This is a genomic window from Streptomyces sp. OZ13, from assembly GCF_052068155.1.
Lineage (GTDB): Bacteria > Actinomycetota > Actinomycetes > Streptomycetales > Streptomycetaceae > Streptomyces.
Genome location: NZ_JBQHCZ010000008.1, coordinates 1 through 55,890, shown reverse-complemented (window position 1 = coordinate 55,890; position 55,890 = coordinate 1). Strand labels below are relative to the sequence as shown.

51 protein-coding genes and 3 pseudogenes (1 of these 54 only partly in view) are annotated in these 55,890 nt (G+C 71.3%); 23 read left to right on the top strand and 31 right to left on the bottom strand.

Annotation, left to right across the window (positions count from 1 at the left end):
- The 4 genes from ACTMTU_RS19505 to ACTMTU_RS19490 form a co-directional block, all read right to left on the bottom strand.
- A protein-coding gene (locus ACTMTU_RS19505; RefSeq protein ID WP_441264765.1) for a cellulose binding domain-containing protein crosses the window boundary here: on the bottom strand, nt 1–2,062 show its 5' portion. Its footprint begins 644 nt before the window's first position; the window shows 2,062 of its 2,706 coding nt (coding positions 1–2,062); its start codon is at nt 2,060–2,062; its stop codon lies beyond the left edge, outside the window.
- A 162-nt stretch (nt 2,063–2,224) separates the two neighbouring features.
- A complete protein-coding gene (locus ACTMTU_RS19500; protein ID WP_441264764.1) occupies nt 2,225–3,703 on the bottom strand; it encodes a glutamate--cysteine ligase in 1,479 nt (492 codons plus the stop codon).
- A gap of 140 nt (nt 3,704–3,843) precedes the next feature.
- Complete coding sequence (locus ACTMTU_RS19495; protein WP_441264763.1) at nt 3,844–4,836, bottom strand: helix-turn-helix domain-containing protein; 993 nt, start codon at nt 4,834–4,836, stop codon at nt 3,844–3,846.
- A gap of 167 nt (nt 4,837–5,003) precedes the next feature.
- The gene (locus ACTMTU_RS19490) at nt 5,004–5,804 is read right to left on the bottom strand and encodes a peptidoglycan DD-metalloendopeptidase family protein (RefSeq protein WP_441264762.1); all 801 of its coding nucleotides are present in this window, start codon (nt 5,802–5,804) and stop codon (nt 5,004–5,006) included.
- A 302-nt stretch (nt 5,805–6,106) separates the two neighbouring features.
- On the opposite strand from ACTMTU_RS19490, the gene ACTMTU_RS19485 reads away from it, so the two are divergent.
- Entirely contained in the window at nt 6,107–7,465 is a 1,359-nt protein-coding gene (locus ACTMTU_RS19485) for a hypothetical protein (protein ID WP_441264761.1), read from the top strand.
- 132 nt (nt 7,466–7,597) lie between these two features.
- Here the strand turns inward: ACTMTU_RS19485 and ACTMTU_RS19480 are convergent, their stop codons facing one another.
- The 3 genes from ACTMTU_RS19480 to fusA form a co-directional block, all read right to left on the bottom strand.
- On the bottom strand, nt 7,598–8,113 hold the full coding sequence (locus ACTMTU_RS19480; protein WP_441264760.1) for a peptidoglycan-binding domain-containing protein: 516 nt from the start codon (nt 8,111–8,113) through the stop codon (nt 7,598–7,600).
- A 271-nt stretch (nt 8,114–8,384) separates the two neighbouring features.
- Nucleotides 8,385–8,879 carry a barstar family protein gene (locus ACTMTU_RS19475; protein ID WP_441264759.1) on the bottom strand — a complete coding sequence of 165 codons (495 nt, stop codon included), beginning with the start codon at nt 8,877–8,879 and terminating at the stop codon, nt 8,385–8,387.
- 124 nt (nt 8,880–9,003) lie between these two features.
- Complete coding sequence (fusA, locus tag ACTMTU_RS19470) at nt 9,004–11,094, bottom strand: elongation factor G (protein ID WP_441264758.1); 2,091 nt, start codon at nt 11,092–11,094, stop codon at nt 9,004–9,006.
- Between the two features lie 532 nt (nt 11,095–11,626).
- On the opposite strand from fusA, the pseudogene ACTMTU_RS19465 reads away from it, so the two are divergent.
- Nucleotides 11,627–11,902 (top strand): annotated as a pseudogene (locus ACTMTU_RS19465) (MFS transporter); the annotation flags it as partial.
- Between the two features lie 51 nt (nt 11,903–11,953).
- Here ACTMTU_RS19465 and ACTMTU_RS19460 read toward each other — a convergent pair.
- Nucleotides 11,954–12,589, bottom strand: coding sequence for a GNAT family N-acetyltransferase (locus tag ACTMTU_RS19460; protein ID WP_441264757.1), 636 nt, complete (start codon nt 12,587–12,589; stop codon nt 11,954–11,956).
- Between the two features lie 195 nt (nt 12,590–12,784).
- Between ACTMTU_RS19460 and ACTMTU_RS19455 the strand changes: the two genes are divergently transcribed.
- The 3 genes from ACTMTU_RS19455 (at nt 12,785) to ACTMTU_RS19445 (ending at nt 14,852) form a co-directional block, all read left to right on the top strand.
- Nucleotides 12,785–13,576, top strand: a complete 792-nt coding sequence (locus ACTMTU_RS19455) for an alpha/beta fold hydrolase (RefSeq protein ID WP_441264756.1) — start codon at nt 12,785–12,787, stop codon at nt 13,574–13,576.
- A gap of 185 nt (nt 13,577–13,761) precedes the next feature.
- On the top strand, nt 13,762–14,670 hold the full coding sequence (locus ACTMTU_RS19450) for a helix-turn-helix domain-containing protein (protein ID WP_441264755.1): 909 nt from the start codon (nt 13,762–13,764) through the stop codon (nt 14,668–14,670).
- Nucleotides 14,667–14,852: a DUF397 domain-containing protein gene (locus tag ACTMTU_RS19445; protein WP_441264754.1), complete on the top strand. Its 186-nt coding sequence runs from the start codon at nt 14,667–14,669 to the stop codon at nt 14,850–14,852. Before ACTMTU_RS19450 ends, ACTMTU_RS19445 begins: the two co-directional genes overlap by 4 nt.
- Nucleotides 14,853–14,929: 77 nt before the next feature.
- On the opposite strand, the gene ACTMTU_RS19440 is transcribed toward ACTMTU_RS19445, so the two are convergent.
- The 3 genes from ACTMTU_RS19440 to ACTMTU_RS19430 are packed head-to-tail and all read right to left on the bottom strand — an operon-like array spanning nt 14,930 to nt 17,216.
- Entirely contained in the window at nt 14,930–15,802 is an 873-nt protein-coding gene (locus ACTMTU_RS19440) for a biotin-dependent carboxyltransferase family protein (RefSeq protein WP_441264753.1), read from the bottom strand.
- On the bottom strand, nt 15,799–16,455 hold the full coding sequence (locus tag ACTMTU_RS19435; protein ID WP_441264752.1) for a 5-oxoprolinase subunit B family protein: 657 nt from the start codon (nt 16,453–16,455) through the stop codon (nt 15,799–15,801). The genes ACTMTU_RS19440 and ACTMTU_RS19435 overlap by 4 nt, the downstream gene beginning before the upstream one ends.
- Nucleotides 16,452–17,216 carry a LamB/YcsF family protein gene (locus ACTMTU_RS19430; RefSeq protein WP_441264751.1) on the bottom strand — a complete coding sequence of 255 codons (765 nt, stop codon included), beginning with the start codon at nt 17,214–17,216 and terminating at the stop codon, nt 16,452–16,454. Before ACTMTU_RS19430 ends, ACTMTU_RS19435 begins: the two co-directional genes overlap by 4 nt.
- 239 nt (nt 17,217–17,455) lie before the next feature.
- Here ACTMTU_RS19430 and ACTMTU_RS19425 point away from each other — a divergent pair, with 239 nt between their 5' ends.
- Nucleotides 17,456–18,151: a GntR family transcriptional regulator gene (locus ACTMTU_RS19425; protein WP_441264750.1), complete on the top strand. Its 696-nt coding sequence runs from the start codon at nt 17,456–17,458 to the stop codon at nt 18,149–18,151.
- Between the two features lie 39 nt (nt 18,152–18,190).
- Here the strand turns inward: ACTMTU_RS19425 and ACTMTU_RS19420 are convergent, their stop codons facing one another.
- On the bottom strand, nt 18,191–18,841 hold the full coding sequence (locus ACTMTU_RS19420) for a GNAT family N-acetyltransferase (RefSeq protein WP_441264749.1): 651 nt from the start codon (nt 18,839–18,841) through the stop codon (nt 18,191–18,193).
- Between the two features lie 188 nt (nt 18,842–19,029).
- On the opposite strand from ACTMTU_RS19420, the gene ACTMTU_RS19415 reads away from it, so the two are divergent.
- Together ACTMTU_RS19415 and ACTMTU_RS19410 are read left to right on the top strand one after the other, a co-directional pair.
- Nucleotides 19,030–19,803 carry an ArsR/SmtB family transcription factor gene (locus tag ACTMTU_RS19415; RefSeq protein ID WP_441264949.1) on the top strand — a complete coding sequence of 258 codons (774 nt, stop codon included), beginning with the start codon at nt 19,030–19,032 and terminating at the stop codon, nt 19,801–19,803.
- 52 nt (nt 19,804–19,855) lie between these two features.
- The gene (locus ACTMTU_RS19410; RefSeq protein WP_441264748.1) at nt 19,856–20,356 is read left to right on the top strand and encodes a hypothetical protein; all 501 of its coding nucleotides are present in this window, start codon (nt 19,856–19,858) and stop codon (nt 20,354–20,356) included.
- A gap of 505 nt (nt 20,357–20,861) precedes the next feature.
- Here the strand turns inward: ACTMTU_RS19410 and ACTMTU_RS19405 are convergent.
- From ACTMTU_RS19405 to ACTMTU_RS19395, 3 genes are all read right to left on the bottom strand, one after another.
- Complete coding sequence (locus tag ACTMTU_RS19405) at nt 20,862–21,212, bottom strand: helix-turn-helix domain-containing protein (protein ID WP_053557718.1); 351 nt, start codon at nt 21,210–21,212, stop codon at nt 20,862–20,864.
- 577 nt (nt 21,213–21,789) lie between these two features.
- Complete coding sequence (locus ACTMTU_RS19400; RefSeq protein ID WP_441264747.1) at nt 21,790–22,884, bottom strand: sensor histidine kinase; 1,095 nt, start codon at nt 22,882–22,884, stop codon at nt 21,790–21,792.
- Nucleotides 22,877–23,578: a response regulator transcription factor gene (locus ACTMTU_RS19395; protein ID WP_441264746.1), complete on the bottom strand. Its 702-nt coding sequence runs from the start codon at nt 23,576–23,578 to the stop codon at nt 22,877–22,879. Before ACTMTU_RS19395 ends, ACTMTU_RS19400 begins: the two co-directional genes overlap by 8 nt.
- A 214-nt stretch (nt 23,579–23,792) precedes the next feature.
- On the opposite strand from ACTMTU_RS19395, the gene ACTMTU_RS19390 reads away from it, so the two are divergent.
- Nucleotides 23,793–24,869 (top strand): endonuclease/exonuclease/phosphatase family protein, encoded by a 1,077-nt coding sequence (locus tag ACTMTU_RS19390; protein WP_441264745.1) that lies wholly within the window; start codon nt 23,793–23,795, stop codon nt 24,867–24,869.
- Between the two features lie 174 nt (nt 24,870–25,043).
- Nucleotides 25,044–25,403 carry a hypothetical protein gene (locus ACTMTU_RS19385; protein WP_441264744.1) on the top strand — a complete coding sequence of 120 codons (360 nt, stop codon included), beginning with the start codon at nt 25,044–25,046 and terminating at the stop codon, nt 25,401–25,403.
- 118 nt (nt 25,404–25,521) lie between these two features.
- Here ACTMTU_RS19385 and ACTMTU_RS19380 read toward each other — a convergent pair whose 3' ends face one another.
- The 4 genes from ACTMTU_RS19380 to ACTMTU_RS19365 all read right to left on the bottom strand — a co-directional run bounded on the left by ACTMTU_RS19380 (nt 25,522) and on the right by ACTMTU_RS19365 (nt 28,315).
- Nucleotides 25,522–25,827 (bottom strand): SCO5918 family protein, encoded by a 306-nt coding sequence (locus ACTMTU_RS19380; RefSeq protein WP_441264743.1) that lies wholly within the window; start codon nt 25,825–25,827, stop codon nt 25,522–25,524.
- A gap of 58 nt (nt 25,828–25,885) precedes the next feature.
- Nucleotides 25,886–26,191, bottom strand: coding sequence for a CBS domain-containing protein (locus tag ACTMTU_RS19375; protein WP_441264742.1), 306 nt, complete (start codon nt 26,189–26,191; stop codon nt 25,886–25,888).
- Between the two features lie 55 nt (nt 26,192–26,246).
- Entirely contained in the window at nt 26,247–27,758 is a 1,512-nt protein-coding gene (locus ACTMTU_RS19370) for a DEAD/DEAH box helicase (protein WP_441264741.1), read from the bottom strand.
- A gap of 353 nt (nt 27,759–28,111) precedes the next feature.
- Nucleotides 28,112–28,315: a cold-shock protein gene (locus ACTMTU_RS19365; RefSeq protein WP_005310809.1), complete on the bottom strand. Its 204-nt coding sequence runs from the start codon at nt 28,313–28,315 to the stop codon at nt 28,112–28,114.
- A gap of 658 nt (nt 28,316–28,973) precedes the next feature.
- Between ACTMTU_RS19365 and ACTMTU_RS19360 the strand changes: the two genes are divergently transcribed.
- Complete coding sequence (locus ACTMTU_RS19360; protein WP_441264740.1) at nt 28,974–32,348, top strand: pyruvate carboxylase; 3,375 nt, start codon at nt 28,974–28,976, stop codon at nt 32,346–32,348.
- 117 nt (nt 32,349–32,465) lie between these two features.
- On the opposite strand, the gene ACTMTU_RS19355 is transcribed toward ACTMTU_RS19360, so the two are convergent.
- Nucleotides 32,466–33,443, bottom strand: coding sequence for a helix-turn-helix transcriptional regulator (locus ACTMTU_RS19355; protein WP_441264739.1), 978 nt, complete (start codon nt 33,441–33,443; stop codon nt 32,466–32,468).
- Nucleotides 33,444–33,573: 130 nt separating this feature from the next.
- Here ACTMTU_RS19355 and ACTMTU_RS19350 point away from each other — a divergent pair, with 130 nt between their 5' ends.
- From ACTMTU_RS19350 to ACTMTU_RS19340, 3 genes are all read left to right on the top strand, one after another.
- Entirely contained in the window at nt 33,574–34,350 is a 777-nt protein-coding gene (locus ACTMTU_RS19350) for an NIPSNAP family protein (RefSeq protein WP_441264738.1), read from the top strand.
- 240 nt (nt 34,351–34,590) lie between these two features.
- A complete protein-coding gene (locus tag ACTMTU_RS19345) occupies nt 34,591–35,808 on the top strand; it encodes a carboxylesterase/lipase family protein (protein ID WP_441264737.1) in 1,218 nt (405 codons plus the stop codon).
- Nucleotides 35,748–36,146, top strand: a complete 399-nt coding sequence (locus tag ACTMTU_RS19340) for a carboxylesterase family protein (protein ID WP_441264736.1) — start codon at nt 35,748–35,750, stop codon at nt 36,144–36,146. Before ACTMTU_RS19345 ends, ACTMTU_RS19340 begins: the two co-directional genes overlap by 61 nt.
- Nucleotides 36,147–36,324: 178 nt before the next feature.
- Here ACTMTU_RS19340 and ACTMTU_RS19335 read toward each other — a convergent pair whose 3' ends face one another.
- A complete protein-coding gene (locus tag ACTMTU_RS19335; RefSeq protein WP_441264735.1) occupies nt 36,325–36,819 on the bottom strand; it encodes a MarR family winged helix-turn-helix transcriptional regulator in 495 nt (164 codons plus the stop codon).
- Nucleotides 36,820–36,895: 76 nt separating this feature from the next.
- Between ACTMTU_RS19335 and ACTMTU_RS19330 the strand changes: the two genes are divergently transcribed.
- The 4 genes from ACTMTU_RS19330 (at nt 36,896) to ACTMTU_RS19315 (ending at nt 41,062) form a co-directional block, all read left to right on the top strand.
- A complete protein-coding gene (locus tag ACTMTU_RS19330) occupies nt 36,896–38,986 on the top strand; it encodes an MMPL family transporter (RefSeq protein WP_441264734.1) in 2,091 nt (696 codons plus the stop codon).
- A gap of 143 nt (nt 38,987–39,129) precedes the next feature.
- The gene (locus ACTMTU_RS19325) at nt 39,130–39,624 is read left to right on the top strand and encodes an MSMEG_6728 family protein (RefSeq protein WP_441264733.1); all 495 of its coding nucleotides are present in this window, start codon (nt 39,130–39,132) and stop codon (nt 39,622–39,624) included.
- Between the two features lie 172 nt (nt 39,625–39,796).
- Nucleotides 39,797–40,702 (top strand): SDR family oxidoreductase, encoded by a 906-nt coding sequence (locus ACTMTU_RS19320; RefSeq protein ID WP_441264732.1) that lies wholly within the window; start codon nt 39,797–39,799, stop codon nt 40,700–40,702.
- 81 nt (nt 40,703–40,783) lie between these two features.
- Complete coding sequence (locus tag ACTMTU_RS19315) at nt 40,784–41,062, top strand: IclR family transcriptional regulator domain-containing protein (RefSeq protein ID WP_441264731.1); 279 nt, start codon at nt 40,784–40,786, stop codon at nt 41,060–41,062.
- Between the two features lie 167 nt (nt 41,063–41,229).
- On the opposite strand, the gene ACTMTU_RS19310 is transcribed toward ACTMTU_RS19315, so the two are convergent.
- On the bottom strand, nt 41,230–41,967 hold the full coding sequence (locus ACTMTU_RS19310) for an SAM-dependent methyltransferase (RefSeq protein WP_441264730.1): 738 nt from the start codon (nt 41,965–41,967) through the stop codon (nt 41,230–41,232).
- 328 nt (nt 41,968–42,295) lie between these two features.
- On the opposite strand from ACTMTU_RS19310, the gene ACTMTU_RS19305 reads away from it, so the two are divergent.
- Nucleotides 42,296–42,733 (top strand): glutaredoxin domain-containing protein, encoded by a 438-nt coding sequence (locus ACTMTU_RS19305; RefSeq protein WP_441264729.1) that lies wholly within the window; start codon nt 42,296–42,298, stop codon nt 42,731–42,733.
- 147 nt (nt 42,734–42,880) lie between these two features.
- Here the strand turns inward: ACTMTU_RS19305 and paaE are convergent, their stop codons facing one another.
- From paaE to paaN, 7 genes are all read right to left on the bottom strand, one after another.
- Nucleotides 42,881–44,002 carry a 1,2-phenylacetyl-CoA epoxidase subunit PaaE gene (gene paaE / locus ACTMTU_RS19300; protein ID WP_441264728.1) on the bottom strand — a complete coding sequence of 374 codons (1,122 nt, stop codon included), beginning with the start codon at nt 44,000–44,002 and terminating at the stop codon, nt 42,881–42,883.
- On the bottom strand, nt 44,002–44,508 hold the full coding sequence (gene paaD / locus ACTMTU_RS19295; RefSeq protein ID WP_441264727.1) for a 1,2-phenylacetyl-CoA epoxidase subunit PaaD: 507 nt from the start codon (nt 44,506–44,508) through the stop codon (nt 44,002–44,004). Before paaD ends, paaE begins: the two co-directional genes overlap by 1 nt.
- Complete coding sequence (gene paaC, locus ACTMTU_RS19290; RefSeq protein ID WP_441264726.1) at nt 44,502–45,332, bottom strand: 1,2-phenylacetyl-CoA epoxidase subunit PaaC; 831 nt, start codon at nt 45,330–45,332, stop codon at nt 44,502–44,504. The genes paaD and paaC overlap by 7 nt, the downstream gene beginning before the upstream one ends.
- 9 nt (nt 45,333–45,341) lie before the next feature.
- Complete coding sequence (gene paaB, locus ACTMTU_RS19285; protein ID WP_441264725.1) at nt 45,342–45,635, bottom strand: 1,2-phenylacetyl-CoA epoxidase subunit PaaB; 294 nt, start codon at nt 45,633–45,635, stop codon at nt 45,342–45,344.
- A complete protein-coding gene (paaA, locus tag ACTMTU_RS19280) occupies nt 45,632–46,618 on the bottom strand; it encodes a 1,2-phenylacetyl-CoA epoxidase subunit PaaA (RefSeq protein WP_441264724.1) in 987 nt (328 codons plus the stop codon). Before paaA ends, paaB begins: the two co-directional genes overlap by 4 nt.
- 147 nt (nt 46,619–46,765) lie before the next feature.
- Complete coding sequence (locus ACTMTU_RS19275; protein ID WP_441264723.1) at nt 46,766–47,989, bottom strand: thiolase family protein; 1,224 nt, start codon at nt 47,987–47,989, stop codon at nt 46,766–46,768.
- On the bottom strand, nt 47,989–49,698 hold the full coding sequence (gene paaN / locus ACTMTU_RS19270; RefSeq protein ID WP_441264722.1) for a phenylacetic acid degradation protein PaaN: 1,710 nt from the start codon (nt 49,696–49,698) through the stop codon (nt 47,989–47,991). The genes ACTMTU_RS19275 and paaN overlap by 1 nt, the downstream gene beginning before the upstream one ends.
- 102 nt (nt 49,699–49,800) lie before the next feature.
- Here paaN and ACTMTU_RS19265 point away from each other — a divergent pair.
- From ACTMTU_RS19265 to ACTMTU_RS19255, 3 genes and pseudogenes are all read left to right on the top strand, one after another.
- Nucleotides 49,801–50,051, top strand: a pseudogene (locus ACTMTU_RS19265) (phenylacetic acid degradation protein PaaD); the annotation flags it as partial.
- On the top strand, nt 50,048–51,394 hold the full coding sequence (paaK, locus tag ACTMTU_RS19260; RefSeq protein WP_441264721.1) for a phenylacetate--CoA ligase PaaK: 1,347 nt from the start codon (nt 50,048–50,050) through the stop codon (nt 51,392–51,394). The pseudogene ACTMTU_RS19265 and the gene paaK, both read left to right, overlap by 4 nt.
- A 25-nt stretch (nt 51,395–51,419) precedes the next feature.
- Nucleotides 51,420–52,073, top strand: coding sequence for a TetR/AcrR family transcriptional regulator (locus tag ACTMTU_RS19255; RefSeq protein ID WP_441264720.1), 654 nt, complete (start codon nt 51,420–51,422; stop codon nt 52,071–52,073).
- 173 nt (nt 52,074–52,246) lie between these two features.
- Here ACTMTU_RS19255 and ACTMTU_RS19250 read toward each other — a convergent pair whose 3' ends face one another.
- Nucleotides 52,247–54,919, bottom strand: a complete 2,673-nt coding sequence (locus ACTMTU_RS19250) for a SpoIIE family protein phosphatase (protein ID WP_441264719.1) — start codon at nt 54,917–54,919, stop codon at nt 52,247–52,249.
- Nucleotides 54,920–55,256: 337 nt separating this feature from the next.
- Nucleotides 55,257–55,403 (bottom strand): hypothetical protein, encoded by a 147-nt coding sequence (locus tag ACTMTU_RS19245; RefSeq protein WP_441264718.1) that lies wholly within the window; start codon nt 55,401–55,403, stop codon nt 55,257–55,259.
- Between the two features lie 206 nt (nt 55,404–55,609).
- Here ACTMTU_RS19245 and ACTMTU_RS19240 point away from each other — a divergent pair.
- Nucleotides 55,610–55,762: pseudogene (locus ACTMTU_RS19240) on the top strand (TauD/TfdA family dioxygenase); the annotation flags it as partial.
- Nucleotides 55,763–55,890: the final 128 nt, after the last annotated feature.

The following is a 55,890-nucleotide window of genomic DNA, read 5'->3' as shown; positions in this document are numbered from 1 at the left end:
CGACCTTCCGGAAGGTCACGCCCGAGTCGGTCGAGTGCCACAGTCCGTACGTCCCTGAGGCCGTGCCGCCCGCGAGCCACACGTCGCCCTCCACGCCGGGCACGGCCTTGAAGCGGACGTTGCCCTCCTGCGGCAGACCGCTCGACGCCCTCGCGGTGAACGTGGCGCCGCCGTCCTGCGACACGTAGAAGGTGCCGGCCTTGTACCCGTAGAACTTCTTCGGGTTCTTACGGTCCGACTCCACCGTCGCGCCGGCGGGGATCCCGGTGGACGCCTTCCACGAGCTGCCGTACCCGGTGGTGTGGTGCACGCCGGTGCCGTCCGGGCTCCAGACGAAGCCGCTGCCGTCCGCGGCGGCGGCGACCGTTCCTCCGCCCGTCACGCCGGCAGGCTGCGAGGCCTGGAACCAGTTGGCCCCGTTGTCCGTGGAGAAGCCGATGTGCGGGGCGGCGTCGGCGTTTCCGACCCGTACGACCGTGGCGGGCGCCGCCTCCGCGAAGTCCAGGCTCGTGGTCGACGAGAGGTTCGGGGAGGTGAACATCAGAGGCGGCACGGCGCCGAGGTCGGTGTGCCGGAAGCCGCCGATGTCACCGAGGGCGCTCAGCAGCGGCGCGCCCGACGGCGGGCTCACCAGGTCGTTGACGGCCGTCTCCTCGAGCCCCTTCACCATGGGCGTGATGGTGATCCGTCCGCCGGAGTCCCAGGTCCGCAGGTTCTCCGTGCCGTAGATCGTGGCTCCCGTGCCGTACATCATCCGGTCCGAGTCGAACGGGTCGATCTCCAGGGCCTCCGTCATCCAGCCCAGCTTGGGCGTGACCTCGGGAGGGGAGGGGTTCGCGCCCCAGGAGAGCCAGGGCACGGACGAGATGTCCTGCGTGTAGCGGAAGGAGCGGTCGGGGTAGCTGGTGTAGTCCCAGGCCCTGGTCCAGGTCTCACCGCTGTCCGTGGAACGGAAGATCTGCGTGTCGGGCCACCAGGAGCTGTAGGCCGTGGCCATCAGGGTGCCGGGCCGCTGCCGGTCGACGCTCAGCCCGCTGAAGCCGGAGTAGGTGTCGGCCTCGGCGGTCGGGCTGGTGTCCTTCCACTCGCCGGTCGCCGTGTCGTAGCGCGCGATGCGGCCCTTGGCCCCGTCGTACGGGCCGCCGGTGTCGCTCAGGGTCAGATGGAGATGGCCGGTGGCGGAATCGAGGACGCCCTTGTGGGCCAGATAACCCGTCGGCTGTCCGGGGATCCGCGACCAGGTGGCACCACCGTCCGTCGAGCGGTAGACGGTGTTCTCCTTGTCGGCGACTCCGACGTAGATGATCTTCGTGGCGCTGCCCGCGCTGCCGGAGCGCTCGTCGAAGGTCACCCACACGACGCCCTGGTTGTCGTTCGCGTAGCCGCTGCTGTCGGTGGGGTCCTGGGCGTAGTTGCCGGGGTTCGGGAAGGCGGTCACCTTCGACCAGGTCACTCCCGAGTCGGTGGACCGCCAGAGCCCGTGGCCGCTGGGAGCGCCGAGGTAGAGCACCGAGTTCTTGTTGGGGTCCACCGCGAGCCGCTCGCCCATGCCGCGGCCGGGCATGTTGCCGCCGAGCTTGAAGGGCAGGGTGGTGGCCTGCCAGCTGGCGCCCCGGTCGGAGGAGCGCAGGACGGCCCCGTTGGTGGGGTCCCAGCTGTTGGTGTACGTGCCCACGGCGGCGTACACCTTGTCCGGGTCCACCGTGTCGGAGGCGAGGCTCACGACCCCGGTCCAGCCCCATCGGTCCCAGTCGACCCAGTCGAGCAACGGGGTCCATTCCTTGCCCGCCTCGTTCCAGCGGTAGGCGCCGCCGATGTCGGTGCGGGCGTACGCGAGGTCCTTCTCGGAGCGGTTGAAGACGATGCCCGGCACGAAGCCGCCGCCGTCGATGCGTACGTTCTTCCAGGTGTAGGTGTCCGCGGCCGTCGACACATCGGATGGTTCGGCGGCTGAGGTGGCTTCGCCCGAGCGTGCGGCGGCCGGGCTGCCTACGGTGAACAGCCCGGCCGTCAGGGCGAACGCCGCCAGTAAGGCAGCGAGTGGTCTGGCGCTTCTGCGCACGGAAACGTCCTCTCCGAGCAGGACCGCCGAGGGTGGCGGTACGAGTGGTATACGGAGGTGGGAGCGCTCCCAATGCGGACGATGGTAACGGCGCGAGCCCGGCGGGAGAAGAGTGGTGCAGCGGACTCATCCGATGACTGGCGTTTCATGGACCGCCGTCGTTCATTCCACGGGCCAGGTGTGTGCCGGCGCGTTCAGATGCATGTAGTCGAGGTACTGCCGCGTCATCAGCCGCAGCGCCTCATGGTGGTCGACCCGGGACGTGGAGTCGATGTGGTGGTACATCTCCGCCTGCCACACGGCGCCGTTGCGGCCGGTGACACAGCGCTGCTCGATGATGCCGAGCAGCGGCTCCCGCCACGCCGCGTCCATGCCGGAGAGCTCCAGCCCCCGGTGGGCCATGGGCAGCAGCCGCCGCAGCACCAGCTCGGCGGCGGGGACCTCGCCCATCCCCGGCCAGTACAGGCCCGCGTCGATGCCGTACCGGGCCGCCGTGTGCAGATTGTCCTCCGCGGCCTGGAACGACATGCGGGACCACACGGGCCGTTCCTCGTCGACCAGCGCGCGGGTCAGCCCGTAGTAGAACGCTCCGTTGGCGAGGACGTCGGCGACGGTGGGGCCGGCCGGCAGGACCCGGTTCTCGACCCGCAGATGGGGCTTGCCGTGGGCCACGGCGTAGATCGGACGGTTCCAGCGGTAGATGGTGCCGTTGTGCAGGGTGAGCTCGGGCAGCTCGGGGACGTCGCCGCCGTCGAGCGTCGCGCGCGGATCCTCCTCGTCGCACAGGGGCAGCAGCGCGGGGAAGTAGCGCACGTTCTCCTCGAAGAGGTCGAAGACGCTGGTGATCCACCGCTCGCCGAACCACACCCGCGGCCGGACCCCCTGCACCTTGATCTCCTCCGGGCGGGTGTCGGTGGCCTGCTCGAACAGCGGGATACGGGTCTCCCGCCACAGCTCCTTGCCGAACAGGAACGGCGAGTTCGCCGCCAGCGCGACCTGCACCCCGGCGACGGCCTGCGCGGCGTTCCAGTAGGCGGCGAACTCTCCCGGCGAGACCTGGAGGTGGAACTGCGTGCTCGTGCAGGCGGCCTCCGGTGTGATGGTGTCCGCGTAGGTGCGCAGCCTGTCGACGCCGTCCACCGCGATCCGCAGGTCCTCGCCCCGTGCCGCGAAGACCTGCTCGTTCAGCAGCCGGTAGCGGGGGTTCTCCGACAGTGCCGCCTCCCCCACGTCCCGCTGCCGCAGCGTCGGCAGGATGCCGATCATGGCCAGGTGGGCACCGACCTCGGAAGCCCGCTCCTCGGCGTGGTTGAGCGCGTCGCGGATCTCTTGCTCCCAGGAGTCGGGGCCGCCCGCCGTGAGGGTCCGAGGGGGGATGTTGATCTCCAGGTTGAACCGGCCCAGCTCGCTCGACCAGGCCGGGTCGGCGATCGCCTCGAGGACATCGGTGTTGCGCATGGCCGGCTCACCGGCCTCGTCCACCAGGTTGAGCTCGATCTCGAGACCCACCTGGGGGCGCTCGGACTCGAAGCGCGCCTCGCGCAGCATCAGCGCGAACGTGTCGAGGCAGCTCTGCATCTTCTCCCGGTACCGGCGGCGGTCGTCACGGGTGAAGACGAGCGCCGGGACGTCACGCCCCATGGGCCCTCCCCGGGTCTCGTCAAGGCGGGCACGGTTTCCCCTTCAATGTCCCACTCCCCGGCCGCGCCGACCAGCGGTGCGGGACGTCACCCGGCCGGGTGACGTCCCGGTCCGCCACCGGCGGCCCGCCGCCCGTCGCCTCAGCGCGGTGCGCCCGCCAGCAGGTCGTCGCCGAGCCGGGTCCTGCGGTGCAGTACGCGGACGCCGTGGCGGCGGGACGAGAGCAGGCCCGCGTCGCGGAGGACCGAGACATGACGGCTCGCGGTCGAGGCGGCGAGCCCCAGCGCCGCGGCGATGCCCGTGGTGGTCATCGGACGGTCCAGTTGCCGCAGCAGCCGGGCACGGGACGTGCCGATCAGCTGGGCGACCGATGACGCGGGGTCGGTGCGGCGTGACCTGGCGAGCCACTGCGGCTCGGGCGACAGCGGATGCACCAGCACCGGCGGCAGTTCCTCGTCGGCCAGGGCCAGCGGGGCGCGGACGCAGAAGAAGGACGGTACGAGCGTCAACGCCCGTCCTTGGAGGCGCAGTTCCCGGTCCACGGGGTACGGGGCGCGGAGCTTCCCGTTGTCGCACCGCCATCCCGGAAGCTCGTCGTACCCGGCGAGCAGCCCCTCGGCGCCGCGGACCAGCGCGGCATCCGCCCGCGCGGCGCGGTCGGCGGCGGCCTGCGTGCGCATGACGGACAGATACGGCTCGACGGCCGCGGTGTAGTAGCCGCGCAGTGCCCGGGCGAGCCGCCGCAGCGCTTCGGGCCTGCCCTCGGCGAGCGGCCGCACGCCGGGCGGGACGGCGCGGCCTGTGTCGGCGTACAGCCGCAGGAGCTCGGCCGCCAGTCGTCGCCCGGGCGTGGCGAGCACCTGGTCGAGGGCGGTGTCGAGGTCCGTGTCGCCGCACCCGGGCGTCAGGAAGTCGGGGAAGTATCCGGTGGGTGGGCACAGCCTCATCAGCGCCCTGGTCGCGGGGACGAGTCCGGCGCGGGCGAGGGCGGCACGGGCCTCGCGCCGCCACGGGTCGAAGGCGAGCGCGGCCTGTCGGTTCTGGAGCAGATGCAGGCTGAGGGCGGTCTCCCACAGCGGGTCGACGCCCGGCGCGACGCGCAGCCGGGACAGCTCCCTGCTGCTGAATTCCACTCGCAGCACTGGCCACCCCCGGTGGTCGCCGGCGTCCCGTGCGCCGCCGAGCGGGAGTCTATGCGCGTCGCGTGATCGGCGCAGCCGTGCCGGGACGACGGAAGGGCTCCGTGACCGGAGCCCTTCCTCGGCGGGTTGCCGTGCGCCGCCCGGGTGGTGACGGAACGTCAGCAGAGCGGGACGCCGGGGAGCCTGGCGTCCGGGTGATCGATGTAGATGTTGCTGATGAAGCCGTTCTGGTCGCGGAGCTTGCTCCACCAGTTGTTCGTGTAGCCCTCGGCGTTGACGGTGTCACCCTGCTTCTGGCACAGGACGCGCACGGCGGTCGGCCCGCCCAGCGTGGTGACGACGGGGGCGCTCAGGCCGGCGTCGGCGCGGACGTTGACGCCGCTGCCCCAGGTGTTGAACGGCACGCCGGTGCCGCCGCAGCCGTTGTCGCTGGTCAGGTACGCCTGGTGGTAGCTGCCGGGGTAGGAGAGTCCGGAGCCGTTGATGACGATGTTCTGGCCGACGCCGTTGTAGAGCTGCTCGTAGTGGATGTGCGCGCCGGAGGAGTTGCCGGTGCTTCCGGTGGTGCCGATCTGCCGGCCCTGGCCCACGTATTCGCCGCTCGCGACGGAGTAGGCGGCGAGGTGGAAGTAGTACGTCTTCCAGCCGCTGCCGTGGTCGATGACGATGTAGTTCCCCGCGCCTCCGGCCTGGTAGTGGCGGGTGGCGGTTCCGGCGGCCGAGGCGAGGACGGGGGTGCCTGCGGTGGTTCCGCCGTCGGCGCGCACGAAGTCGAGGGCGCGGCGGACCTCGGCGGAGTGATGGCTGTGGGTCCATCGCTGTCCGCAGGGGTACGGGGCCTTGAAGTTGGGCCCGGCAGTCGCCGCGGACCCGCCGGCCTGCGCCGGGACGGCTGACAGCCCGGTGAGCGCGAGGACGGCGGCGGCGACCACGGCGGGAAGGCGTCTGAGGAACCTCACGATTGCTCCTTGGTGGGGGGCGGCTCCGCGGGGGTCACGCCGGGCCGCGGACGCTGTGAGACCCCGCGAACGTAACGGCACGCCTTGTCCATGACAAGAACGCCGGGCCATCGTTCGCCCAGGATCGAATGTCTTGCACCTGACAACCCCACCCGTCACCCTGACGGCCTCACCCTGACGGCCGAAGACCCGGGCCGCCCGCTCGCCCACGACCCGAACGTGCCGAAGACACACATGTGACAAGTCGACCCCACACCCGACGGAACGCGACCGGACACGACTCGACGAAGGGGAACGAGGGCATGCGCTGGAGACGAACGAGCGCCGTGAACGGCGGCGGTGCGGCACGGCGCCGGCCGGTGGTCTGCCTGCTGCCGCTGCTGGCACTGACCGCGGCGGCGCTGGGCACGGGCGCCGCCGCCGCCGATCCGCCGGGCGCCTCTGCCGGGTCCCCCATCGCCCACCGGTCCGCCGCCCCGCCGGCCACCGACGGCCCGGCGCCGGCCCCGGACAGCGGAGTTTCCTGGAGCGTGGACCTGGCCGCCGGCTCCGAAGCCGGCAACGACGACGACGCCAACGTCCGCCACGCGAACGGCGCGCTGCGCATCCGCGACACCACGCTCCCGTCCGCCTCGGCCGGCACGGGGCGCGGCCAGGGCTCCGCCGTACTGCCGGTGCACCGCCTGGAGACCGGGGCCAACCGCGTCGCCGCCGATGTCAGGGCGGAGCTGCCGCCGGGAGCGGCGGTGGAGGTCGACATCCGCGGCCGCGACCGCAACGGCCCCTGGACCGAGTGGCGCGAGGCCCTCGCCGGCGTGCCGGCCGAACTGCCCCGCACCGTCACGGAGGTCCAGGCACGGCTGGTCCTCCAGGGCGGCACGAACCGGTCCGGCCCCGCCGTGAGCTCGCTGCGGCTCACCGCCGACAGGGTGAGCGTGGCCGCTCCCCGCCCCGCCTCGGCCGAACCGTTCACCGCCCGCGTCTACGCCACCCGCGAGGGGCTGGTCGGCGGGACCACCGCCAACGGGCATGTGATCAAGCCGAACGACCACTTCGTCGCCCTGCCCTCGCGGCGGGGCCTGTCCCCCAAGGGCAGCGCCGAGTACTCGGTACGGGTCTGCGGGCCCGCCCGCTGCGAGACGGCGCCGGTCTGGGACGTCGGCCCGTGGAACACCCGCGACGACCACTGGAACCCCTCCTCGGTACGGGAGACCTTCAAGGACCTGCCCCAGGGGATGCCCGAGGCCCAGGCGGCCTACGAGCACGGCTACAACGGCGGTCTCGACGGCTTCGGCCGCCGGGTCCTCAACCCGGCCGGCATCGACCTGGCGGACGGCACCTTCTACAACGTCGGCCTGAACGACAACGGCTGGGTGACCGTCACCTACCTGTGGACCGGCGACGGCACCACCACCAAGTCCTTCCCGACCTGGGGAACGGACGTCAGCATCCGGCAGTCGGCCACCACCGCGTCCACCCGCGTCACGGCGCTCCCCGGCCCGACGACGGTACGGATCCGCTGCCAGGTGCGCGGCCAGCTGGTGCAGACCGACGGCTACAGCAACGACGCCTGGTCCTACCTGCCCGACTACGGCGGCTACGTCTCCAACATCTACATCGACGTCGCGGACTCCTGGCTCCCGGGCGTCCCCACCTGCTGACGGGTCCGCCGGCGGCTGTCGGCGCGCTGCTTCTACGGAGAGTATGCAGGCGAGGGCCACCAGCGACGGTGAGTCGCTGGTGGCCCTCGCGTCTGTCAGGTCACGTCATCGGATGCGGCCCGGCCGGTTCGGTCAGAGCGTCGATGGGTTGCTGCAGCTGTAGAGGAGCGCGCCACGGTTGTAATAGTGAGGCCACTGCATACGGCTCCGGGTATCGGGGCCGTAGACGCCGTCGGCGGCGCTGCCGGTGAGTCCCAGCTTGTTGCTCTGGAGCCACCTGACGGCCTCGACCGTGCCAGGGCCGTAGCTGCCGTCTGCGCCACCGGAGTTGTTGATCCTCTGGGCGGCCCAGGTGCCGCCGTAGCAAATGATGATGGCTTGCTGAAGAGCTTCGACCGCCGAGCTGGAGCCCACCTGGTAGCCCAAGTAGCAGGAGATCCCGTTGTCCGTGCGGGCCGGGATCTTGTATTCGTTGGCGGTCCCGCCGAGATGGGGCACGTCGCGCCACGAGGTGGTGTTGCAGGGACCGTAGGCGGCATGGGCCGGGGTGGTCATCATCGGGCTGGCCGTCAGGCCGGCGGCGAAGAGAAGAGTCAAAGCCCCCAGCACTCCGCTCCGCATGCGGAGCGACGTGAATACTCGTTGCACGATGCAACCCTTCTGGTCGGTGATGTCGTCTCAGTGACGGCCTCGCCCATGGACCTTAGGGTCATCGTCGGCTTCGGACTTTGTCATCCATGCAGGACTCTTTGTCAGTGGTGCACTGCCTCGGTCGGCGCTGCGTTGCACAGCGAGAGACAACCCGTCTTGCGGCCGTGGGCCGTCGCTACTCGGCGCCCGAGGCGAGGTAGGCCCGGGCGCGGGAGGCCCCATTTCTGATTGCGGGCACTCCTTTTGCCTACGGTGACCGCTGAGGGGGTTATAGGTTGGGGTGCTCCTGAATTGCTCCAAGGTGTTCCGCGAGACTGTATGCGGACTCCCCGTCGCATGCCAGGACGACGGATAGCTTGCTGCGCGTTACACCCTCGGGTCGCTTGACATAGGACCATCGTTGGCCAACGCGCCACAGGGTCCTGAAAAACTCCTCACGAGCAACGTCATCCTCACAAAGCACACTCTCGGCAGATTTAATGATCAGGATGTGATGATCCGACGAAAGCCATTGCAGGTCGCGAAGGCAATCATAGAACGCATTCCAGTTCCAGCCAAAATATTCAGGAAACTCAAGGCGTTCCCAAAATTGCTGAAACACTGACATCTCATCGGGCATATCTTGGCCATTGAGGCGTGCAACGTAAACACTGCCCGACGCGGGTAGGAGTTCATCGAGAGGCACACCACCGCCTGTTGCGACGATGTGCATCCACGGTGCGATATGGATTACCGATGCTTCTTCTTCCATCACTCCGCCCATTCAGGACTTCTGCCCACAATATATGTCTCGACGCGCGGCGGGGCCGCGGCCTGGCGGGTGACGTGGAAGGCCGCCCATCCCGACGCGGGGCCGTCCCTCCCAGGACGGCCCCGCACCGGCGGCGCTACGACACCGACCCGCCCGTCACCGAGGCCGGTGCCGGTGCGTAGCCGGCCGGGCGGGTGGTGAAGGTGCCCCGGCCCTGCGTGCGGCTGCGCAGCCGGTTCGCGTAGCCGAACAGCTCGGCCAGCGGGACCGTCGCCGTGACGACCGCCGTACCGGACCGTGTCGCCTGGCCGGAGACCCGTCCGCGCCGGGTCGCAAGGTCGCCGAGGACCGTGCCGACCGCGTCGTCGGGCACGGTGACCGTGACCTCGACGACCGGTTCGAGCAGCGCCATCACGCCGGTTCTCAGCGCCGCACGCAGCCCGAAGCGCCCCGCCGCCCGGAACGCCATCTCCGACGAGTCCTTCGTGTGCGTGGCCCCGTCGGTCAGCGTCACGCGCAGCCCGGTCACCGGATGACCCCCGAGGGGGCCCTCCGCCAGGGCGTCCCGGCAGCCTGCCTCCACCGCGCGGACGAACTCCTGCGGCACCCGTCCACCGGTGACGGTCGACGAGAACGCGAAGCCCTCCGCACGGTCGTCGTCCGGGTCCAGCGGTGCGACGTCGAGGACGACATGCGCGAACTGCCCCGCGCCACCGTCCTGCTTGACGTGCCGGTACACCAGACCCGTCACGCCGCGCACGACGGTCTCGCGGTACGCCACCTGGGGCCGGCCGACGCCGACGTCCAGCCCGTGGGCGCGGCGGATCTTCTCCACCGCGACCTCCAGGTGCAGTTCGCCCATGCCCGAGAGCACGGTCTGACCGGTCTCGGGGTCGGTCCGGACTGTCAGGGAGGGATCCTCCTCGACCAGTCGGGCCAGCGCCGTCGCCAGCCGGTCGGTGTCGAGGCGGCTGCGGGCCTCGACCGCCACGGTGACGACCGGAGCGGCCGCCGTGGGCGGTTCGAGGAGCAGCGGCGCGGCCGGCGTGGACAGGGTCGCGCCGGAACGGGCTGCCTTCGGCCCGACCAGGGCCACGATGTCCCCGGCCTCGGCCCGGTCCACCTCGGCGTGCCGGTCGGCCTGTACGCGCAGGATCCTGCCGATCCGTTCCGAACGGCCTGCGCCCACGTCCAGCACCGTGTCCCCCTTCCTGATCGTGCCCGAATAGACGCGCACATACGTCAGCCTGCCCGTGGAGGTGGAGTTCACCTTGAACACCAGCCCCGCGAACGCCGCCTCCGGGTCCGCCGGCCGCTGCTGCTCGGCACCGTCCCGCGTGCCCCGCACCGGCGGTACGTCCGTCGGCGAGGGCAGATACGCGACGACGGCCTCGAGCAGCGGCTCGATCCCGCAGTTGCGGTACGCGGCACCGCACAGCACGACGACTCCCTCACCGCTGAGAGTCAGGTCGCGCAGCGCACCGGCCAGGGTCGGCTCCGAGAGGGCGGACCGTTCGCAGAACTCCTCCAGCGCGACGGGATGGAGTTCGGCCACGGCCTCTTCCAGCAGGCGCCGGCGCCGTGCCGCCTCCGCCAGCAGGGCGTCCGGCACCGGGCCTTCCTCGTACGTGTCCCGGCCGGCGCCCCAGATCAGCGAACGCATGCGCAGCAGATCCACCACGCCGGTGAAGCCGTCCTCCTGTCCGACGGGCAGTTGGACCACCAGCGGAACGGTATTCAGCCGTTCCCTGATCGACCCGACAGCCTGGTCCAGGTCCGCGCCCGCGCGGTCCAGCTTGTTGACGAACGCGATCCTGGGCACACCGTGCCGGTCGGCCTGCCGCCACACGGCCTCGCTCTGCGGTTCGACCCCGGCAACGGCGTCGAACACGGCGACCGCGCCGTCGAGCACCCGCAGCGAACGCTCGACCTCGTCGGCGAAGTCGACATGGCCGGGTGTGTCGATCAGGTTGATCCGGTGGCCGTCCCAGTCGCAGCTCACGGCCGCGGCGAAGATCGTGATGCCTCGGTCACGCTCCTGCGGGTCGAAGTCGGTGACGGTCGTGCCGTCATGAACCTCTCCCCGTTTGTGGGTGGCGCCGGTGAGATACAGGATCCGTTCGGTGACGGTGGTCTTGCCGGCGTCGACGTGGGCGAGGATGCCCAGGTTCCTGACGCGGGTCAGCGGACTGGTGGAGACGGATCGGTGTCGCGGGTCGGTGCGCACGGCCCATGGCCTTTCAGGTGTGTCGGGAGACAGGCAGCGCAATTCCCGTACGAGGGCCCTGAGTTGTGGATCACCCACCGTCCCCGGCAGAGGGGCACGGGCACATGGTCCCGCATCCATCGAGGGCACGGGCGCATGACGGCGTGCCGGGCGGGCGACCTTGGGGTCGCGCCACCGGGCAGGCGGGGATCAGCCGTTCGTCACGGGCTTCCGGTGGCGGCCGCGCAGCCGGCACCGGGTGGACGTGGACATCAGGATCACGTCGTAGCGTGACCGGGGAACGACGACGGCAGTGCGGCAACGCATGGTCGTGCTCCCCTCGATCCGACGCCGGACGGCGCTGCGATGCCGTGTGCACCGCGCGTTCCCGAGTCTAGGGAGAGAGGCCGGTCCCACGACACCGGTTATCTGCCGCCGAGTTGTGACCGATCGGGCGCGGCCCGCCCTCCACAGCCCTCCGCCGCCCGGACGTACGCCACGGGCGCTCCCGCCCTCCGCCGTGTCCGCCCGCCCCGCCTCCTTTGACTTACCTGTGAAGTCGACCCTTCAGGAAGAGCTGACGCACGCGGGTGTCGCCCCGGCGGTGGCCGGCAGGCTCCACGAGGCCGAGGACGCCGTGGCGATGGGCATCGCCCCCGTGTCCGGCGACATGCCCGCCCAATTGAAGGCCGCGGTCATCGAGGGAAGCGGCCAGGCCTTCATGAACGGCGCGCACTCGGCCGTGCTCGTCACCGGTGTGCTCTGCGTCTTGGGTGCCGTCCGGGCGGCGGTCGGCATCCGGCGCTCCCCGGAGGCCGCCGGGCACTGAGGCGGGTGACGAAGGCGGTGCCCGCCGTCCGTTCGGTGGGCACCGCCTTCGTCATGCCGCGGGCTCCGTGTGAGCCGTCGACCGGCCCAGGTACACGACCGGGCCCGGGTCCGGCACATCGATCTCCTGGAAACCAAGACGTTCGTAGAAGGCCCGCGCTGCCGTGTTCGCCCGCACCATGCAGAGGTGCACGGCCGGCACGCCCGCGGCCTCCAGGGCGTCCAGCAGCGCCCGCATCAGGGCGCGTCCGAAGCCGCGTCGCTGCCACTCCGGCAGCAGATCGATGTGCAGGTGCGCCGGGAAGGACACCAGCTCCGGCAGCACCATCCGCTCCGGCCGGTGCAGGAGAACCAGCATCTCCTCGACGGGCGTTGCCGGCTCTCCGGCCGGCTCGGGGTACCGCTCCGCCACGACCGGCAGCCATTCGGCGCGGAACCGCTCCGCGAAGCGCGGGGTGTCACCGGCGCCCAGGATGTAGCCGACGGCCTGCCCCGCGCCGTCGTCCAGCACGAACGCGAACTCGGGCTGCAACTCGACATAGGGGAAGGCGAACAGCGTCGGCATCAGCCCGGGATCCGGATAGAGCGACGTGGAGTCCCCGCCCTCGTGTGCCGTTCTGACGCAGATGTCCGCCAGCGCCGCCCTGTCGGACGGACGGTAGCGGCGCACGAAGGGAACGAGGTCCATGGTGCGCATGTCTAACAGCCACGGGAGCGCTCCCACAAGCGATTTGCACGCCGAAGACCTCCCGCCGGGGGGCGCAGCCGCAAGCCTGCGCCGGCCCCAGGAATCCCGGTCCGGTACATCGACGCCGCCGTCGACCAACTCAAAGCCCGGGCGGAGTACCGTGCCCGCCCATACCGAAGTTGAGGAATCCAACCGATGACGTACACGACGACACCCGACGGGACCCGCATCGCCTATCAGCTCCAAGGCAACGGAGCGCCACTCGTCCTGCTGGCCGGCCAGGCCAACAACCACCACTGGTGGGACGCGGTCCGCGCCGACTTCCACCCCGCCCGCAGCACCCTCACCCTCGACTACCGCGGCACGGGCGACAGCGACAAGCCCGACACCCCTCACAGCACCGAACTGTTCGCCCAGGACGTCATCGCCGTCCTCGACGACCTCGGCATCGACCGTGCCGACATCTACGGCACTTCCATGGGCGGCCGTGTAGCCCAGCAACTCGCCGCCCGCCACCCGCACCGAGTCAGCGCCCTGGTCCTCGGCTGCACCTCACCCGGCGGCCCGCACAGCATCGAACGCGGCAACGACGTCCGTCAGGCCCTGGCCCAGTCTCAACCCGGAGCCGCGCGGCAAGCCCTGCTGGAGCTCATGTACACACCCCGCTGGCTCGCCGACCACCCCGGCCCGCACCACACCCTCGGCGACCCCCGCATGCCTGCCCACTCCCGGCGCCGCCACCTCGCAGCCAGCAACCGGCACAACGCCTGGAACCTCCTGTCCAGCATCAGCGCACCCACCCTGGTCCTCCATGGAACCGACGACCTGCTCAACCCCACCGCCAACGCACCCCTGCTCGCCGACCGCATCCCCGACGCCCGGCTCCACCTGATCCCCGACACCCGCCATGCCTACTTCGAGGAAGCCCGCACTCACGCCGGCCCGCTGGTCCTGGACTTCCTCACCGCCACCTCGCACCGACCGTAGAATCGCGGCGGCCCGCCGCCGACTTCCTCCGCGCGGCCGGCCTGGAGCACCGATAGCCGCTGTACCGATGCTCCCGAGGCCGAACCCGTACGCAGAGTCAGCGTACGGGTACGCACGGTGGACGAGACAGGTCATGAAGCCTGACCATGGGCCGGTTGCGACACGGTACGTGGAAGGTGGCCGGGATGGCGGCGTGCGAGACCAGCGGGGACGACGGGAACAGCCGGGCGGACGGCGCCGGTTGCGGACCGGGCAGCGGCCCGCCCGGGGACACGAACGGCGCCACGGGCGCCGCCGAGCCGGAGAGTTCGGACAGCCTCAAGGCGTTCGGCGAGGTCGTCAAGGCGTTCCGGAAGCGTGCGCGGCTGACACAGGAGCAGTTCGCCCCACAGGTGCGGTACTCGGTGCCGACCGTGGCCTCCATCGAACAGGGCCGCCGGTTCCCTCCGGCGGCATTCGTCGATCGGGCGGAGGAGGTGCTCGACGCCTTCGGCGCGCTGCGGGGCGCGGCACGGCATCTGTCGCGGCGGCCGGGGCTGGCGAGCTGGTTCCGGCAGTGGGCGCAACTGGAGGCGGAGTCGGTCAACCTCTATACGTACGAGTGCCGTTTGATCCCCGGCCTGCTGCAGACGGAGGCGTACGCGCGCACGCTGTTCTCCGAGCGCCTGCCGCCACTCGGCGACGAGCAGATCGAGGCCATGCTCTACGCGCGGACGGAGCGTCAGAGATTACTTCGGGAACGGCCGAACACCGCGTTCAGCTTCATCGTCGAGGAACATGTGCTCCAGCGCGGCGTGGGAGCGAGCCCGGAACTTCTCCACCACGTCCTCGAACTCGCGGCACTTCGGAACATCGAGGTCCAGGTCATGCCGCAGAAACGAGTGACCCACGCCGGTGTCGACGGTCCTATCCGGCTGCTGGAGACGCCGGACAACAAGTGGTACGGCTACTGCGAGGGGCAGGAGAGCGGGCGGTTCGTCTCCGACCCCAAAGTGGTCAGCATGCTCCAGATGCGGTATGCCAGGATGCGGTCACAGGCTCACTCCTTGGAGGAGTCCCTGAGCCTGCTGCGGCAGATGCGAGGAGCGACATGACCACCACAGAACTGGCCTGGTTCAAGAGCAGTTACAGCGGCAGCTCCGGCGACGACTGCGTCGAAGTGGCGACCACCCCCGAGACCGTCCACGTCCGGGACTCCAAGGTCGAGCAGAGCCCCCGACTCGCCGTGTCACCCGCGTCGTGGACGAGCTTCGTCTCGTACGCCGCCCGGACCTGACTCCGCAGCGAGCGCGCCGCGCCGGTTCACGTCCGTTTCCGAGGCGCTCACTTGACCGCTGTCGTCGGTGGGCCTTCTCAGCGACGGTGGCGCCGCGGTACGAAGCGGACCGTCAGCCCCGGCACGGCCTGCGCGGCCGGGGACAGCCGGCTCTCGGGGACGACTCCGATCACGGGATAGCCACCGGTGGTGGGGCAGTCGGCGAGGAAGACGACGGGTCGGCCGTCCGGCGGCACCTGCACCGCGCCGACCACCATGCCTTCGCTCGGCATTTCCCGGTGCACGGCCCGCTCCAGCGGCGGGCCGTCGAGCCGCAGGGCGATGCGGTTGCTGTGCTGGGAGATCTCGTACTGGCCCGTGGCGAGGGTGTCCACCGCGGCCGCGGTGAACCAGTCGTCGCGCGGCCCGAGCAGTACGGGCAGCACCAGTTCCTCGGGCGGCGCCGGCCACAGCAGCGTGTCGGCATGCAGCGGTGGGCCCGCAGCCTCACCGAGGGGCAGCGTCTCCCCGTCCTTGAGCGGGGCCGGACCCAGTCCGGAGAGCAGATCGGTGGACCGGCTGCCCAGGACGGGGTCGACCGTGATGCCTCCGCCGACGGCGACATAGCTGCGCAGGCCGCTGGTCGGCGTGCCCACGTCGAGTACGGCGCCGACGGGCAGGCGCACGGCGGTTCCCCACGCCGCCGGCCGGCCGTTCACCCGCACCGGCGCCGGGGCCCCCGTCACGGCGACCACCACCGAGCGGTCGGTCCGCACCGCGACGCCGGTCAGCGTGGTCTCCAGCGTCGCCGCGTCGGCGGGGTTGCCCACCAGCCGGTTGGCGAGCCGGTGCGCGGGCACGTCGAGGGCCCCGGCACGCGGTACGCCGAGCCCGGCGTGCCCGGTCCGGCCGAGGTCCTGGACGGTGGTGAGGGCACCGGCCCGTACGACGTCCAGCGTGCCGCCGCTCATGCCGTGCGCCTTCTCGTCGCCACAGCGGCTGCCGGCGCGGCTTCCTCGGCGACGAAGCGCACGCGCGTGCCGGGTGTCAGCAGTGCCGCGGGTTCGCGTTCGAGATCCCACAGGCGCACCCCGGTCGTCCCGATCAGCTGCCAGCCGCCCGGGGAGGCCCGCGGATACACGCCGGTGTAGGGGCCTGCGAGCGCCACCGAGCCCGCGGGCACCGAGGTGCGGGGCGCGGGACGGCGCGGCACGTGGTACCGCTCGCCGAGGCCGAGCATGTAGGCGAACCCCGGGGCGAAACCGCAGAACGCCACCCGGTGTTCCGTACCGCTGTGGATCCGCGCCACCTCGTCCTCGGTGACTCCCCACAGGGCGGCGACGGCGCCGAGATCGGCCCCGTCGTAACGCACCGGGAGCTCCACCAGAGGACCGCCGCCGGCCGCCGACAGGGGGACGGACCACTGGCGCAGCTCGGCCTCCATGGCGTGGACATCGGCGACGCCGTAGAGGAGCACGGTCCGGTCCCCGGGCACGATGTCGCGGACCGGCGCCGAGGTTCCCCGGCCGCACCGGTCGAGGATGCGGGCGTGCCAGGCCTGTGCCTCTTCCGGCGTGTCCAGGTCCACGAGGAGGGAGTCCTCCCCGACCGGTCTCAGCCTCATACGAACGCCTCCACCTTGACCCCGGCCGCGTCGAGCGCCGCGCGCACCTGCCCGGCCGCCGCGACCGCTCCGGGGGTGTCTCCGTGCAGGCACAAAGAGCGTGCCCGTACCGCCACGGGTTCGCCGGTCAGCGCGGTGACGCGGCCGTCCCGCGCGAGAGCGACGGCCCTGCGGGCGACCTCCGCCGGATCGGTGATCACGGCACCGGGGGTGCTTCTGGGGACGAGCGTCCCGGTGGCCGTGTAGGCGCGGTCGGCGAACGCCTCTTCCGCGACGGGGAGGCCGACCCGCGCCGCCTGCGCGTGCATGGCGGAGTCGGGCAGGCACAGCACCACGAGCCCCGGGTCGGCGAGCCGGGCGCCGGCGGCCACGGCGGCCGCCTGCTCATGGTCGGCCACCACCCGGTTGTAGAGCGCTCCGTGCGGCTTCACGTAGCTCACCGCCGCTCCGGCGGCACGGGCGAACGCCTGAAGGGCGCCGATCTGGTACGTGACCTCGTCGGCGAGCTCGTTCGCCGGCACGTCCATGGCCCGGCGGCCGAAGCCGGCGAGGTCCCGGTAGGAGACCTGGGCGCCGATCCGTACACCGCGCTCGGCGGCCGTGTCGCAGACGCGGCGCATGGTGCCGGGATCACCCGCGTGGAAGCCGCAGGCGACGTTCGCGCTGGTGACGAGGGACAGCAGGGCCTCGTCATCGGTGAGGGTCCATCGCCCGAAGCCCTCCCCGAGGTCCGCGTTGAGGTCGATCACGAGCTCTGTCACCGCTGCGTCTCCTTGGAACGGTCCGTCGGTCAGGAGGTACCACCGCGCTGCTCCGGGTGCCCACGCGGCGGTCCGGTCAGCCGCGTTCACGATCACATCACACAACATAGAAAATCGTTGAACGATCCGACAAGGTCTCTGTTGTTTCGTTCAATGATTTCCGGTTGACTGACCCGGACCGGCCGGCGCGGTCCCGGAAACCGTCGGACGACCGCCGGCCGCGGGAGAAGGACGGACACATGACAGCCGAGGTCGACCCCGCCGTGCTCGTCGGCGACCGCGCCCTGCTCGGACGCTCCAGCACCGCCGAACGGGTCGCGGACATCCTGCGCACACGCATCTCCGAGGGGTACCTGCCGCCGGGGAGCAAGCTGTCGGAGGACGCCATCGGCGGCGCCCTGGGCATCTCCCGCAACACCCTGCGCGAGGCGTTCCGCCTGCTCACGCACGAACGGCTGCTGGTCCATGAGCTCAACCGCGGTGTCTTCGTGCGCATGCTGACCGTGCAGGACGTCACCGACATCTACCAGGTGCGCAGACTCATCGAGTGCGCGGCGGTCCGCGGACTCGATGCCCCGCCGTACGACCTGAGCCACGCGGTGGCGGCGGTCGCCGAGGGCGAGAAGGCCGCGAAGGAAGGCGCGTGGCGCGACCTCGGCACCGCCAACATCCACTTCCACCACGCCGTCGTGGCCCTCGCCCGCAGCAGGCGCCTCGACGAGCTGATGCGCGGCATCCTCGCCGAACTGCGCCTGGTCTTCCACGCGATGGACAATCCCCGCGGCTTCCACGAGCCGTACCTGGAGCGCAACCGCGAGATCCTCTCCGCCCTCAAGGCGGCTGACCGCACCAAGGCCGAACTGCTGCTCGCGGCGTATCTCGACGACGCGGAGCAGCAGTTGGTCGAGCGGTACTCCGAACTCCTCGGCCCGTAAGCCGCACACGCTCCGCGCCGCGCTCCGGTCGCCCGCCCCTCAGTGGGCCGAGGCCGTCCTCCCGGCGAGCCATTCGTCACGCGTGAGGGCGTAGATCACGGTGTCGCGCCAGCCGGTGTCGCCGTGGCGGTCCTGCCGGAACATCGCCTCCCTGCGCATGCCGAGTCGCGCGCAGAGGGCCAGGGAGGGCTCGTTGGCCGCGTCCACCGTCGCGGCGATCCGGTGGGCGCCCAGACCGGTGGCGAGGTCGAGCAGGGCCGTGGCCGCCTCGCGGGCGTACCCCCGGCCCTGGAACCCGGGGTGCAGGACCCACCCGACCGCGACCTGGGCATGGGCGGCGCTGGTGAGGATGAAGGTGAGGTCGCCGATGACCCGTTCGTCCCGCCCGCCGCCGAGACCCGGCTCACCGGGCAGCACGACGGCGAGGGCGACCGCTTCACCGTCGGCGGCCAACGTGCGCTGCTTCGCGCGCAGTTCGGTGTGCTCGCCGCTGGCTTCCCGGTCGCGCAACGGCCAGGGCAGATGAGCCACGACCTCGGGCAGTCGCTGATAGGCGTGGATGTCGTCGGCGTCCTGCGGGCGGATCGGCCGCAGTATCAGCCGCTCGGTCCTGATGGGCGACGCTTCCAGGCCGGCGAGATCGAAGGGCAGGCGCAGTCGCGGCTCGGTGCCGCCGGTTGTCGTGGTCATGAATCCCCCTACAGGACGGACCGGAACGGAAGGGCGCACGGTTGACCCCCACCGCACGGTAGCCGCCGCTCCGACGACGCACCCCACCGGTCCGGTTTGTCTCCCTGCGACCGGCGGGACCGGCGCGCCGCTGGCGTTATGCAGGCAGATGCCTGCATAATCGAGAAGTGAGCGACGAGGCGACAGCGATGGACCGGGTCTTCAAGGCGCTGGCCGACCCCACCCGGCGGCTCCTTCTCGACCGCCTGCGGGAACACAACGGCCAAACGCTCCAGGAGCTGTGCGAGCACCTCGCCATGGCCCGCCAGTCGGCGACGCAGCATCTCGACGTCCTGGTGCGGGCCGGCCTCGTCACCGTCGTACGGCGCGGACGGGAACGGCTGCACTACCTCGACCCGGGACCGATCCACGAGATCGAGGAGCGCTGGATCTCGGAGTTCGACAGGCCCCGGCTGCAAGCGATCAGCGCCATCAAGCATCAGGCAGAGGAGTACGCCATGACCGACGCACGACAGTCCGTGCCGACCTACGTCTACGTGACCTACATCCGCGCGAGCGCGGAGCAGGTATGGAAGGCCCTGACGGACGCGGACCTGACCGCGCGCTACTGGGGACACGCCAACGTCTCCGACTGGCAGCCCGGGTCGACGTGGGAGCACCGGCGCGCCGACGGCTCGGACACGGTCGACATCATCGGCCGGGTCATCGAGGCCGAGCCTCCGAAGCGTCTGGTCGTCACCTTCGAGGACCCCAAGGGGACGGCGTCGCCGGGCGGCGGCTCCGTCGTCACGTTCCTCGTCGAACCGCACCAGGACATCGTCCGCCTCACGGTGACCCACGAGAACCTCCCCGACCGGGAGATGCTCGAGGGGATCTCACAGGGGTGGCCGGCCGTGCTCGCGAACCTCAAGTCCCTGCTCGAGACGGGCGAGGTCCTCCCGCAGGCGCCCTGGGACATGTAGCCGCGGCCCTCGCTCGTCTTCACTCCGCGCACGACCGCAGAAAGAAGAAGACATGATGGACACCAGCCCGCTCGGTGACGCCTACGGCGCGCTGCTCGATGCCGCCGCCACGGTCGCCGGGTCCGGCGACGCCGTCGCCGCCCCGCCGGCCGGCGAGTGGAACGCCGACCAGATCCTGGCGCACGTCTCTCTCGTCACCGCCGCCACGCTCGCCGCCGCCTCGTGTGTCGCTTCGGGGACCAACACGACGTACGACAACCGCATCGCTCTCGACACCTGGACCATCGACCGCGTCATCGCGCTCGCCGGCGGCAACGCCGGTCTCCGGGACCGCATCCGCCGCCAGGGAGAGGCCCTCTGCGCGCTCGGCGGACCCGCGCTGAGCGAGGCCGAACTCGCCACACCGGTGCCCACGCGGCTGCTGTCCAACGGCAAGGTCCTGGTCGATCGGCCCGTGCCACTGAAGGATCTCCTCACGGGCCTGACGGAAGTGGAACTCCCCGGCCACACGAAGCAGCTCCTGGCACTACTCCCGAACGCCCCCGCGGCCTGATCTCGCGGGCCGCGCCGCCAGGGTCGTGCGGCGCGGGGGTCCGCTCCGACCGCGGCGGGTTCCGGAGACCGGCCACCGCGGTCGCACGGCGCGGGTCCGCTCGCACCAGGACGGCTCGGGGTGCGGCCACCGCGGAGGGCACGGACCGCGGCGGGTTCCGGAGACCGGCCACCGCGGTCGCACGGCGCGGGTCCGCTCGCCCAGGACGGCTCGGGGTGCGGCCACCGCGGAGGGCACGGGGCGGGGCGGGTTCCGGAGACCGGCCACCGCGGTCGCACGGCGCGGGTCCGCTCGCACCAGGGCGGCTCGGGGTGCGGCCACCGCGGTCGCGCAGGCCGGGGCCGCTCGGACCAGAGCGGGTTCGGAGGGCGGGCCGCAGCGGAGCGTGCCCGAGTGAGGGGGCGGCACGGCGCGTGTCGGGCCGGTCGGCGGTGCCCGTCGGACGGACGCCGCTGCCCGCCCGTCGCACACTGCGGCCGGAGCAAGGTACTCATGAGCGGTGGGCTCAGCCGGAGACCTCTCCGGAGCTTTCGACCGGCTGCCCGGCGGCACGCCGGATCTCGGCATTGATGCGCCGCGCTTCTTCGAGCTGGTCCTCGAGGATGACGATGCGGCAGGCGGCTTCGACCGGGGTGCCCTGGTCGACGAGTTCACGCGCGCGGGCCGCGATCCGCAGTTGGTACCGCGAGTAGCGCCGGTGACCGCCCTCGGAGCGCAGCGGGGTGATCAGCCGCGCTTCACCGATCGCGCGAAGGAAGCCGGGCGTGGTGCCCAGCATCTCGGCGGCCCGTCCCATCGTGTAGGCGGGGTAGTCATCGTCGTCGAGTCGGCCACCGAGCGCATTATCCGCTGCCATCTGCACCTCTTCTTCCTGAGAACGCGTCGAGGGGCCCTGGTGCCGTACGGCACCAGGGCCCCGAAGGAAATTGAACACCATCTGTCGGCCCTAGTCCTGCGCCGACCTTCTGTTTCCGCGGCATCGCCCCGAAGAGGGACGGGAGCGCGGGGATCGCGAATGCGTGACCGGGGACCACCTTCCGTTCCGGGGTCTTGCGGTACCCGGGGAGTCTTCCTCGCCCGGGCGATCCTGATGGCGTCTGCTTCCTCCGTTCCTTCCTCTGGGACTTACCTGCTACTTGGTACTGCTTCCGGTGGCCCCTGATCACTGCGGGCCACCCAGTACGGCGGTCAGCCCCGTCGCCATCCTGCGAAACCGGCTCCGGAACTCCACCACCGCACCGAACTGCGGGTACTGCGTGTTACCACTGCTCGGCAGTTCGTCTCTGCCGGGCTCTCTCTGATCTCGGCTACAACAGGAACACTAACCAGCCCGGGAGCGAATGTCTACTACGGCGAGCATAGATTTTTGGGCGCTCGGGACGGAGGTAACGTGAGATCACCGAACGGACCCGGCCAGGACGCTCCGCCCCTGCTCAGGGGCGCCTGTCGGTCCCGGGAGCTGCCGCCGGCAGCTCCACGGTGATGCGGAGTCCGCCCGAAGGACGCGGGGTGATCGTGAGCGCGCCGTCGTGCACGTGGGTGATGCTCTTGACGATGGCCAGGCCGAGGCCGACACCCCCGTGGTCGGTGCGTACGCGTTCGCTGCCGCGCCGAAACGGTTCCGTGAGTGTCGGGACCAACTCCGGCGAGAGCCTCTCGCCGGTGTTCTCGACCGTGAGCACCACGCTCCCGGGACGGACCCCCGTCTCGACCCGCACCGTCCCCTGCTCGGGCAGGTTGTGCACGACGGCGTTGTGGACGAGGTTCGTCGTCATCTGCAGCAGGAGCGCTTGCGACCCGGCGGCCAGGGCGATGTCACCGGAGGTCTCGAAGGTGACGCCACGCTTCTCGGCGAGCGGGAGCAGTGTTTCCGTGGCCTCCTCCACGAGGAGGGACAGGTCGACGGGTTCCCGGGTGAAGGACCGCTGCTCGGCCCGGCTGAGCAGGAGCAGCGCCTCGGTGATGTCGATCGCCCGGGCGTTGACGGCATGGAGGCGGTCGATGATCTCGCCGGGGTCGTGGTTCGGATCGGTGCGGGCCACGTCGAGAAGCGCCTTCGAGATCGCCAGCGGGGTGCGCAACTCGTGGGAGGCGTTGGCCGCGAATCTCCGCTGCTCGGCGACGTGTGCTTCGAGCCGCGCGATCATGGCGTCGAAGGAGTCGGCGAGTTCACGGAACTCGTCGTTGCGGCCTTCCAGCCGGATGCGGTGGGAGAGCGACCCGTTCGCGACGTGCCGCGTGGCGTCCGTGATGCGGGTCAGCGGGGCGAGCATGCGGCCGGCGAGCAGCCACCCTCCCAGGAGGCCGAACACCAGCAGGAACGCCATGACCACGGCTGCCCCCGCCGCGAACTCGCGCGCGAGGACCGAACGGACCTGCAATCCGCTGATGCTGCTCGTCACGTCGGGCAGGTTGCTCAGCAGGAAGACCCACACCGCCGCGATCAGCATGACACCGGCCAGCATGAGGAATCCGGCGTAGCTGAGGGTCAGTTTGAGGCGAACGCTCCACCCGGGCGCTCTATCCACGGTCTCCGCCCACGCTTCCGCTCCCGGCCTGCGACGGCGCGTCGATCCGGTAGCCGACGCCCGGCACGGTGGCGATGACCCAGGGCTCGCCGAGCCGCTTCCGCAGTGCCGAGACGGTGATGCGCACGGCGTTGGTGAACGGGTCCGCGTTCTCGTCCCACGCGCGGGCCAGGAGTTCTTCGGCGCTGACGACACCGCCTTCGGCGGCGACGAGAACTTCGAGCACGGCGAACTGCTTCCTGGTCAGTGCGACGTAGCGGCCCTCCCGGTGGACCTCCCTGCGGAACGGATCCAGCCGCAGACCCGCGATCTCCCGCACGGGCGGCCTGTTGTGCGCCCGCCTGCGGTCGAGTGCTCTGAGCCTGAGCGTGAGCTCTCTGAGTTCGAAAGGCTTCGTGAGGTAGTCGTCGGCGCCCAACTCGAACCCGGAGGCCTTGTCGTCGAGGCGGTCGGCTGCGGTGAGCATGAGGATCGGCATGCCGCTGCCGGAGGCGACGATGCGTTCGGCGATCTCGTCACCGGAAGGTCCGGGAATGTCCCGGTCGAGGACGGCGATGTCGTAGGCGTTGACGCTCAGCAGCTCCAGAGCGGTGTCGCCGTCCCCCGCGATGTCCGCCGCGATGGCTTCCAGCCGCAGGCAGTCACGGATGGCTTCTGCCATATAGGGCTCGTCCTCGACGATCAGCACACGCATGCTCCGATGCTAGAAGTCGGCGCATATCGTCGGCGTATCGGGAATCGCATACGCGCCCGCAACACCGCGTTGCCTTGACTGGCGGTATGACCCACTCCCCACCGTCGCGCGGACGACATCGGGCGCACGATCGATCGTGCCTGCCCGCCATGTGCGCAGAGCCCACCCAGGACCCGAGGATGCAGCAGTGACCGGCAGCGAGCGAGGACGGACGATGACGCAGGTGGACACGGCGGAGACCGGACAGGACATCGCCGGCCGCCGGGACACCGGCTCCGGGATCCGGCGCTCGCCCGTCCGCCGGGTGATCCGCATCGGCTCCGGGCCGGGCCTCTGGAAGCGTGGCCCGGTGCTCGCGGCGCTGGCCGTGCTGCTCGGCCTGTTCATGCTGCTGCACACGCAGATCACGGACTTCGGGGGCCTCGGCAGCCTGGTGGAGACCTTCCTGCCGTGGTGCGGCCTGTTCGTCCCGGTGCTGCTGGCCGGGGCACTGTGGCGGCGCTCCGCCTCCGCGGTGGTCGCGCTGCTGCTGCCGGCCGTGGTGTGGCTGAACCTCTTCGGCGGGCTGCTCGGCGACAAGTCCCACCCGGGCGGCGACCTCACCGTGGCCCAGCACAACGTCGGTGAGGGCAACCCTGACCCCGTCGGCACCGCCCGCGACCTGGCCGCCTCCGGGGCGGACGTGCTGGCCCTGGTGGAGCTGAGCCACCATGCCCGGGGCACGTACGAGAAGGAGCTGGCGGAGGCGTACCCGTACCACACGGTGCAGGGCACGGTCGGGCTGTGGAGCAAGCTGCCGCTGTCGGACACGCGGCCGGTCGACACCCACATGGACTACGGGCCGCTGGCGGACACCAAGCCGGCCGACGTCAAGATGGCCTACAACCGGGCGCTGCGCACCACGGTTGCCACGGACCAAGGGCCGCTGGCGGTCTACGCCGCCCACCTGGGATCCGTACGGCTGATGCCCAGAGGGGGCTTCTGGACGGACAGCCGGGACCGCAACGCACACGCGCTCGGCGAGGCCCTCGCCGCCGAACGGAACGAGCGGGTGGTGCTGCTCGGCGATCTGAACGGCACCATGGACGACCGCGCGTTCGCCGGCATCACCTCGCAGATGCGCTCGGCCCAGGACGAGGCCGGGGACGGCTTCGGCTTCACCTGGCCGGCGAATTTCCCGGTGGTGCGGATCGACCAGATCCTCGTCCGCGGCGTGCAGCCGCAGAGCTCGTGGGTGCTGCCGGCCACCGGCAGCGACCACCTGCCGGTGGCAGCCCGGATCAGCTGGTGACCACGAGGAACCGGCCCCGGCCCGGGGGTGCCGTTGATGAGCGGCCGCCAGGTGCCCGGCAGCCCGTTCCTGCGCGGAACGATCGCGCCTGAGGTGCGTACTCCCGAATCCCGGGCCCCCGCAACCGGACTCCGCATCCGTGCAGAGGGCCCGGGTGAAATAAACTCGCCTGTCATGTCGAAACCTGACGCTCTGCTCGTCGACGTGGCCGCCCTGGTGGAGTCCGGGCAAAGCAATCTCATGTCTCTGACCGTGGTCACCGGTGGCGCTGTCATCACCGGCCGGCTGGCACCCGAAGCCATGTGGCGGCAGCGGGTGTCGGAGGTCCTGACGGATTCGGAGAGCCTCCGTGCGTTCTCCGGCGCCTTCAGCGCCTCCCCCGCCAGGCAGGGCCCGCCCACCCATCTGCACTTCCACGTGGCGCGGATCCTCCAGGGCACGGTCGGGATCCCCGAGACAGGCGGTATGTACCGTGTCTCGATCGAAGACGTCAGCGCCTGGACCGTCGGCGACTTCAGCTACTCCGACCACTGAATCCACCACTACGAGACCAGTGACACCACAGGAAGAGGGCCCGACCGGCGCGCGCCGGTCGGGCCCTCTTCGTTCCTTGCCTCTCCGGTGCCCTGTCAGGTCCGGAGGGTGCCGCAGGTCAGGCCACCGTGGTGCCGAGCGAGGCGTGCGCCTGCTGGAGCGGGGTGAGCGTGCTCACGGGCGCGGCCGGGACCTGTGACCGGCAGGTGAAGCCGAGCCCCGTCATCGCCCGGACGACCTCGCCCGCACTGAAGTCACGGCGGTCCTGTCGGGTGATGACCGCGCCCACCTGCTTGACGGGGTACTGACGACGGCCGATGACCACGAAGTCACCGGTGATCGGCTCGGGCTTGACGCCCTTCATCGATTCCAGCACGCCACTCTTGGTCAGATCGAAGGGGAAGCGAGCGATGACGCAGCGCATGAGACCTCACAGGGAGAAGTGGGGAAGCGGAAGGGGAGTCCGCAAGGGGTGCGGCGGTTCAACAAGGGAGGGCGGCGACATCGCTCAGTCGCACCGTGTCCGTGCGGACGGCGCTGTCGCGTACGGCCACGAGCTGCGCCAGGGTGACGGATCCGGTGCACTGGTCGTCCGCGTCGCAGATGAGCAGATGCCCGGCGCGGGCGCCGGCCATCACGGACAGCGCCACCTCCACGGTCATGTCGCCCCAGGCCTTCGCGGTCGTGTCGGCACGGACCTGCGGTCCGGCCGCCGCCACGAGGCCGGCCGCCGTCCTGGTGCCGGAAATCGGACCGACCGGACGGGGCTTCAGCTGAACCAGTGCCAAGAGATGCCTCCTGCGACGATGGGTGAGGGCCTTTGAGCAATGACGTCCTGGGCTCTCAGGCCGCCGTGCCGACGGCAGCCTGCCGGCGGGGCGCGCGGCGCGGGGCCTGCGACGCGTTGCGGCCGCGCCGGGCACGGGAGCCGGCGCTGCGCGCGGGGCGCTCGGTCACCGGTGCGGTGATGACGACCGGCGTGCCGGACGGTGCCTGCGCGCCGGTGATGCGGTTCAGTTCGACGCCGCCGGACCTGACCTGAGTGGTCGTCGGGCGGACCCCGGCGTGCGACAGGAGGCGGGCCATGTCGCGGCGCTGGTTCGGGGTCACCAGGGTGACGACGCTGCCCGACTCACCGGCCCGGGCGGTGCGGCCGCCGCGGTGCAGGTAGTCCTTGGGGTCGGTCGGCGGGTCGACGTTGACGACGAGGTCGAGGTTGTCGACGTGGATACCGCGGGCGGCGACGTTCGTGGCGACGAGCACGGTGACATGCCCGGTCTTGAACTGCGCCAGCGTGCGGTTCCGCTGCGGCTGGGACTTGCCGCCGTGCAATCCCGCGGCCCGTACGCCGCTGCTGAGCAGGTCCTTCGTCAGCCGGTCCACGGCGTGCTTGGTGTCCAGGAACATGATCACCCGGCCGTCGCGGGCGGCGATCTCCGTCGTGGTGGCGTGCTTGTCGGAGCTGTCGACGTGCAGCACGTGGTGCTCCATCGTCGTGACGGCGCCGGCCGACGGGTCGACGGAGTGCACGACCGGATCGTTCAGGTAGCGGCGGACGAGCAGGTCGACGTTGCGGTCGAGGGTGGCGGAGAACAGCATCCGCTGGCCGTCCGGGCGGACCTGGTCGAGCAGGGCGGTGACCTGGGGCATGAAGCCCATGTCGGCCATCTGGTCGGCCTCGTCGAGGACGGTGACCGAGACCTGGTCGAGTCGGCAGTCGCCGCGCTGGATCAGGTCCTTCAGCCGTCCGGGAGTCGCCACGACGACCTCCGCGCCGCTGCGCAGCGCACCGGCCTGCCTGCCGATCGACATCCCGCCGACGACCGTGGCCATCCGCAGCCTCAGCGACCGGGCGTACGGGGTGAGCGCGTCGGTGACCTGCTGGGCCAGCTCGCGCGTCGGTACGAGGACCAGCGCCAGCGGAAGCCGCGGCTCTGCGCGCTTCCCCGCGGTACCGGCCAGCATGGCCAGGCCGAAGGCGAGGGTCTTGCCAGAACCGGTACGGCCGCGGCCGAGCACGTCACGGCCGGCCAGGGTGTTGGGCAGCGTCGCGCCCTGGATGGGGAACGGCACGGTCACGCCCTGCGCGGCGAGCGCCGCGAGCAGCTGCTCCGGCATGTCGAGGTCGGCGAACCGCTCGACGGCGGGCAGGGCGGGGGTCACGGTGACGGGGAGGGCGAACTCGCCCTGCGCCGCGGCGGGCCGGCGGCCGTAACCACCGGAGCGGCCACCTCCACCGGAGCGGCCGGAGGAACCCGAGCGGGTGGGAGCCGGCGAGCCGAAACGGCTGCCGCGGCCGGAGCCACCGCCGCTACGGGTGCGGGAATAACGGTCTTCGGTACGTGTGCGGTTCATACGGAACCTTCCTCGATGTGGCACGTATCAAGGAATTACCGCAGCAGAGGAGCAGCACGGAGAATCGCGAGAACGAGCCAGGCAGAAAGCGAAAACGAAAGCGAATCGGGCCGCTCGTGAGAATCCCCGGCAGGTCACCAGGCGGGCAGATCGATTCGGACGTCAAGGCCGGAATGAGTCCCTGCCGAATGTTCGTCCGGAGGCGGGAGGGACATCCGCCACGCGAGAAAAACGCGATCTCCGGAGGGGGCCGCGGCACGATGGGCCGCGGTGGCGGGGCCGGGGCCCCGCAACTGCAACGAGCCGGGGCCCGCACCCCAAGGTGCGGGCCCCGGCTCGATCACGCGTCAGCGTCAGGCCGGAACGATGTTCTCGGCGGTCGGGCCCTTCTGGCCCTGCGCGATGTCGAAGTTCACCTTCTGGCCTTCCAGCAGCTCACGGAAGCCCTGGGCGGCGATGTTCGAGTAGTGGGCGAACACGTCGGGGCCGCCACCGTCCTGCTCGATGAAGCCGAAGCCCTTTTCCGCGTTGAACCACTTCACGACGCCAGATGCCATGTCAAATCTCCTTCAGGGGCAGTACCCGGAGTCCACACCGTGCGGTCTCCGTGTCGCCGCAATGATCACCCCGTCCGGAAATGACCGGATACACAAAAGCGCTCACAACGACCTGAGGGCCGCCGGGGCACTTGGATTTTCGGGAACCACAACTGCAACTGATAACGACAGTAGCACGGTGAGATCGACCCCGCGCGGCACGTAATTCTTTTCCGCCTGTTACGCGAGATACCCTCACCGCGCGTTGCGCTGATTTCTCATCCGGCGGTCACAGATATTCGCCCGCCCCGGACTGATCTCTTCACGAACGGCGGCCGTCGGTCCCGTCGTGCGAGGCCGCCCGCGGCGTGCGGGGGCCCGGATCCCGGCCGACGCGCCCCGGTGGCGAGTGGGCGCACCGCCCGGCCCCGCGCCTGACCGGACCCGCCCCGGACGAGCGTGGCGCAGATCACCGCCGAGCGGCGGTCCCCGCAGTGACGCAGGCCATCGTCTGCCTCCGCGATCTCTGGGAAGGTCTCCGATACGGTGTCGAGCGCTTCGGACCAAGGTTCCCGGCGCATCGCCGCCGCCCATATGACCACCGGACGCCGGCACCGGCGTCCCGTGCGACATCGCCCGTCCTGAGGCCGCCCGGCCCGCGACACGACTGGGGAGTTTGATGTTCGGCAAGGTATTGGTCGCCAACCGCGGCGAGATCGCGATCCGCGCGTTCCGCGCAGCGTTCGAGCTCGGAATCTCCACAGTGGCGGTGTTTCCCTACGAGGACCGCAACTCCCTTCACCGGGCCAAGGCCGACGAGGCGTACCAGATCGGTGAGCCCGGCCACCCCGTGCGGGCCTACCTCTCGGTGGACGAGGTGATCAAGGCGGCCCGGAAGGCCGGGGCCGACGCCATCTACCCCGGCTACGGCTTCCTTTCGGAGAACCCCGACCTCGCCGCCGCGTGCGCCGAGGCCGGTATCGCCTTCGTCGGACCGCCGGCGTCGGTACTGCACCTGACCGGGAACAAGTCCCGGGCGGTCGCGGCCGCGCGGGAGGCGGGCGTACCGGTGCTGAAGTCCTCCGAACCGTCCGAGGACGTCGACGCGCTCGTCGCCGCGTCCGAGGACATCGGCTTCCCCGTCTTCGTGAAGGCCGTCGCGGGCGGCGGCGGACGCGGTATGCGCCGTGTCGCGGAGCCCGGGGAGCTGCGCGAGGCGATCGACGCGGCCATGCGCGAGGCGCGCTCCGCGTTCGGTGACGCGACGGTCTTCCTGGAGCAGGCGGTGGTCAACCCCCGCCACATCGAGGTGCAGATCCTCGCCGACGCCGAGGGCAATGTCGTACACCTCTACGAGCGGGACTGCTCGGTGCAGCGCCGCCACCAGAAGGTCGTCGAGATCGCGCCCGCCCCGAACCTCGACCCGGAGCTGCGGGCACGCATCTGCGCCGACGCCGTGGCCTTCGCACGCCACATCGGCTATGTGAACGCGGGCACCGTCGAATTCCTCGTCGACGAGCGCGGCAACCATGTCTTCATCGAGATGAACCCGCGCATCCAGGTCGAGCACACCGTCACCGAACAGGTCACCGGACGCGACCTCGTCATCGGACAGCTGCGCATCGCCGCCGGTATGACGCTGCCCGAACTGCGCCTCACCCAGGACGACATCGTCCTCAACGGCTCCGCCCTGCAGTGCCGCATCACCACCGAGGACCCGGCCAACGGCTTCCGGCCCGACACCGGCACCATCTCCGCCTACCGCTCCCCCGGCGGTCCCGGCGTCCGGCTCGACGGTGGCACGGTCCACACCGGCGCCGAGGTCTCCGCCCACTTCGACTCGATGCTCGTCAAGCTCACCTGCCACGGGCACGACTTCGCCAACGCGGCCCGCCGCGCGCGCCGGGCCATCGCCGAGTTCCGCATCCGGGGCGTGGCCACCAACCTGCCGTTCCTGGGCGCCGTGCTGGACCACCCCGAGTTCCGGGCCGGGCGTATCACCACCAGCTTCATCGACGAACACCCGGAGCTGATGCGGGCCCGCCCCTCGGCCGACCGCGGCAGCCGCATGCTCAGCTACCTCGCCGAGATCACCGTCAACCAGCCGTACGGTCCGCGCCCCGACGTCATCGACCCGGCGGACAAGCTGCCCGCCGTCCCCCTCGGAGACCCGCCCGCCGGGTCGCGGCAGCGCCTCGCCGCCCTCGGGCCGGAGGCTTTCGCCGCCGAACTGCGCGCCCAGTCGGCCGTCGCCGTCACCGACACGACGTTCCGCGACGCCCATCAGTCCCTGCTGGCGACCCGGGTCCGGACCCGCGACCTGCTGGCCGTCGCACCGCACGTCGCCCGCAGCGCACCGCAGCTGCTGAGCCTCGAATGCTGGGGAGGCGCCACCTACGACGTGGCGCTGCGTTTCCTCGCCGAGGACCCGTGGGAGCGACTGGCCAAGATCCGGGAGGCCGTGCCCAACATCTGCACCCAGATGCTGCTGCGCGGCCGCAACACCGTCGGCTACACGCCCTACCCCACCGAGGTCACCGAGGCGTTCGTAGCCGAGGCCGCCAAGACCGGGATGGACATCTTCCGGATCTTCGACGCCCTCAACGACGTGTCCCAGATGCGTCCGGCCATCGACGCCGTGCGCGCCACCGGCACGTCGGTCGCCGAGGTCGCCCTCTGCTACACCGCCGACCTCTCCGACCCCCGCGAGACCCTGTACACGCTGGACTACTACCTGCGTCTCGCCGAGCAGATCGTGGACGCGGGCGCCCATGTCCTCGCCATCAAGGACATGGCCGGGCTGCTGCGCCCGCCCGCCGCCCGCACCCTCGTCACCGCGCTGCGCGAGCGGTTCGACCTGCCCGTCCATCTGCACACGCACGACACCGCGGGCGGGCAGCTCGGCACCCTGATCGCCGCCATCGACGCGGGAGTCGACGCCGTCGACGCGGCCGTCGCCTCGATGGCCGGCACCACCAGCCAGCCCCCGCTGTCCGCGCTGGTCGCCGCCACCGACCACACGGAGCGCGCGACCGGCCTGTCCCTCCAGGCCGTCGGCGACCTGGAGCCCTACTGGGAGGCGACCCGCAAGGTGTACGCCCCCTTCGAGTCCGGTCTCGCCTCGCCCACCGGCCGGATCTACCACCACGAGATCCCCGGCGGGCAGCTGTCCAACCTGCGCCAGCAGGCCATCGCCCTCGGTCTGGGCGACCGCTTCGAACTCATCGAGGACTGCTACGCCGCGGCCGACCGCATGCTCGGCCGGCTGGTGAAGGTGACGCCGTCGTCGAAGGTGGTCGGCGACCTGGCGCTGCACCTCGTGGGCGCCGGGGTCTCGGCGGCGGACTTCGAGTCCGACCCGGGCAAGTTCGACGTACCGGACTCGGTGATCGGCTTCCTGCGCGGTGAGCTGGGCGACCCGCCCGGAGGCTGGCCGGAGCCGTTCCGCACCCGGGCGCTCCAGGGCCGCCCGGCGAAGGCCGAGACGCCGCAGCTGTCGGACGAGGACCGCGAGGGCCTGGCCCAGTCACCGCGCGCGACCTTGAACCGGCTGCTGTTCCCCGGCCCCACCAAGGAGTTCAACGCCCACCGCGAGGCGTACGGCGACACCTCCGTCCTGCCGACGCGGGACTTCCTGTACGGGCTGGAGACGGAGACCGAGCACACCGTCACGCTCGAGCCGGGCGTCACGCTGCTGATCGAGCTGGAGGCCGTCTCCGACGCCGACGAGCGCGGCTACCGCAGCGTACTGGCCACGCTCAACGGCCAGTTGCGGCCGGTGTCGGTACGCGACAAGTCCGTCGCCAGCGAGGTCAAGGCGGCGGAGAAGGCGGACCGGGCCAACGAGGGCCATGTCGCGGCACCGTTCGCCGGAGTGGTCACGCTCCAGGTGGAGGAGGGAGCGTCGGTGTCGGCCGGCCAGACCGTCGCCACCATCGAGGCCATGAAGATGGAGGCGTCGATCACCGCCCAGACGTCGGGCACGGTGCGCCGTCTCGCGATCGGCAGGATCCAGCAGGTCGAGGCGGGCGACCTGCTCATCGAAATCGGCTGACCCGCCCGTCCGGCACCGAACGGGCCGGTCCCGGCGCCCCCAGCGCCGGGACCGGCCCGTTCCTGTCGAGGGAGCTTCCGCCCGGGCCGCCCGGCTCCCGCCGGATGTGTTCCGGCGTCAGGCGACCCCGTAGGCCCGGGCGAGTGCGGCCACCGTGGTGGCCATCGCCTCGCGGAGTTCGGCCGGCGCGACGACCTCGACGTCGGTGCCGAGACGCAGCAGCTCACCGCACGCGTGCCCGGTGCTCTCGATCGGGACGACCGCCTCGATCCATCCGTCGTCGTCCGCGGCCGTCGCGGTGGAGTCGACCGCCTGCACCACCTCCGGCGGGACGTTGTCGGGCAGGCGCAGGCGTCCTCGCGGGGACAGACGGATGGTGGCCGTGCCGGTGTAGCGGCGGGCCTCGAAGTCGGCGAGGTAGGCCGCCCAGTACGTGCCCAGGTCGAAGTCCGCCGGCCGGCCGAACCGCTCGTCGCTCAGCGTCGCGTCGAGGACCTGGGTGACCCGGTAGGTCGCGGTCCGGCTCCGCCCGGCGGCCACGAGGTACCAGACGCCGGACTTGAGCACCAAGCCGTACGGGCGCAGTCGGCGATCCACCTCCTGCGGCGCCCGCCACCGCCGGTAGCGCACGTCCACCGCACGCCGGGTGAGCACCGCGTCGACGAACAGGGGGAGGTGCGGCGTCCGTTCGGGCTCCCGGTACCAGCCGGGAGCGTCGAGGTGGAACACGGCCGCGGTCCGCGACGCCTCCTCGCGCAGCCCCGTCGGAAGCGCCGCCAGCAGCTTCAGCCGAGCCGTCGTCACCTCTGCCGCGAGCCCCAGGTCGGCGGCGGGGCCCGGCAGCCCGGCGAAGAACAGCGCGCGTGCCTCGCCCTCGCTCATCCCGGTGAGGCGGGTGCGATAGCCGTCCAGCAGTTGATAGCCGCCCCCGGGGCCCGGCTCAGCGTAGACCGGCACTCCGGCGGCCTGGAGCCGTGCCAGGTCACGGTAGGCGGTCCGTACGGACACCCCCAGTTCGCCGGCGATCCCGCGGGCGGACATGCGTCCACGGGATTGCAGCAACAGCAGTACCGACAGCAGTCGTCCGGCAGACATGGAGGCATTCTCCTCGGAAACACTGACAGCCCCTGGCACACCGGGTGCCTACCGTCGGTCCCTGCCCGTCCCCGACCGGAGGGGCCGTGTCCTAGTGCCCCGGAGAATCGAACCGATCTGGAGTTCCGCCGTGCCTGCCACCGATCCCGCATCCCCTTCAGCCGTCACCGAAGCCGCCGTTGTCGTCGGCCGCCTCACCGTGATCGAGCTGCGCCGGTACACCCTGCGTCCCGGCCGGCGCGACGAGCTCATCGAGCTGTTCGACCGGGAGTTCGTCGAGACCCAGGAGGAGACCGGGATGGCCGTGCTCGGCCAGTTCCGGGATCTCGACGATCCGGATCGTTTCGTCTGGCTGCGGGGGTTCCGGGACATGGCGGCACGCCACCGCGCGCTGACGGCCTTCTACGGCGGCCCCGTCTGGGCCGAGCACGGCCCCCGGGCGAACGCCACGATGGTCGACTCGGACGACGTCCACCTGCTGCGTCCCCTGTCCCCCGGCACCGGGTTCACCGTCCCCTCGTCCCGGCGGCCCCCGGCCGGCGCTCCGGCGCCGGACCGGTTCGTGACCGCCACCGTCCGGTTCTTCCCTCCGGGCACGGAGGACGGCATCGCACTCGTCCGGGACGGTCTCCTGCCCGTGCTCCACGAGACGGGACCCGCGCCGCTAGCCGTCCTGACCACAGAGACGGCGCCCAACACGTTCGCCAGGCTGCCGGTCCACACCGGGACCAACGTCGTCGCGGTCTTCTCCTCGTACCCCGACGAGAGTGCCTGTCGCCGGCACCTCGCCGCCGTACGGGCCCATCCCCGCGCGCGGGACGAGGTCCTGCCGGGCATCGAGCGCGAACAGACCGCGGCTCCCTGGACGCTGCGGCTGGCTCCCACCGCCCGCTCGCTCATCTCCTGACCTGCACCGACACGTCGGACGCGACGACTGCCCGCCGGCCGGCCCCGTACGGCCGCGACCCGAAGCCACGGCGGAGGCCGGTGATTTGCACGATGCCGGGGTGTGCGGTCCGCGGCGAGACTGCCTGGGCAGTTTCCGCCCCCTTCCGTACGGAGGTGCACGATGTCTCTGCTTTTGAAGTGCCTGGCGAGAAGTCGCCGGCGATCAGCAGGAACGCGGAAAACGCTGTACGGCGCTCTCGTGCTGTCGATCGTCGCGACGGCCTTCGCGCCCGCCCAAGCCGCGGCGGCCCGGGCCACCGCGGCCCGAGCCACGACCACCGATGCCACGGCGGCGGAAGGACCCGTCGTCACGACCCGGTACGGGCAGGTGCGGGGGAAGGCCGGCCAGACGGCGAACTCCTACCTCGGCATCCCGTACGCCGCACCGCCGGTCGGGTCCCAGCGGTGGAAGCCGCCGTCCCCGCCCGGGCGTTGGCCCGGCGTGCGGGCCGCCACCACACCGGGCAACCCCTGTATGCAGGGTGCCGCATCCAGCCCCTGGGGGGACCTCGCGGGGCCCGGCACGCCCAGCGAGGACTGCCTGTACCTGAACGTCCACACGCCCGCCCAACGGGCCCTCCACAAGCGGCCGGTGATGGTGTGGATCCACGGTGGCGGCTTCACGGTCGGCTCCGGAACGTTCTACGACGGAAGCAACCTGGCAGCCAAGGGCGACGTCGTCGACGTCACCTTCAACTACCGTCTCGGCGCGTTCGGTTACCTGGCCCACCCCGGTCTGGCCGAGGAATCGCCGCAGGGGATCTCCGGCAACTACGGCCTGCTCGACCAGCAGGCCGCCCTGCGCTGGGTGCGGGACAACATCGCGGCGTTCGGCGGCGACCCCGACAACGTGACGGTCTTCGGTGAATCGGCGGGCGGCGGCAGCGTCTGCCAGCACCTGGTCTCGCCCCGCGCGATCGGCCTGTTCCACCGGGCCGTCGCCCAGTCGGGCTGCGGGTTCCCGCTGCCCACCCAGGAGTCGCAGCAGGACAGGGGCGCGACCTGGGCGAACTCCCTGGGATGCGCCGACGTGGCCTGCTTGCGCACCCGGCCCGCCGACCAGGTGCTCGGCGCCTCGCTGAACCCCACGGCCCGCTGGGCCCCCAACGTCGACGGCAAGGTCCTGCCGCTCCAGGTGACGGACGCGCTGGAGCGCGGCCGGTTCCACCGGGTCCCCGTCCTCCAGGGCACCACCGCCGACGAGGGCCGGCTCACCGTGGCGACCACGTACGACCTGGCCGGCAGGCAGCTCACCGCGGCGGGCTACCCGGTCGCGGTCAGGGCCCTCTACGGCGAACGGACCGACGAGATCCTGGCCCGCTACCCGCTGTCGGACCACGGCACGCCCGCGGAGGCGTGGGCGCCGTCCTCACGGACTCCCAGTTCGCCTGCCTCCAGTCCAGGACGGCGGGCCTGATGGCCGCGCACACCCGGTCCTACCAGTACGAGTTCGCCGACCGTCACGCCATGGACCACGTGAACCTGCCGATCAGCTTCCCGATCGGCGCCCCGCACGGTTCGGAGATCAGGTACGTCTTCGGCGGCGTCTCGGGCACCCCCGCCCAGAACACCCTGTCGGACAGGATGCTCGGCTACTGGACCAACTTCGCGAGGACCGGCGTCCCGTACGCCGCGGACGCCCCGCGCTGGAACGTCTTCCCGAAGGTCCAGACCCTGGCCCCGGAAGCGATCACAGCGGGAACGACCTTCCCCCGGGACCACAAGTGCGACCTGTGGGACCGGCCCGCCTCCTGACGACCCGACGGCCTTGACGGCCCGGCGCCCTTGCCCCGCGCTGCCGCACGGCAGCCGCTCTCCAAAGGCGCCGGGACCGTCGCCCCTGGCTACGGGCGGCCGCGCCCCGGAACAGGAGCTCCGCCCCGAGGGACCGCTCGCGCCAGGGCACACGAGCAGCGCGGTGTGAACGAGAGCCCTAGCGACGCAGCTGCGCGAGTTCGTGGTTCATGACTTCGAGGAAGCGGACCACCACGAGCAGTTCCTCCTCGCTGAACTGCCGGCGCGCGGCGTCGGTGCTCCGCGCCAGAGGCGTGAAGTACCCCCTGGCCACGGCCTTGGCCGCGGTCGCGTAGTGCAGGTGCACGACCCGCCGGTCGTCCGGCGCCCTGACCCGCTGGACGTGGCCGGACCGCTCGAGGCGGTCCAGGCACGCGGTCACCGCTCCCGACGTGAGGTTGAGCTGCTCCCGGAGGCGCCCCGGCGTCATCGGCGCGCCGTCCTCCCCCTCACCGGCGTCCATGATCGCGATCAGTGCCTGCACGTCCGTGAGATGCAGCCCCTGCTCGTGTGCGAACTCGTGGGCGATGCGATTGAACTCGGCGTTCATCCCGCGCAGCAGGACGGCAAATTTCTGCAACCCCGTGGGGTCGTCCGGCGGAAGTGTCCCTGAGGGCTCGTCTGTGCTGCGCATCGGACCAGGATATGATCTCTCAACTGTTGAGATATTCAATGACCGAGATACTTAGTGTTCGCGTATTGGGGAAGCAATGACACCCGCGTCCCGATGGGCCCGCCGGCTGGTCCCACTCGCTCTGCTGCTCGTATGGCTGGGAATCGGAGGCACACTCGGCCCCTACGCGGGCAAGCTGGGCGAGGTCTCCACAAACGACCGGGCGGCCTTCCTGCCGCAGAGCGCCGAATCCACAAGGGCCCTGGAGGCCCAGAAGGCGTTCAACCGGTCGGAGACCGTGCCCGCGATCGCCGTGTGGACCGTGACCGACGGCCGGGTCACCCCGCAGCAGCAGACGGAGGCCACGCGGCAGCTGGCGGCGCTCGTTCGAACCGAAGGCGTGGCGGACGCCCCCTCCCCCGCCCTCCCCTCGCAGGACGGTGAGGCGCTCCAGGCCGTCGTACCCCTGGAGCCGGACCTCGGCGAGGACCTGGCCACGGTCCTGCGGGACGTACGCGAGGCCGCGGAGCGGGTGCCGGGCACCGTGGTGCAACTCGCCGGCCCCGCCGCGACCCAGGCGGACCTGTCCGACGCCTTCGCGGGCATCGACGGTCTGCTGCTGGGCGTGGCCCTCGGAGCGGTGCTGCTCATCCTCCTGCTCGTGTACCGCAGCGTGCTGCTGCCCTTTGTGATCATCATCAGTGCCGTCCTCGCCCTGGGTCTCGCCTGCGCCGTTGTCTACGCGCTGGCCGATCAAGGTGTCGTCCGGGTCGACGGGCAGGTGCAGGGCATCCTCTCCATCCTGGTGATCGGCGCGGCGACCGACTACGCCCTGCTTCTGGCTGCCCGCTTCCGCGAGGAGGTCGCCGCGCGTGCCGACAGGACGGAGGCGGCGAAGGCCGCGGTGCGCCGGTCCTTCGGGGCGATCACCGCGAGCGCCGCGACGGTCGCCCTCGGACTGCTGGCCCTGCTCGTCAGCGACCTCACCAACAACCGCGCTCTGGGACCGGTCGGCGCGATCGGCATCGTCTGCGCCGTGCTGAGCACGCTGACGTTCCTGCCCGCCGTCCTCGTCCTGCTCGGCAAGGCCGCGTACTGGCCGGCGAAGCCGCGCCGGGTGGACGACGCGACGGAGGGCCACGGCATCTGGACCCGTGTCGCATCGAGGGTCGACCGCGCACCCCGACGCATCTGGATGTCCACCACGCTCGTGCTCGCCGCGCTTGCCGCCTTCTCTCCGGCGTTGTCGTCGAAAGGAGTGCCGCTGGACGAGATCTTCGTCAACGACGCGCCGTCCGTCGCCGCGCAGGAGACGCTGGGCAGGCACTTCCCCGCGGGTTCCGGCAACCCGGCCGTGATCATCGCTGACGCCGTCCGGGCGGCCGAGGTGACAGCCGCGGCCGAGAAGACCGACGGCGTGGCGTCCGCCGGAGCCGTCACCCGGTCGGGCAGGCCCGGCGGGGGCGACCCGCTCGTCGTCGACGGCCGGGTACGCATCGACGCCACGCTCGCGGACGCCGCCGACAGCGACGCCGCCAAGCAGACCGTCGAGCGGCTGCGGGACCGGCTCCACACCGTCCCGGGCGCCGACGCGCTGGTGGGTGGTTACACGGCACAGCAGTACGACACCCAGGAGACCGCGGCCCGGGACCGGACACTGATCGTTCCCGTGGTCCTCGCCATCATCCTGCTCATCCTGGTGATGCTGCTGCGTTCGGTGCTGCTGCCCGTCCTGCTCGTGGCGACCGTCGCGCTCAACTTCCTCGCCACGCTGGGTGTGTCGGCCCTCGTCTTCCGGCATGTATTCGGCTTCAGCGGCACGGACGCGTCGGTGCCGCTGTACGGCTTCGTGTTCCTCGTCGCACTGGGCGTGGACTACAACATCTTCCTGATGTCGCGGGTCCGTGAGGAAGCCGTCGCGCACGGCGCCCGGCAGGGCGTGCTGCGGGGTCTGACGACGACGGGCGGCGTGATCACATCGGCGGGCGTCGTCCTGGCCGCCACCTTCGCGGCACTGATCGTGATCCCACTCGCCTTCCTGGCCCAGATCGCCTTCATCGTCGCCTTCGGCGTCCTGCTGGACACCCTGGTCGTCCGCTCGCTCCTCGTACCCGCACTGGCCCTCGACATCGGCCCGCGTGCCTGGTGGCCGAGCGCGCTGTCCCGCGCCGACGGACCCAAGGGCTGAGCCTCCGGCGCAACCGGCAGGGGCGGCGGCCGTGAAGTGGACACGCCGTCCCTGCCCGGTACGGTCCGGCTCCGGCACGGACGTGGTCACGGCGGTCCCGACGGACAGCGAGAGGGAGGCGCCCACGCGGGTATGGAGGACGCATGCAGACTTTCCTTCCGTTTCCGGACTTCTTGGCATCCGCCGCGGCGCTGGACCTCCGACGGCTCGGCAAACAGCGGGTCGAGGCGTTGCAGGTGCTTCGGGGCCTGACCGTGCCCGGATACGGCTGGCGCAGACACCCGGCTGTCCGGATGTGGGCCGGTTACGAGGAGGCGCTCGTACGGTACGGGCTGGACATCTGCCGTGTGTGGACGGCCGAGGGACGCTCCGACACCTGCGCGGTGACTCTGGTCCACGACCTGCGGGTCCGCCACCCCGAAGTCGTGGCCGTGCGGTCGCAGCGGCGTCTCGCGGTGGACGGCGACCTCCCGCCCTGGTTCGGCGACCGGGACTTTCATCGCAGCCACCGGTCGGCCCTGGTGCGGAAGTACCCGGAGTTCTACCGGGACCGGTTCCCGGCGGTGCCCGACGATCTGCCCTATGTCTGGCCGACGTCCGACCGCGACCCGGAGCAGCGCCGGGGCCGAGCCGGGTGACGGCACCGCCCGCGACCTCTGCCGGATCCACCCCGCACGGGTGGGCCCCGAGCGGTGCCCGGCCGTGGACCGGCGGGCCTCCGCTCCGGTGCCTATGGTGAGAGAACGGCTCGCCGGACCACGCGGCGCGAACCGCCGCTCCGGTGGCACCTTCCCCACCGAGGAGGACCACGTGAGTGGCTCAGTACGTCCTCTGCAAGGCCGCACCGCCGTCGTGACCGGCGCCGCCCGGGGGCTGGGCGCGGCGATGGCCAGGGAGTTCGCCCGGCGCGGAGCCACGGTCGCCCTCCTCGGCCGGGAGGAGTCGGCCCTCGCGGATGTCCGGGAAACGATCCCCGGACCTGCCCGGTGCTGGGAGGTCGACGTGACCGACGACGACGCGATGCGTCGGGTGGCCGCCGAGGTACGGGACCGCCTGGGCCCCGCCTCCGTCGTCGTCGCGAACGCCGGAGTGGCCGAAGGCGGTCCGTTCGCGGAGTCCGACCCCGCGCTCTGGCGGCGGGTGATCGAGGTGAACCTCGTCGGGAGTGCCGGCACCGCCCGCGTGTTCCTGGCCGATCTCCGCGCCTCCCGCGGCTACTACCTGCAGATCGCCTCACTCGCTTCGATCGGCGCGTCCCCGCTGATGAGCGCGTACTGCGCCTCCAAGGCCGGCGTCGAGTCGTTCGCCCACTCACTGCGGGCCGAGGTGGCGCACGAAGGCATCGACGTGGGCATCGCCTACCTGAACTGGACCGACACCGACATGATCCGCGACGCGGACGCCCATCCGGTGCTGCGGGAACTGCGGGCGCACATGCCGAGGCCCGCGAGGAAGGTCTGTCCCGTCGAGACGGTGGCCGCCCGTATGGTGCGGGCCGTCGAGCGGCGTAGCGCGGCCGTGTACGCCCCGGCCTGGCTCCGTGCCACGCAGGCCGTCCGCGCCGCGATGCCCCCGGTGGTCACCTTCGTGTCGAAGCGGGAACTTCCGCGCCTGCAGCGGAGGACCGCCTTCGAGGCGACGGGACTGCTGGGAGCCGGCGGACGAGCGGACACCGACGGACTCCACCGGGCGGCCGCCCGGACCCCGGACCGCTGACCGCAGCCACCGTGGGGCGCCGGGCGGCGGCGCCCTGTCCACCGGGAGCGCTATGTCGACCGGGCCCTCGATTCCGGCGCGGTGCCGCCGCTGCACGGGCGCGAGGAGTTCCTGGAGGGCGTCGAACTCGCGGTCAAGCGCGGCTGGTCCGTCAGCCAGGAGGAGATCGACGAGGGCATATGGGCCGTCTCGGCGGCCATCCGGGACGACGACCGCACGGTGGCCGCCCTCTCCCTGTCCTGCCCGGAGTTCCGCCTCGACGACGCCCGCCGCAAGGCCTGCACCGACCGGGCGGTGGCCACCGCGGAGCGGATCTCAGAGGCGTTGCGCGGTGGCGCGGCCGCAGGCCCCGACGCCTGACCACCCGCATTCCCGGTCGCCCCGACGACGCGAGGCGGGGGGGGCCGGCCGGCGCTCAGCACCGGCCCCCTCCACCGCCGGGCCACCCCGCATCGGTGTGGTCGCGCCGACGCGGGGTGGCTGTGTCGGGGCCGCGACTCCCGCCGGTTGCGGCGGGACCGGTCAGGTCAGTCGGAGGTCCGGCGCAGGACCAGGCAGACGAAGCCAAAGCTGTCCCGGTAGGAGCGCAGCCATTCGGAGCGGCGGGTAGCGGCTGTCGAGAGAAGTCGGGAACTGTCCGGATCATCAGGATGATCCAGGGCCCAGGCAGCCATCGAACCCCAGCATGCCCATTCGTAATCGTCCAGCTCCCGGCGGGTGCTGACGTGGCCGTGGACGGGCGTCCACCCGTCAGCGGCCACGCGGTCCAAGGTGGTCGCCAGGTCGGCGAAGTCGCCGAGCATCTCAACGGCTTCCGGTGAAGGCTCCTTCTCCCAGAATCCGTCACCTACCAGGACGCGACCGCCCGGAGCCAGATGCTTGCGTGCCGCCGCGAGAGTGGGGAGCAGACCGCCGAAGGCGTGGGCGGCGCCGACGCTGAGCACCAGGTCGAACGAGTGCGCGGAGACGAAGTCGGCGGCTGCCTCGTGGTGGAGTACCAGGCGTTCCTGGACGCCGAGGCTGCTCGCGGCCTCGCGGGCTTGTGTCAGTGCGTCTTCGGAGATGTCGACGCCCTCGGCACGCACTCGAGGGTTGGTGGACAGGGCGCGAAGGAGCCACTCTCCTCCTCCGCAGCCGAGATCGAGCACATGCGCGTCGGGTCGGGATATCCCGCGCTCGAGCAGTTCGCGCACCGAATCGTCGTCGAGGGGAGACTTGATCGGATGATCGGCATGAGCGATCCTGGACATTCGTTCACGGTTCACCGGCGCAGCCTGACACCGCCTAAAGTCCGCGCGCACCTCCATTTCTCGGTGAACCGCCTGCCGCTCCGCTCATATCCCGTGCCCCGCCGAGTGGCGCCGAGCTCCGCGAAACAGCTCCCGCAGTCACGCGCATGACCAGCGGCGTCAAACCCACCTGTACAGCGACGAGTTCGCCTGCCGGTTCCGCGACGCCGGTGACGACCCGCTGCGCGCGGGCACTGAAGGTCTGATGCACCTCAAGTCCGACGAGGGAGCCTCAACGCCCGGAGAACGCCCCCGAGATGGCGTCTTCGAGGAGCATTGCGACTCCTCGGTAGTCTTCGCCCTCATGACGCGCGCTTGGATCCTGCCGGTGTTGCTGGTGCTCTGCGGCTCAGTCGTCGCGGCCTGGCAGATGTTCAACGGGGCCCCCGGCTCGGCCGCAGGACTCCTGCTGGTGTTCGTTCTCCTCGCAGGCGTGAACTCGCCTTTGGTCTTCCCCAGGTCGATCAGTGCGGCGGAGGCACAACGCCGCAGCGCGGTCGACGGCCGGCCGGTCGTCTACTGGAGGCCGGGCTGCACGTACTGTCTGCGACTGCGCATCCGATTGGGCCGCGGCGCCCGCCGGTTGCACTGGGTCGACATCTGGCGCGACCCTGCCGGCGCGGCAGCGGTGAGGGCAGCCAACGACGGCAACGAGACCGTGCCGACCGTCGTCGTGGCGGGCCGGCCGCACACCAACCCTGATCCTGCGTGGGTACAGGAACAGCTCTCCCGGCACGCGTGAGCAGGAGGGCACTCTGTCGCAGACGTCCGCGGGTGCGGCCCCGGCCACCGCGGACGGTCCTGTCGGCTCGGCCCCCGTCTGCCGACGCACGATCGTCGCGCGAGCCCACACCGCCCGCGACCTCCGGACGAGGGTCGGCCATTCGCTTCAGCTGTCGAAGTCGACGGTCAGCGTGTCGGAGACCGGGAACGACTGGCAGGTCAGCACGTAACCCGCGTCGACCTCCGCCGGTTCGAGCGCGTAGTTGCGGCGCATGTCCGCCTCGCCGCAGGTGACCAGGGCCCGGCAGGTGCCGCAGACGCCGCCCTTGCAGGCGAACGGCAGGTCGGGCCGCACCCGCGAGGCCGCGTCGAGGAGGGTTTCCTCACGCGACAGCGGAGAGGAGGTGGAGCGGCCGTCGAGGACGACCGTGACCGTGCTGACCGGCCCGTCGGGCCCGCGGTCCTCGCGGCGTACCGGTGCGGCCGGCTCCTCACCCGCGAAGAACAGTTCCTGATGGATCCGCTCGTCGGGGACACCCAGTCCGGCCAGGACCTTCTGGGCGTCCCGGACCATGCCGTGCGGTCCGCACAGCCACCAGTGGTCGGCATCGGACACGTCGACCAGCCCGTCGATCAGGGCCGCCAGCCGCTCGGCGTCCAGCCGTCCGGTCAGCAGCTCCGCCTCGCGCGGCTCTCGGGACAGCACGTGCGCGAGCTGGAAACGGTCGGGATAGAGGTCCTTCAGGTCGGCCAGCTCGTCGGCGAACATCACCGAGTCGGTGCGGCGGTTGCCGTAGAACAGGGTGACGCGGGAGCGGTCGTCGGCGGCGAGGACCGACTCCGCGATGGACATCATCGGAGTGATGCCCGAGCCGGCCGCGACGAGGACATGATGACCGGGCGTGGACAGGTCCGGGGTGAAGAGACCGGTCGGAGCCATCACCTCCACGACGTCCCCCGGCCCGACCTCGTCCACCAGCCAGGAGGAGAAGAGCCCGCCGGGCACCACACGCACGCCGATGCGGAGCCGGGTGCCGACCGGGGAGCAGATCGAGTACGAGCGCCGCTCGTCACGCCCCTCCACCTGGCGGCGAAGGGTGAGCGACTGGCCGGGCGCGAAGGCGAATTCCTCTGCCAGCTCGTCGGGGATGTCGAAGCTCACCGCCGCCGCGTCCTCGCACAGCCGCTGCACGGAAGCCACCCGCAGCGGGTGGAAGGCCGGGCGACGACGCGTGTTGCGGCGCCCGGGGGCGGGGGTCGCGCCCGCGAGGGCCGACAGGTCTGCCATCAGATCTCCTTGACGTACTCGAACGGCTCGCGGCAGGCGCGGCAGCGCCACAGCGCCTTGCACGAGGTGGCACCGAACCGGGAGCTCTCCTCGGTGTCCGCCGAGCCGCAGCGCGGGCACACCACCTGGCGCCGCATCGGCGACAGCGTGAGGGGTACCGGACCGGACGCGTGGCGCGGTGCCGGGCCGGGCGGCGCGATGCCGTGTTCGGCGAGCTTGCGCCGCCCCTCGGGGGTGATCCAGTCCGTGGTCCACGGCGGGTCGAGCACCGTGCGGACCTCCACACGCGCGAAACCGGCGGCCTTCAGCCTCGCGGCCACCCCGGCCCGCATCTCGGCCATCGCCGGGCAGCCGGAGTAGGTCGGGGTGAGGCTCGCGACGACCGTTCCGTCGTCACCGACCTCGACCTCGCGCAGTACACCGAGGTCCGCGAGGGTGAGCATGGGCAGCTCGGGGTCCGGTACCTGCTCGGCGATGTGCCGGGCCTGCGTGAGTGCGGTCACCATGTCGCCTCCGGATGAGCACGCGCCACGGACTGCAGCTCTGTGAGCAGCGGGGCGAGATGGCCCGTGTGCCGGCCCTGGCGGCCCGGTCCCTCGGCGGCCGGGGTCGTCTCCGGCAGGGCGAGACCCGCCGCGTCGGCGATCTGCCGGAGCACGGCGAGGACCTCGTCCCGGGCGTCGTGGGCGTCGAACAGCTCGTCCAGGTACGCGGTCACCTGCTGGAGCCCGTCCTGCATACGGCGGTGCGACTCCTCGGTACCGTCACCGAGCCGTACCACCCACTCGGCCGCGTACTGGCGGTGGTACGTCAGCTCCTTCACGCCCTTGGCCGCGACGGCCGCGAGCACCGGGTCGGACGAGTCGGTGAGCCCGACGAACTGGGCCAGCCGCCAGCTGGACAGCACCAGCAGCCGCGCCATGGTGAACGCGAAGTCGCCGCCCGGCAGTTCGGCCAGGGTCACGTTGCGGAACTCGTCGGGGTCACGGAAGTAGGCGTATGCGTCCTCGCCGCGTTCCGTGCCGTCGACCTGTCCGGCGCGCGAGTAGAGCAGGCGGGCCTGTCCGAGCAGGTCCAGGCCGATGTTGGCCAGCGCCACCTCCTCCTCCAGCTCAGGAGCCCGGGTGGTCCACTCCGCCAGCCGCTGGGCGCTCACCAGCGCGTCGTCACCGAGGGCCACGCACAGCGCGGCGAGCTCCGCGGCGTCGACGCCGTCCGGGACGGTGGTGTCCACGCCGTGCAACGGGTCCTCGAAGCCGGTGCCGTAGGCCCACCGGGTGTCGTCCTCATGGCCCTCGGCGAGGGTCATGTAGACGTGGTCGTCGCTCATGCCCTGCTCCTAGATGTGGGGGACGTCGTCGGGGATGTCGTAGAAGGTCGGATGGCGGTAGACCTTGTCCGCGCTGGGCTCGAAGAACGGGTCCTTCTCGTCGCGGGTGGAGGCGGCGATGTGCTCGCTGCGCACCACCCATATGGACACGCCTTCGTTGCGCCGGGTGTACAGGTCCCGGGCGTGGGTGAGCGCCATCCGGTCGTCGGCCGCGTGCAGCGAGCCGACATGGACGTGATTCAGCCCGCGCTTGCCTCGGACGAACACCTCGTACAGCGGCCAGTCCCGCTTCTCGCCGGTCATGCCGCGACTCCCTTCTCCGCGCGGGCCGCCTGCTTGGCCGCGTGCGCGGCAGCGGCTTCCCGCACCCAGTTGCCTTCCTCATGCGCGGCGCGCCGCCGCTGGATCCGCTCGGCGTTGCACGGGCCGCCGCCCTTGATGACCCTCATCAGCTCGTCCCAGTCGGGGGTGCCGAAGTCGTGGTGGCCGCGCTCGGCGTTCCAGCGCAGCTCCGGGTCGGGCAGGGTGACGCCGAGCTTCTCCGCCTGCGGGACGGTCATGTCGACGAACCGCTGGCGCAGCTCGTCGTTGCTGTGCCGCTTGATCTTCCACGCCATCGACTGCGCGGAGTTGGGCGAGCTGTCGTCCGGCGGGCCGAACATCATCAGGGACGGCCACCACCAGCGGTTCACCGCGTCCTGCACCATCTCCCGCTGCGCTTCGGTGCCGCGCATCATCGTCATCAGCAGTTCGTAGCCCTGCCGCTGGTGGAAGGACTCCTCCTTGCAGATCCGGACCATCGCCCGCGCGTACGGCCCGTAGGAGCTGCGGCACAGCGGCACCTGGTTGCAGATCGCCGCGCCGTCCACGAACCAGCCGATCACGCCGACGTCGGCGAACGACGGGGTCGGGTAGTTGAAGATCGACGAGTACTTCTGGCGGCCCTCGATCAGCCGCTCGGTCAGATCCGCGCGGTCCACGCCCAGCGTCTCCGCCGCCGAGTACAGGTACAGGCCGTGTCCCGCCTCGTCCTGCACCTTGGCGAACAGGATCGCCTTGCGCCGCAGGGACGGCGCCTTGGTGATCCAGTCCCCCTCCGGCTGCATGCCGATGATCTCCGAGTGGGCGTGCTGCGCCACCTGTCGGATCAGCGTCTTCCGGTAGCCCTCGGGCATCCAGTCGCGCGGTTCGATCCGCTGGTCCCGCGCGATCGTCGACTCGAAGTGCTCCTGCAGCGCGGGGGGAGCGTCGATTCCGGCCGACGAGCCGGCCTGCTGTGCAGTCATCTGTACCACCGATCCCTACCGACCATTCGTTCGGTCGATGATATGCCGAGGTTCCCGGGTTCCGGCAAGTGCCGGAGTGCCTTCAATTCCGTTGAACGCCGTTTTCCCCGGTGATGGTGGGTGACCGGGTCTCGTGGGCCATGGCGCTCACACCCTCTCCACCAGCATGGCGACGCCCTGCCCGACGCCGACACAGAGAGTCGCCAGACCCCTGCGGGCGTCCTCCCGCTCCAGACGCCCCAGCAGCGTCAGCAGAATGCGGGCGCCCGAGCAGCCGAGGGGATGTCCCAGTGCGATGGCGCCGCCGTCGGCGTTGACCTTGTCCTCGTCCAGCTCGAGACGGCGCATCACAGCGAGGGCCTGGGCGGCGAACGCCTCGTTCAGCTCGACGGCGTCGAGGTCCGCGGTCTGCCAGCCGGCGCGGGCAAGAACCTTTTCGGTGGCGGGGACCGGTCCGAGCCCCATGAGGTGGGGCTGGACACCGGCCGAGGCGGAGGTCACGATCCGGGCCCGCGGGGTGAGCCCGTACCGCTCCACGGCCGCCGCGCTCGCCACGACGAGGGCGGCGGCGCCGTCCGACAGCGGCGAGGCGGAGCCGGCGGTGACGATGCCGTCCTCGCGGAAGATGGTGCGGAGCGTGCCGAGCTTCTCCAGCGTGGTCGAGGGGCGGGGGCCTTCGTCCCGCGTGACCTCGCCGTCCTTGACCGGGACCGGAACGATCTCACGGTCGAAGCGCCCCGCCTCCTGGGCGGCGACGGCCCGCTGGTGGCTGCGCAGCGCGAAGGCGTCCGAGTCGGCGCGGGTGATGCCGTCGAGCGCGGCGACCTCTTCGGCGGTCTCGCCCATCGACAGGGTGTGCTTCACCGTGTCGGGTCGGGCGCCGGAGGGGACGGCCCGGTCCCAGGCCGTGAAGCGGGGGTTGGTGAACCGCCAGCCCAGTGAGGTGTCCTGCACCTCCCCCGGCTTGGCCCACGGGGTCCCGGGCTTCTGCATCACCCAGGGTGCGCGGGTCATGGACTCCGCGCCGCCCGCGACGACCAGATCGGCCTCGCCGGCGCGGATCGCCTGGGCGGCCGAGGCGACCGCGGTCAGTCCCGAGGCGCAGAGCCGGTTGACGGTGTAGCCGGGCACGGTGTGCGGCAGCCCGGCCAGCAGGACCGCCATACGGGCCACGTCCCGGTTGTCCTCGCCGGCCTGGTTGGCCGCGCCGAGGATCACCTCGTCCACGGCTTCGGCGGGGATGCCGGAGCGGCGCACGGCCTCGCCGACCACCAGGGCCGCCAGATCGTCGGGGCGGACGGACGCCAGGGCTCCGCCGTAGCGGCCCTGCGGGGTGCGCGCCCCGTCTATCAGATAGACGTCTTCGGACATCAGGCGGACTCCTCTCCGGTGACGACGGGGCGACGGGACTGCAGCACGGCGAAGCGGCCGGCCACGAAGGCCTCGTCGGAGAGGGTGGCGCTGGCCGCCGGGTTGGCGGCGCTGCCGTGGAAGTCGCTGAAGGCGGAGGACTGGTTGACGAAGACCTGGCCGGTGAGGTTCTCGGAGAGGTGGACACCGGCGTCCAGCGCGGCTTCCTCGGCGGCGGCCAGCACGTCCTCGTCGGTGGAGTGGACGGCGGCGGTCAGCGCCCCGTGCTCGCGCACCGTCGCCCGGAACAGGTCCAGGCTGTGCCGGGTGGAGTCGGTGCCGATCACGAAGGACACCGGCCCGAACCACTCGCGTGTGTATGTCTCCCGGTCGGTCTCCGCGTCCAGCCGCGCCACGAGCGGGGTCCGCACGTCGGCCTCGGCGTACTCCGGGTGTGCGACGGACGTCGACGCGCGCACCGTACGGCCGACGCCGTCGGCGCCCTTCAGCCGGTCGCGTACACCGTCGTTGACGATCGCACCCAGTGTGCCGGCGGCGCGCGCGGGGTCGGCGAGCAGCTTGTCCAGGGCGGCGGCGAGGTCGGCGGCGAACTCGTCCGCCGTCCGCGGGCCCTGGTCGGTGGCGATGCCCTCGCGCGGGATCAGCAGGTTCTGCGGGGTGGTGCACATCTGCCCGCTGTACAGGGAGAGCGAGAAGGCGAGGTTGCCCAGCAGGCCGCGGTAGTCGTCGGTGGAGTCGAGCACGACCGTGTTCAGGCCTGCCTTCTCCGTGTACACGACTGCCTGGCGCGCGTTGCCTTCCAGCCAGTCGCCGAACTCGGTGGAACCGGTGAAGTCGACGATCCGCACGTCCGGGTCGAGGGCGAGAGCCGCGGCGTCCCGGCCGCCCGGCTCCTCGACGACCAGCAGGACGAGATCGGGGCTGAAGCCGGCCTCGGCCAGCACCTCGCGGGCGATGCGCACGGTGATCGCCAGGGGTAGCACCGCACCGGAGTGGGGCTTGACCACGACCGGGTTGCCGGTGACGAGCGAGGCGAACAGGCCCGGGTAACCGTTCCAGGTGGGGAAGGTGTTGCAGGCGACGAGCAGCGAGACGCCGCGGCCGACGGGGCTGAACTTCTTGTCCAGCTCCAGCGCACCGCCCTTGCGCTGCGGCTTGCTCCAGCGCGCGGCTGCCGGGTGCTTCTTCTGCGCCGCCCACGCGTAGGCGACGGCCTCCAGCCCCCGGTCCTGGGCGTGCGGGCCGCCCGCCTGGAAGGCCATGACGAACGCCTGGCCGGTGGTGTGCTGCACGGCGTGGGCGTTCTCGAAGCTCGCCGCGTTCAGCCGGGCGAGGATCTCCGCGGCGACTCCGGCGCGTGTGTCGGGGCCGGCGGCGCGCCAGGACGCTGTGGCCTCCTTGGCCGCGGCCACGGCCGCGGCCGGCGAGAGCCGGGGGTAGCTGATGCCCAGCGGGAAGCCGTACGGGGACTGCTCCTCGGGCGCCACGCGCCCCTCCGCCGGATGTCCGGGCAGGTCGAACGGCCTGCCGATCTGCTCACGGAAGGCCGCCTCCCCGAGGATCGCGGCCTCCTCGCCGTACACCGACTTGCTGGGCGACTCGGGATAGGGCGTCCAGTGCTCCCGGCTCTCCGTCGCGGCCACCGCTCGCTCGAGCAGGGTCCGATGGCGCGCGAAGAGGTCGGGCGCCTCAGTGACTGCGTGATGCATATGACTCCCTCTTGACAGGCCCTGGCGTGGCTTGAATTACTGGCCTTGCCGCACGCTAACCGAATGTTCGGTCGGTATACAAGATGGTATAAGTCATGATCTGCCGACACCGCCTTCGCTTGTGCCTGTAAGAGCCACGGACCGGTCACCGTCGCCTCGGGAGCGGATGTCACGTGCGTGGCGCCCGCCCGCCCATGAGGGAGACGTGCCGACGGCCGGTGCCTGGGAGATCACCCGATTCGGGTGGCAGCGGCATCTACGAGGCGAGCGCCGTGCGCGGCGGGACAGTGATCGCGGAGTTCCGCGGCCGCGGCCGCGGCGTCCGGAGCAAGGAATTCGAGGAGCCGCAATGACCAGCGAACGGACCGCACCGGTGGATGCCCCACCCCGCCACGGTGAACCCCTTCCGGCGGAGCTGCTGGACGATGCCGAGCGGATGCCGCGCGAGGAGGTGGAAGCCCTCCAACTGCACCGCCTCCGCCGGACACTGCGGCACGCCTACGACAACGTCGAGCTGTACCGCAAGAAGTTCGACCAGGCCGGCGTGACGCCCGACGACTGCCGGACGCTGCCCGACCTGGCCCGGTTCCCCTTCACGACCAAGGCCGACCTGCGCGACACGTACCCCTTCGGCATGTTCGCCGTTCCCACGTCCGAGGTGCGGCGCATCCACGCCTCCAGCGGCACGACGGGTCAGCCGACGGTGGTCGGATACACCGAGAGGGACCTGTCGACCTGGGCGGACGTGGTCGCCCGGTCGATCCGCGCCGCCGGCGGCCGTCCCGGACACAAGGTCCACATCTCCTACGGCTACGGCCTGTTCACGGGCGGCCTCGGCGCCCACTACGGCGCCGAGCGGGCCGGATGCACCGTGATCCCCGCGTCCGGCGGAATGACCGCCCGCCAGGTCCAGATCATCCAGGACTTCCGGCCCGAGATCATCATGGTCACCCCCTCCTACATGCTCACCCTGCTCGACGAGTTCGAGCGCCAGGGCGTCGACCCGCGCACCACTTCCCTGAAGGTGGGCATCTTCGGGGCCGAGCCGTGGACCGAGGCGATGCGCCGTGAGGTCGAGGAGCGCATGGGCATCCACGCCGTCGACATCTACGGGCTGTCCGAGGTGATGGGCCCGGGCGTGGCGCAGGAGTGCGTGGAGACCAAGGACGGCCTGCACGTGTGGGAGGACCACTTCCTCCCCGAGGTCGTCGACCCGATCACGGACGACGTCCTCGCCGACGGCGAGCACGGTGAACTCGTCTTCACCACGCTGACGAAGGAGGCGCTCCCGGTCATCCGCTACCGCACCCGGGACCTGACCCGGCTGCTGCCCGGCACCGCTCGTCCCGGCTTCCGCCGTATCGAGAAGATCACCGGCCGCTCCGACGACATGATCATCCTGCGTGGCGTGAACGTCTTCCCGTCGCAGATCGAGGAGGTGGTGCTGCGCACCTCCGGCGTCGCCCCGCACTTCCAGATCCTTCTGAGCACACGGGGACGGATGGACCACATGACCATCCGCGTGGAGTCCCGGACGGGCACGGCACCGGAGCAGCGTGAGGCGGCCGCCCGCGCGATCGCCAAGGGCGTGAAGGACGGCGTCGGCGTGAGTGTGGAGGTCGTGATCGTGGAGCCCGAGACCCTGGAGCGTTCCCTCGGCAAACTGCGCCGGATCAAGGATGAGCGTGAGGCGTGACCTGCCGCCTTGCAACAATGGGCGAATGAGCAACACGCCCTCCGGACCTCCCGCACGGCGCGGGGAGCGCCCCGCCTACGACCGTGACTCCCTCCTGGAAGTCGCGGTCGCGGTCTTCAACGAGCGCGGCTACGACGGCACCGGCATGGAGGATCTTGCCCGGCGCCTCGGCCTGAGCAAGTCCAGCATCTACCACCACGTCTCCGGCAAGAAGGAGCCCCTCTCCCTCGCCGTCACCCGTGCTCTGGACTCGCTCTTCGCCGTGCTGGACGAGGAGCTGCCGGCGGGCACCTCGGCAACGGCCCGGCTGCGGCACGTCGTACGACGCAGCGTCGAGGTGCTCGCCTCGGAACTGCCCTACGTCACCCTGCTGCTGCGGATCCATGGCAACAGCGACACCGAGCGGCATGCCCTCGCGCGGCGGCGCGAGTTCGACCACAGGGTCGCCGGCCTGGTCATCAGCGCCGCGGCCGAGGGAGGCGTACGCGACGACATCGATCCCCACCTGGCAAGTCGCCTGCTGTTCGGCACCGTGAACTCCCTCATCGAGTGGTACCGACCCGACGGAGACCTCCCGGTGACGACCCTGGCCGACGCCCTCACGGCCATACTGTTCGACGGTCTGAGCCAACGGGAGACCGTCGATCCCGGCCCGGTCTCCGGGAGGGTCCGGGGCTGAGGGTCCGGACGACCGGAGGTCTCCTCACGCCGACGCGTGCTCCCACGCGATGCCTTTGCTGCTGCCCCGGTGCCTGTGGCGGCCGGCTCGGACGGTCCGTGCGGGCGGTCCAGCAGCGTGCCCCAGAAGGCCGCCACCCGTGCCGCGTCGACGCACTCGATCGCACGTCGCCCTTACGGCGTTCCGGGCGGCGCACCGGGCAACGGCTGCTCCGTCCAGATCACCTTGCCCCTGGGCGTGTAGCGGGTGCCCCACCGCTCGGTGAGCTGGGCCACCATGAACAGCCCACGCCCGCCCTCGTCCGTGATCGCGGCGCGGCGCAGGTGGGGAGAGGTGCTGCTGCCGTCGGAGACCTCGCAGATGAGGGTGGTGTCGCGCAGCAGTCGAACGTGGATGGGGGCGGCGCCGTAGCGGATGGCGTTGGTGACCAGCTCGCTGAGCACCAGCTCCGTGGTGAAGGCGGCCTCCTCCAATCCCCATTCGGTCAGTCGCTGGACGGCGGCCTGGCGGATGCCGGCGACGGCGGTCGGGTCGACGGGCACGTCCCAGCCTGCGGTCTGCTCCGCGGCCACCACACGGGTACGCGCCACGAGCAACGCGATGTCGTCATCGTGGTCGGCAGGCAACAGGGCGCTCATCACTGCTTCGCACGTCCGCTCGGGCGGGCGGTCGGGATGGGCCAGTGCGCGGCGCAGCTGTTCGAGTCCGACCTCGAGGTCGCGACGGCGGTCTTCGATGAGCCCGTCGGTGTAGAGGACCAGCTGGCTGCCTTCGGCGATCTCGAGCACCGCGGTTTCGAAAGGCAGGCCGCCCAGGCCGAGGGGCGGCCCCGGGGGCAGCTCGGGAAACTCCACCGCACCGTCCGGATGGACCAGAGCGGGCAGGGGGTGGCCGGCACGCGCCAGGGTGCAGTGCCGAGAGACCGGGTCGTAGACGGCGTACAGGCAGGTGGCGCCGATGATGCCGTTCCCACCGTCCAACGCGCCCGCGTCGTGGTCGAGGCGGCCGACGAGATCGTCGAGGTGGGTCAGGAGTTCGTCGGGGGGCAGGTCGAGCGCGGAGAAATTGTGCACAGCGGTGCGGAGGCGGCCCATGGTGGCGGCGGCGTGCAGGCCGTGGCCGACGACATCGCCCACGACGAGGGCCACGCGGGCGCCGGACAGCGGAATCACGTCGAACCAGTCCCCGCCGACCCCGGCGCGTGCGGGCAGGTAGCGGTACGCGACCTCCACAGCCACCTGCTCGGGCATCCCGCGAGGCAGCAGACTGCGCTGCAGGGTCACAGCCGTCGTGTGCTCCCGGGTGTAGCGCCGGGCGTTGTCGATGCAAACCGCTGCGCGGGCGACAAGCTCCTCCGCGACGGCCAGATCATCGTTCTCGAACGGCTCCGGCTTCTCCGATCGCAGGAAGGTGACCACGCCGAGGGTGACTCCCCTGGCGCGGAGCGGGACGGTGATGAGCGAGTGGATGCCGTAGTCGAGGACTCTCGAGCCGTGCTCGGGATGCTGGGCCGGCCCTCGCGGGGCGGCGTGAAGATCCGGCTCGAGCACCGCCCGTCCGCCGCCGAGGCCCCGGGCCTGCGGTGTCGACGGCATGTAGCTGATCTGCTCGCCCACCGGGAGGAGGGGGCTGTCGCCGCGGATCCCGGCGGCCGCTGTCCGGCGCATCTCCGTGCTGCCGGTGGGGGGTTCCTCACCGACGAGGACGGATTCCGCCAGATCGACGGTGACGAAGTCGGCGAACCGCGGGACCGTCACCTCCGCAAGCTCCTCCGCGGTCCGCGTCACGTCCAAGGTGCCGCCGATCCTCGTACCGGCGTCGATCAGCAGCCTCAGACGCCCGCGGGCCACGTCGGCCCTTCCGGTCAGCACGCGCAGCTCGGTGGTGTCGCGCAGCGTGGCAACGCTGCCGTACCGGCGTCCGTGCCGCTGCGTCGGCCGGACGTTGACGGCCAGCACCCGTTCCCCGGCGAGGTGGATCTCGTCGGTCGCCGGACGGCCGGAGGCGAGCAGTTCGGCGATGGGCGCGTCGAGACCGAGATCGGTGACGGGACGCCCCTGTGCATCCGGCGGCAGCTCGAGCAGCTGCCGTGCCTCGTCGTTGGCGAGCTGTAGCCTGCGCTCGTCGTCGATGATGAGGACGCCCTCCCGTACGGAGTGCAGAACCGCCTCGTGGTGCTCGTACAGGCCGGTGATCTCGACGGGCCCCAGACCGTGGGTCTGGCGCCGCAGCCGTCTGCTGACCAGTGCGACCCCGCCGGTGGCGAGGGCCAGTGCACAGCCCGCGGAGGCGAGCAGGAACGGCAGCTGGCGGTTGACCTGCCCCGACACGTTCTCGACGTTGATCCCCGCCACGACGATGCCGCGCACCGACCCGTCGGCATCCCTGACCGGCGCCAACCCTCGCATGGTCGCTCCGAGCGGCCCCTTTTCGAGCTCCGTGTACGTCTCACCCGCCGCTGCCCGCTCGACGCTCCCCGAGTAGAGCTTCCCGATCAGGCGCGGATCCGGATGCGTGTGGCGAATGCCCTGCGGGCTCGTCACGACGATGACGTCAACGCCGGCCAGCCGCCGAGCCTCCTCGGCACGGCGCTGCAAGGACGCGCTCGGGTCGTCAGACCTGAGGGCGGCCGGCGTTCCGGGCGAGCGCGCAAAGGCCTCGGCCACGGTCAGCACACGCTTGCGCGCCTCGTCCTCGCTCTGCTGACGCGCGTTCCACACGAACGCCGCCAGCGCCCCGGCGAAGAGCAGCGTCACGACCGCCACCAGCAGGGCGAATACTTGGGCGGCGACACTGCGCAATCTCAACGCTGCGCGCCGGCGTGATCGGCCGGCTACCCAGACCATTCCTCATCTGTACCACGCGGTCTGCCTTGTCACCATCGACCGCGGCAGGCCACGACGCAAGGTGACCCGGAAGATCTATTTCCACCGTGTCGTCGAGCGCGTGAGCAGAGCCGCACAGGCCGCACTCCTCGTTACGGCGCCGAGGAACAACGAGGCGGCGCACCGGGGGCAGCCCGGATCCCGCGATCTCCTCGGCCGAGCAGTACCGGAATCCGATGGCGCCGGAAAAGGCGGCCCATGGGGTGGCCGCCGGACCGGTCGCGGTGAGCACCTTCCCTTCGTGGGCCGGCTCACGGATCCGTTGCCTGGCGGATACGGAACAGGAAGCCGTGCGGCGTCAGGCCGGCGGAGGAGTGTCGGGGGCGGGCGAACCCTTCGTGTGCCGGAGGAGGACCAGAAGTGCGGCGAGGGCGTTGGCACCGATCACCGCGAGCCAGGCCGCGAGGTAGGAACCAGTGGCGTCGACGACCAGGCCGAAGCACAACGGCCCCACCGCAAAGCCCGGATAGAGACCGACGACGAGGATTCCGGAGGCCGTGCCGACACCTCGCCACCACCGCCGGCCGCACCTCACTCGACACCATGCGCCGGTCCTGGCTGCGCCCGCTGCGGGACACCGCCGAGAGCATCGGGACAGACTTCGCCCGGCCGGACTGCACATGAGGCCCATCGCCGGCGCGAACCGCGCCGCTCAGCAGCTCAGTTGCCCGAACCGCTGCCGAACATCGTGCGCGTGCATGGAGGCCGGGCGACCTCGTCCTCTGCGACAACCGCATCACCCAGCACTACGCGCCCGACGGCTACGGCACCCTGCCGCGCCTGCTCCACCGGGTGACCGTCGCGGCCTGAGCCCGGGCCGCCCGGCAGGAGCACGTACCCGGTGGCCCCCGCGACGGACACCGACCGAGGCCGTACGGGACAATGTGCGCATGCGGATCTCAGCCAGGGCGGACTACGCGGTACGCGCCGCA

Coding starts and splice junctions, on each gene's coding strand:
- ACTMTU_RS19410 (WP_441264748.1), top strand. CDS start 19,856: ATGATGGACACCAGCCCGCTCGGTGACGCCTACGGCGCGCTGCTCGAT.
- paaD (WP_441264727.1), bottom strand. CDS start 44,508: ATGGTGACCGCACTCACGCAGGCCCGGCACATCGCCGAGCAGGTACCG.
- ACTMTU_RS19255 (WP_441264720.1), top strand. CDS start 51,420: ATGAGCAACACGCCCTCCGGACCTCCCGCACGGCGCGGGGAGCGCCCC.
- paaK (WP_441264721.1), top strand. CDS start 50,048: ATGACCAGCGAACGGACCGCACCGGTGGATGCCCCACCCCGCCACGGT.
- ACTMTU_RS19445 (WP_441264754.1), top strand. CDS start 14,667: ATGACCACCACAGAACTGGCCTGGTTCAAGAGCAGTTACAGCGGCAGC.
- paaB (WP_441264725.1), bottom strand. CDS start 45,635: ATGACCGGCGAGAAGCGGGACTGGCCGCTGTACGAGGTGTTCGTCCGA.
- ACTMTU_RS19485 (WP_441264761.1), top strand. CDS start 6,107: ATGCGCTGGAGACGAACGAGCGCCGTGAACGGCGGCGGTGCGGCACGG.
- paaE (WP_441264728.1), bottom strand. CDS start 44,002: ATGGCAGACCTGTCGGCCCTCGCGGGCGCGACCCCCGCCCCCGGGCGC.
- ACTMTU_RS19395 (WP_441264746.1), bottom strand. CDS start 23,578: ATGCGTGTGCTGATCGTCGAGGACGAGCCCTATATGGCAGAAGCCATC.
- ACTMTU_RS19385 (WP_441264744.1), top strand. CDS start 25,044: ATGTCGAAACCTGACGCTCTGCTCGTCGACGTGGCCGCCCTGGTGGAG.
- paaA (WP_441264724.1), bottom strand. CDS start 46,618: ATGACTGCACAGCAGGCCGGCTCGTCGGCCGGAATCGACGCTCCCCCC.
- ACTMTU_RS19330 (WP_441264734.1), top strand. CDS start 36,896: ATGACACCCGCGTCCCGATGGGCCCGCCGGCTGGTCCCACTCGCTCTG.
- ACTMTU_RS19360 (WP_441264740.1), top strand. CDS start 28,974: ATGTTCGGCAAGGTATTGGTCGCCAACCGCGGCGAGATCGCGATCCGC.
- ACTMTU_RS19425 (WP_441264750.1), top strand. CDS start 17,456: ATGACAGCCGAGGTCGACCCCGCCGTGCTCGTCGGCGACCGCGCCCTG.
- ACTMTU_RS19475 (WP_441264759.1), bottom strand. CDS start 8,879: ATGGGCGGAGTGATGGAAGAAGAAGCATCGGTAATCCATATCGCACCG.
- ACTMTU_RS19460 (WP_441264757.1), bottom strand. CDS start 12,589: ATGGACCTCGTTCCCTTCGTGCGCCGCTACCGTCCGTCCGACAGGGCG.
- ACTMTU_RS19380 (WP_441264743.1), bottom strand. CDS start 25,827: ATGCGCTGCGTCATCGCTCGCTTCCCCTTCGATCTGACCAAGAGTGGC.
- paaC (WP_441264726.1), bottom strand. CDS start 45,332: ATGAGCGACGACCACGTCTACATGACCCTCGCCGAGGGCCATGAGGAC.
- ACTMTU_RS19455 (WP_441264756.1), top strand. CDS start 12,785: ATGACGTACACGACGACACCCGACGGGACCCGCATCGCCTATCAGCTC.
- ACTMTU_RS19355 (WP_441264739.1), bottom strand. CDS start 33,443: ATGTCTGCCGGACGACTGCTGTCGGTACTGCTGTTGCTGCAATCCCGT.
- ACTMTU_RS19275 (WP_441264723.1), bottom strand. CDS start 47,989: ATGTCCGAAGACGTCTATCTGATAGACGGGGCGCGCACCCCGCAGGGC.
- ACTMTU_RS19305 (WP_441264729.1), top strand. CDS start 42,296: ATGACGCGCGCTTGGATCCTGCCGGTGTTGCTGGTGCTCTGCGGCTCA.
- ACTMTU_RS19415 (WP_441264949.1), top strand. CDS start 19,030: ATGGACCGGGTCTTCAAGGCGCTGGCCGACCCCACCCGGCGGCTCCTT.
- ACTMTU_RS19370 (WP_441264741.1), bottom strand. CDS start 27,758: ATGAACCGCACACGTACCGAAGACCGTTATTCCCGCACCCGTAGCGGC.
- ACTMTU_RS19420 (WP_441264749.1), bottom strand. CDS start 18,841: ATGACCACGACAACCGGCGGCACCGAGCCGCGACTGCGCCTGCCCTTC.
- paaN (WP_441264722.1), bottom strand. CDS start 49,698: ATGCATCACGCAGTCACTGAGGCGCCCGACCTCTTCGCGCGCCATCGG.
- ACTMTU_RS19450 (WP_441264755.1), top strand. CDS start 13,762: ATGGCGGCGTGCGAGACCAGCGGGGACGACGGGAACAGCCGGGCGGAC.
- ACTMTU_RS19325 (WP_441264733.1), top strand. CDS start 39,130: ATGCAGACTTTCCTTCCGTTTCCGGACTTCTTGGCATCCGCCGCGGCG.
- ACTMTU_RS19335 (WP_441264735.1), bottom strand. CDS start 36,819: ATGCGCAGCACAGACGAGCCCTCAGGGACACTTCCGCCGGACGACCCC.
- ACTMTU_RS19440 (WP_441264753.1), bottom strand. CDS start 15,802: ATGAGCGGCGGCACGCTGGACGTCGTACGGGCCGGTGCCCTCACCACC.
- ACTMTU_RS19365 (WP_005310809.1), bottom strand. CDS start 28,315: ATGGCATCTGGCGTCGTGAAGTGGTTCAACGCGGAAAAGGGCTTCGGC.
- ACTMTU_RS19435 (WP_441264752.1), bottom strand. CDS start 16,455: ATGAGGCTGAGACCGGTCGGGGAGGACTCCCTCCTCGTGGACCTGGAC.
- ACTMTU_RS19390 (WP_441264745.1), top strand. CDS start 23,793: ATGACGCAGGTGGACACGGCGGAGACCGGACAGGACATCGCCGGCCGC.
- ACTMTU_RS19500 (WP_441264764.1), bottom strand. CDS start 3,703: ATGGGGCGTGACGTCCCGGCGCTCGTCTTCACCCGTGACGACCGCCGC.
- ACTMTU_RS19405 (WP_053557718.1), bottom strand. CDS start 21,212: ATGGCAGCGGATAATGCGCTCGGTGGCCGACTCGACGACGATGACTAC.
- ACTMTU_RS19250 (WP_441264719.1), bottom strand. CDS start 54,919: ATGGTCTGGGTAGCCGGCCGATCACGCCGGCGCGCAGCGTTGAGATTG.